The organism is Rossellomorea sp. DA94, from assembly GCF_029834455.1.
Lineage (GTDB): Bacteria > Bacillota > Bacilli > Bacillales > Bacillaceae_B > Rossellomorea > Rossellomorea vietnamensis.
In genome coordinates this window covers 3,445,599-3,503,269 of the sequence record NZ_CP122397.1, presented here as the reverse complement: position 1 = coordinate 3,503,269, position 57,671 = coordinate 3,445,599, and the positions used below count along the sequence as shown (strand labels likewise).

Genomic DNA, 57,671 nt, shown 5'->3' with positions numbered 1-57,671 from the left:
GTGCTGCATAGGGTAAGAGAAGAAATAGTGCAGAAATAGTTTCTGATTTATCAAAGGGGATCCGTTGTCAGCCAGTGATTTTGCTGTTATATGCCCTTTCATATGGGTTCCCCTGCACATGACAGCAGCAATCTTTAGACCGGGAGCAATGTATTTACTAAAGCCTTGAATGTATTTGATGGCACCCTAATGGTAAAGAGTTTCACCCCATTTGGGTGCTAAGCTCTTTTTTGGAATGAAAAAAGATTGATAAATACCTATCAATTTGAAATAATTGGAAGCGTATTTTCGGAGATAGATAATATTTCACAGAGGTAGTTCATCAATCAGTTATTAAACCTCTTTGAGGCATTACTAATAGGTTTTTTGCTTGTATTGTTAATAGAGAAAAACAGAGAAAAGGGTGAATAGCTAAACTGTTATTCTTGCTTTCTAGAGGTTGATTTTCACTGCTAATTCCAACTTTCAACAAAGATATTTAAAAAATCATTAAATGATATGTATAGAGGAGGGTGATTACTATGATAAATAATTATGGGTTAACTGTAAGAATTACCGCTGATGTTACCATCATAATAATGGGTATCACAAGTCCCCTGTGGTCAATGATTCATTACTTTACAAATGTACTAAAAAATGGGGCAATAACTGAATCTCAGCTAAATCCTATCTTCAATAATTAGGCACTATAATGACATAGTTTGAAACTTCATTTATTAGTTATCTAACGAATAACTTAAGTATAAGGGTTACTGAAGTAATATAAAAATTATTGTGGGGTGTGTGAAATAATAACTATATCTTTATTTATTATTGTTGTATCAATAGTGTTTTTAAATATCATAGTATTTAAATTTTCCGGTCGAAATAAGAAAAAAAGATTAATATCAGGAAGCATATGGATTTTATCCACGCCGGTATTGTTTTATGGAACAGCAATTGTTATTAGTCAATTTGATGATTTTGGGTTTGCTACTGGTATGATCTCACTTTTATTTACAGGACTATATTTTATTAATGGTTTATTTATACTGATAATGGGGTTACTTACAGATAAGCTGTATTGATATAAGTCTACTTTCTTTACAACAGGGAAGTAATCATAGGCCAGTATTAATTTCGGCATTTTTGATATAGGATTAGTAAGTTTATTTGAATTTCAAAGGGACTAATCACTTATACATAAAGACCTTCTTGCACTATCGGGGGCTTATCCAGAAAAGGGTAAGCTCTTTTTTAGTGAAAATGGTCTTAAGTCAGTTTCAGTATTTTGAAATAATTGGTATTAAATTAAAGGTCAGGTTATTGAGTATTGTCGGTAAAAGAAGTACAAATGAAAACTCAATAGAATGGAAGAGGGAGGATATAAGTGAGCAAGATAGATATTGCTATGACTCTATATATGATTGTGTTGATTTCTGCTGCTTTTCTAAGTTATATGTATGGTTCCAAGATGATTAGGAAAACAGGGTTATTTTTATCCCAAACCGTCATTTCCGGCTTTATATACGCATCATTAGGACTGTTAGCAATTTTAGGATGGTCTTCCTTCACTTTTAAGATTAATGAATTTCTATTCTTTGGAGGATTAGTATTAGGCATTGCCTCCTTGGCGGTAGGAGAAATTATTTTGTTAGTAATCTTTCTTTTAAAGCGGAACAAATGGATAGCCGGACAATAAACCTAAAATTAAATCAGTTGCATATTCCATTCTAGGTGGCAATAATTGAAGACAGCTAATGAGCCTTCTATTATTGTCCATCTTCAATTATTAGGCAGTTTAAATAAATAATAACTTGAATGCGATTTGTGTAATTCATTAATGATTATAACAAAATAAAGCTTCAGTCTAAGATTCGGCCATGAATTTTTCAGTGCAAATAACCTAGTAATGAAGAGATTTCCAAAAATTATGTTAGGATGATCAAATGAAAAATTTAACATTTATAGGATTTCTTATTGTTGGTTCACTGTTGTTGATTGGGTGCGGTAATCAATCTGATGGTCCAGAAGAGGTAACTTTATCTTTTCTTAAGGAAAATTTTTTATTAAGAAATTTTGAAGAAGCTCAAAAGTATACAAATGTGAAACAAGAAACAAATATTAACGAGGCAAAAAAAATCCATAATGAACTTAGAAAGAATAATATGAATAAACTCACTGTTTTTTATTCAGAAAAAGATTCAACTAATGACAAGAAAAAATATCAAGTGTTTATTCCAGAATTCAAGGAATCAATGGATTTCACTTTAGAAAAACAGAGTGGTGAGTGGAGAATCACTGACTACAAGACTAAAATCTTTATGGACCCTAAAAAACTGTGAGTTTTGTAAACTCCGTTGATTGGGAAGAGAAATATATTTATGGGAAAGAGAAGGAGTAAGAATATAGATACTTGATCTTTGCATTTTTGTATTCCGTTACTATACCAACTCAACTATAGGATGGCACAAGTAGCCGTCATTATTTAATTAACGGGCAGGTTAGTTGAAGACTTGAATTCGAGATATTGGTATAAATTGAAGAATAATATGTAAGTACAGAGACCTCGGGAATACTACAGAATTGTTCATTTTACGTTAGGTAACTTTCTCGTTGCAGAGTTATCCATTCTTTTCTTTTGTTTATACAAATAAAGAAGGGAAAAATATCCTTTTACAGAAATGTTTAAAAGAAAGGAATAAAACTCAAAGGAGATTAAAGAGATGGAAAAAATGAATTCTATAACATTTATTGGTGTAAGAGAAATTGCAAAGAAGAAGTTAGTGGGATTTCGTGTAGTTTGCGAAGATATGATGGGTTATGGTCAAGAGATCCCTGAAGCTTCTATGTCACTAGAACGACGTAAAGCTGAAATTAAACAACTTGTTGAGCCAGTTAAACTTATTGGAGCTTTTAAAGCAGCAGAGAGTTCAGAAGAAGACGATGGATACTGGGTTTGTTTCGAGGTTTATGAATTTGAGGATATTCCTGACGGGATGGTTAGTTTAGTTGTCCCTGCACAGAAGTATGCCGTTCTAAACTTTAAAGGGCATGCTTCAGAAATTTTTCAAGTATATACTCATTTACACAAATGGATTACTGAGAATGGATATAATAGAGTGCCAGATAAGTGGTCATTAGAAATCTATTCGAAATGGACAGAAAGTGAAGATAAAGTGGATTTATGTGATCCGATCCTTTAGGCGATCTTTGTAAAATGTAATAGTGAGGTAGCGAGGAAGCAAATGAATTCATTTCTCATTCACTTTGTAGAGATTGTATAAAAAGTGTTTTCTTCAATTAAAGAGTCTCTTAGTTGAAGGTCTGCTTTAATAAATCTCGAAATCAAGTCTTCAACTAACGGGGGGCGTTTGCTGAACAAGCAGCCCCCATTTGTTCAAGTAAAGGGCAAGGTCTATGAAATGCAAAGAATTGGCAAGGTAAAGGGAATCTTTGTCCAACTAAATTGCAGATGAAAGTAAAAAATACTTAGTATGAGAATCGATATTCCCTCGAAATGCAGCAGAATTTCACTCAAAGAAGCAAACGATTGAATAATCTTTTTCTGATTTTTGCTGATAGTATAGAACGACGACAACTCCTTAGCTTTTTATATTTAGAAGATAGTCGGGATTAACCCACCATCCATACGGATTGGGGACCCTTTAAATGCCGATGCATACGGGCTACAGAGGAATGTAGTAAGTCTTCCTATTTCTGTCGGCCGGATAAATCTTTGTATCTCAGATTGAGGCAGGTTTGAAGTCATAAATTCCTTCTCTTTCTCTGAAAAAGTCATGTCTTTCCTATCGTACATACCGTCTATGATTTGATGAACATTTTCAGAGAGGGTTGGTCCTGGCATGATTGTATTAACCGTGACATCTTTCCCTACTGTTAATTTAGATAAGCTTTTTGACAATGATAAAAGCATTGATTTTGTCATACAATACTGAGGCATTTGTCCTGAAGGCATCACGGCTTCTTCACTCGCTATAAAGATAATCCGGCCAAAATCATTGTTCAACATTTTTGGTAAATAAAATTTAGATAAACCATTTGCAGCAAGTACATTGGTACGGAAGTAGGTTTCCCATACTTCATCGTCTACGTCCTCATACTGCATGATTTCATAGATCCCCATATTGTTAACTAAAATATCAATGTAGGGATGCTCTTTGAATAAATTCTCTCGCTGTTCTTTATCTACTATATCGGCTGCAGCATTTTGAGGAGAGGTTGTAGGGAATTTTGATTTAATTTCATTTACAACTTTTTCTACCTCTTCATCATGACGGCCATTAATAAGGACATTGACCCCTTCCTTTGCAAGCTCAAGAGCGATAGCTTTACCTATACCTTTTGTTGAACCTGTAACTAAAGCTGTCTTATTGGTTAGTCCCATTTCCATCATACATTTCCCCTTTTCTTAGTTAAAAACAAGATCAGTTTTTTGAGTTAACACCTACATGTACAGTACGCCAATTGGAGGGAGTATCACCCTCCCAAAGCCGAAAAGCGCGATAGAACGAGTTTTGATCCTCATAACCAATCAGGAAGGCCACTTCGCCTATATCAAGTGAAGGATCTGCTAAGTACTCCCGTGCCAGTTCTTGTCGGACTTGTGTTAACAGCTGTTGGAAGCTCGTCCCTTCACCATGAAGACGGCGCTGCAAGGTTCGATTGCTCATTCCTAACTCAGCTGCGATAGCCTGGATGTTGGAAAGTCCTCCCGGCAGGCTACGTTTCGTGATCCACTTGACCCTCTCGATAATTGTATGGGCAGGTTGCTGCTTATCAATGGATTGGTCCAGTACGGGAGTCAAGATTTCAAGCAATTCTGCGTTATAAGAGACAAAAGGGCGGCGAAGGTCCCTTTTATAAAGCGTCAATCTGTTACGACTTCTACCGACTTGGACCTGGCACCCGAAGTAGGTTTCAAGCGACTGAACGTCGCCCATCAAATGTGAAAACTCAACGGATTTCGCCATCAATGGCTGACCAGTTCCCCTCCGTCCCAACTCTAAAAGAAACGCAAGCGTAATCCCTACTAACATTGGCGGACCCGGTTGCTCTGTATTTAACCATCCCAGTTCGATCGTACACTCATCGTCTTCCTCTTTGATCCGTAAGCTTTCAGGGGGGCACAACCGTTTATACCGAATCATGCGTGTAAGTGCGTCGAGGTAGTCACGGGCGTGATAAGCTGCTAAAACAGTTGGTGGAAAATGAACTGTTTCGAACCCGGTCGTTAGCTTAATGATTCCTTTTGCAATGTCCCCTATGATATCCGAATACGCCTCCCAAATGGAGAAATATTGGGCAGTTGTGACCATTGGTTCATTGATAAGAGTGAGTGGAAGTCCAGCTCTTCGAACCACTTCATGGGGGGCAATCCCTAGTTGACGCAATCCCGACCAAAATCCTGCCGGGAATTTAATAGAAGTATAAACCGTCATATATCATCCTCTCCCCCTAGCTATCTATAGCTTGAACAGCTTTTATTGTGTCTACCCTGTTGATAGGATAGTTATCATATTACCAACCCCATGTTGTTTTGTAACTAGCAAAAGACGACATACAACTAACTGTTTACGTCATATAACTCTTGTTGAAGTGAAGTAATAGCAAATGTTAGTGGGATGCTACGCCCGTAAATCTATTGTGAATATTATTAACAATTCAGAGCCTCGACCTTCATCGGGTCTGAGGCTCTTTCTTTTTAGTTCGGGCCAAATCGTTGAATATTCTTTTCCCACTAAAGTAAAGAGAACTTAAAATCACTTATAAAATGGTTAAACGCATAATAGGGAAATAAATGACAAAAGATAACCATTAAAACACCCTGAAATTTAGGGCTAAAGGATATATGCGAGGAGGATTGAAGAATGACAGTGAGAGAAGGAATCCAACAAGCGAATAGAGCTACCGAACAGATAATCGAAGTAAATGATTTGATGACGGAAGCAGTAGTTCATTCCTTTATGTTTACATGGCAGTGGTGGTTTGGAATCGGACTATTTATTATTCCTTGGATCCTTTGGATTCTGTTTAGGAATAAGGAAAGTACAGGCAGACTTCTTATCGGAGGCTTTGTCACCATCATTTTATCATTAATCATTGACCTTATTGCCTTATCTTATGGGTTGTGGTCGTACCCTATGAAATTTTCACCTATAGCTCCACTGTTATTTCTTCCCTATCATTTTTCATTAGCACCTGTTGCCATTATGTTTGCACTTCAAATTAAACCGAGAATGAATGCACTACTAAAAGGTATAATATTTGCTGCCATTGGGGCTTTTATAGGTATGAATTTCTTTGCCATGATTGATTTTTACAATTCAAAAGGATGGCCAACCTTTTATGACTTTTTTATTTATCTATTCCTTTTCTTTGTAGCCCATTGGTTCAGCAACATGGATAGTTTCAAAAAAATGACAGATCGCTCTTGAGATACGAAAGAGAGCATTGGATTTGTTTAAGTAACGGGCGCGATTATTTAACATCGCGCTTTTTTTTTGTGGAGTAAAATCATTGTAGAGAATGAATTTTTTTGAAATAATTGGTACGAAGTTAACCTGGCAGGACATAGTTAAATAATCTATTAGGACCATGTGATATCAGAAAAAGGTGGTGATAAATTGTTAAAGTTTTTCCACATTACTTTATCAATAACAGTTATTTCACTTGCAGGGTATGGTTTGATTACTGGGGATTTTAAATTCCAACCATATATGATGTTCTTTTTGAGTTTAACGATGTTAGTAATGGGACTAAGGGAGTTTCAAAAGGGAAATAAAGGTTACGGCTGGTTAGGCACAGTTACATTTTTATTTATCTTTTTTGTATCCATCCAAACTTTCTTATGGTTGTAAAGGGGGCAATAATTAAGGATCAGCTAATTGGTCCCGCTATTGCCCTTATTCAATTAATGGGACAGATTAATTCAATAAGGAAGTGATGAAATGCAAGGCTATAATGTTTTAATGGTTTATAACAAAGATATGGACAAGTTGTTAATGTGTGAGAGGCTGAAGAATCCGTATAAAGGATTAAGTAATTTAGTTGGCGGAAAAATTGAAAATGGAGAGGCAGGTATAGATGCCGCTTATAGAGAGCTTCTTGAAGAAACCAATATTTCCAATAAAGATATTATTCTTCATCATTTAATGGATTTTAAATATTACCTTCAAAATTGTTACGTTGAAGTATATGTCGGTCGATTAAAAAGGGATGTATCGGTTACTGGTGATGAAAATATTCTTTATTGGTCTGATTTAGATAATGACTTTTTTGATATGTCCTTATACGCTGGAGAAGGAAATATTGGTCATATGATAGAGCAAGTGAATTATGTTAAAGACAGGCTATTCTCTGGTGAAGACTCCCTTGTATAATTGCTTTTCTTTTTTAGAACTAATCTTCAACAAAAGGGGCTTATCCGAACAGGATAAGCTTTTTCTTGTTTTAAAGTCTTTCTTGAGTAACCTTTTGAATTTTGAAATAATTGGTATTGAAGAAATGTTTTTGGAGGTTTGTAACAAGTGAAGGTAAATCAACTAATAGATATTGTAACAAGGATGCAGCCGAATTTGCAGATAGATGAAGTAAAGACACAGATCAATGGATGGGATAATGATATTCTCATTCTAAATAATGAAGTTGTGTATAGGTTTCCAAAATCCAAGGGAGTAGCAGCAAAGGTGAAGGATGAGGTGGCTTTGATAAGCCAGTTGCTATTGGAAAGCCCTTTGGTACAAATTCCTAGATATGAGTCTGTTTACTTGGATGGAGAATTTTTAGGTGTTAAATATGATTATTTAGATGGTGAATCTTTAACTGATTCTGAAGTTATTAATTTCATAAAACCACAAAATGCAGAAATTATAGGGGACTTCCTTACAAAACTACATAGTATTGACTTATCAAAATTTAAAGGTACAAAGATAGTACCTATCCACACCAAAGAATATTGGGAAGACTTATATAGCTCTGTAGAAACTATAGTTTTTCCTTACCTTAAACAGTCACAAAAAAAAGAAATTAATCACCTTTTTAAGCACTTCTTTAGTAACTCAATTTTCTCATCAACCTCCAAAAAGGTATTGATCCATGGAGATTTGACAATAGCAAATATCTTATTCCAAAAGGACAAAGGACTTGTAAGTGGTATCATTGATTTTACAGATGCTCAGGTAGGGGACCCTGCCTTTGATTTTGCTGGTCTATACTGGTCTTTGGGTCCTGATTTTACATCAGAAGTACTGTCTTATTATCAGGTTAAAGACAAAGAGTCAATCTTTAATAGAGTACAGTCTTTCTATGGCTTACAACCGATTTTTCATAACTTGCTCTATGCGATTAAAGAAAATATTTATGTGGATTGGGAAACAGTGCTAGACAGATTCTCATATCTTTATTCTATAAGAAATAATAGGTTTAAATAAATCTTAGCATATAATATAGAATCATCTTTATTCAATTACTTTATCTTCTAAATGCCTCTTCTTTGTATTTAGAAGATAAAGTATTGCAAGATAAGTTAAGCCAATTGAAAGTAAGGGGGCACTAAGAAATGAAAACGATTGGACTTATAGGTGGAATGAGTTGGGAATCTTCATTAAAGTATTACAAAGTAATCAACGAAGAAGTAAAAGAAAAATTGGGAGGGTTACATTCGGCAAAGTGTCTATTATACAGCGTAGACTTTGAAGAGATTGAACGCTATCAAGCTGAAGGGGATTTGGAAAATGCGGGTAGAGCATTAGGGGACGTTGCCTCCTCTTTAGAAAAAGCAGGTGCAGAATTCATCGTCATTTGTACAAATACGATGCATAAAGTCATTGATCATGTTGAGGCACGGATCAACATTCCGGTATTACATATTGCTGATGCAACAGCAAAACAAATTCAAAGAGACCATATGAAAACAGTTGGCTTACTTGGTACAAAATATACGATGGAGCAAGATTTCTATAAATCTCGGATTCAATCTAACGGGATTAACGTGTTGGTTCCGGATCAAGAAGAAAGAAACAGCATCAATAACGTGATTTTTGAAGAGTTGTGTTTAGGGAAAATGGAACAATCGTCTAAGGAGTACTTTAAGAGTGTGATTCAAAAATTAGTGGATAGAGGGGCTGAAGGGATCATCTTGGGATGTACAGAAATCGGATTGTTAGTAAAACCTGAGGATTCAGAAGTTCCATTGTTTGATACAACTGTTATTCATGCGATTGAAGCAGTAAATACGGCTCTAAAATAAGAATTCTTAAAGTAGCGGAGGCAGTAATTGAAGATTCGTAAATTGATCCAACTACTGCTCTAATTCAATAATCGAGGCAACTTAGTAAAAAAGGATAGGTGGAGGGGAATATAATCGAAAACAGTAATAGTAATCTCTCAAATGAAAGGTTATGGTTAAGGGAATTTACTACGAGTGATTGGATGGCTGTCCATGCATACGCATCACAAGAGATCGTTTGTCAATATCAGCCTTGGGGACCAAATACAGAAAAAGAGTCGCAGGATTTTGTAAATCAAGCGATTAAAGACTCTGTACAAAACCCAAGAACAAGGTTTATTTTTGCCATTATTTATGATGAAATGTTGATTGGTGCTGGCGAGTTTAATATAAAGGATTTTACTAATAAAGTGGGGGAAATTGGCTATATTGTTCATCCGGATTATTGGGGAAAAGGGGTAGCGACAGAAGTTGCCACTCTATTAATCAATTTTGGATTTGGAGAACATAAACTTCATCGTATATATGCAACTTGTGACCCAAGGAACATAGGTTCATCAAGAGTGTTGGAGAAAGTTGGAATGACCAAAGAAGGTAGAATTCGTGAAGATTTATTAATGAAAGACGGCTGGCGAGATTCATTTCTATACAGTGTTTTGGAACACGAATGGAAATTGTAATTAACACACCTTGTTAAGTTGAAGGCTATTTAAAATTCTAAGATGTTTACTCATTATATAGAGGTGGAATCATATGCCCAAAATTGACAATATGCTAGCCATTCTCTGGATGCTTCGTTCAGGTGAAAAAGTGACGGCACAGCAAATGTCGGAAAAGCTAGAGATGAATATAAGGACGGTGTACCGCTATATTGATACCATTTCAACAAGTGGCGTACCGATTGTTTCAGAACCTGGACATAACGGTGGGTACTCTTTATTGAACCACTTTGTTGAGGCTCCTCTGTTTTTTGATGTTGAGGAGCAAACTTCTCTTTATCACTCGGCTGTTTTTGCAGAAGAAGCCGGATATTATGGAGGAGAAGCACTCGATAGGGCCATTTCAAAACTAAGCCACCACTCCAATCAAGAGCAGGAAATAAAGGTCAACCAACATGTAGGAAGTCTTGAAGTCATAAGTCAATTACGTCCACCATCGATGGAACCTTTACTGAAGGAGTTGGAGCAGGCCGTAGCGGACGGGTACTCAGTCAACATTCTTTATCATAAAAGTGGCGTACAGCCGTTAAGTGAAAGATTGGTCGATCCGTACAGAATGATCTATTGGAATAACAAGTGGTATGTGATTGGATTTTGTCATCTTCGAAATGATATCCGCAGTTTTAGAGTCGATCGAATGGAACGTCTGGTGCTAACCGAAAATACCTTTAACCGACCGGAGAATTTTTCAGCACGTGACTACTTTATAAAAAGCCTCCTTCCAACGTTAGAAGATAAGGAAGGGATTATGTCTTTGGTTCTTCATGGGGGAAAAAGTGCATTGGATGATATTTGCCAACATTGGTTCTTGGGACATTATTTACAAGAACGTTTCCCCAATCAAGCCGTGTTTCTTCTTGAAAAAGAGATCATACATACCTATGTACCTTATTTACTTTTACCGTACAATACATCGATTAAAGTGATGGAGCCCATCAGTCTTAAGAAAAGAATGATTGAGGTTTTGACGGAATTAATTGAATTTCATCAAGTATGTGAACTTCCCTGACGCTGCCTGTCAGGGAAGTTTTATTATTTTGATTGAAGTTAGTTCGGATTTTTCAACTTTAATCGAAAAAGATAAAAATGATCCAAGTATTATATTCTTAAATTCTTCTTTAACAATGAAAATTTCCTTAATTATGAAAAAATGAAACTATCTGTCTGACATAATCGTCAAACAGATAACTTATACAAGAAGGGAATAAACATGGACAAAAAAGAAAGAGATGACATCCTTGACCAAGCCATGGGTGACTATGGTGATGAATTGGTCAGGCTTGCCTATACTTATGTAAAGGAAGAGCACATGGCAAAAGACCTTGCGCAAAATGCCTTTGTCAAATGCTACAACCAACTAGAACACTTTCGAAGAGAATCTGAACTTCGGACATGGCTATACAGAATTACTATAAATGAATGTAAAGATTACTTAAAGAGTTGGAAATATAAGAAGGTTCAACTAGTGCACTATATACAAGAAAATACACAAAAATATCAGAAATCATTGGAACAAAAAGTCGTTCAAGATTCTGTCAATCAAGAGATCAAAAAGATTGTCTATTCCTTGCCAACAAAATACAAGGAAATCATTTATCTCTATTATTATCTCTCTTTGACCATTGATGAAATATCAGAGGTTACTGGTGTGAATGCAAATACGGTAAAAACCAGGCTGAGGAGAGGGAAAAAGGTTTTAAAACCTATGATGGAGGAGGCAGAAATCTATGGATCCCATTAATTTTAAGAAGGCGATTAAGCTAACCCAAGAGTCGCTTCAATTTACAAAACAAGATCGGGAAGAAGTGTTTAAGAAGATACATGAAAGAAATCAACTAAAGGCTACTGGAACTGTAGGGGGAATGAAGAAGAAACACTTATTTCCAGCAGTGGCAACTCTTATACTGGTATCGCTATTCCTTCTTGTGTTTATTCCTTCATTGACAGGTGATTACAGAGATGATCAGATGTTAAGTCTTTCTAATGCCGATGAAAAAGAGGGGGATCAGGTGACTTCAATATTGGTGATGGTTGCCAATGAAGACATGCGGACGGACATCAACCTTCTCTTTACTGTTAACAAGAGAGCCAAAAAGGTAAATGTCATTCTGCTTCCTCCAAGCCTAAAGGTTCCCATTCTGAATGCAGATAAAGAACCCCTAACGGAGGATAAACTGACTCATGCTTTTGCTTTTAAGGGCAGTGCAGTTGCAGTAAATAATACCGTGGAAAAAGCATTGAATATGCCAATTGATTATTACTTTATGTGGGAAAGAGAAGAAGTTGAAGACTTTCTCAATTCGATGGAAGACATTCAGATAAACGTAAAAGAGAATATAGAAATGAAGGCAGCTAGAGGAAACAAATATACTTACTATAAGGGAATAGAAAATGTCAGTGGTGAAGAAATGGCTAGAATCTTATCAATCGACGGGGAACACCAGCTACCAGCTTATTTTATGAATAAACTTTTTTCACACATGCTTACTTATGTTAATACAAGTGATTTCAAATCTTTTAGGAAACAAGGAGAAAGCAATGTTTCACCTGAAGAAATGAAGAGAGTATTCAATGAAATGGATTCTTTAGATATTAACACGATTTCTCTGGAAGAATTTTTACATCCTAATATAACTGATGGAGTATACTATGTTGAATTGGATGAAACCTTTAAAGCGCGGTTATCAAAACAATTGTTCGAGTTTAAGTAAAGTGCAGGTTGATGGTTAAATGCACAGAATTTTAAACGTTCTTGGGATAAAGCGGTGGCACCCTTTTTATATGGTGATGCCTTTATTAACAGGGATTTGAGTAGAACACAGAGAGGTTGAATATATATGAACGAAAGAGTTGAAAGAAAAATGTATAGAAAAAAAAGAAAACGAAAAAAGAGAAAAATCATATTATTATGCTTTTCTACTATTATTCTTGTTTTTCTAATTGGTGCTTCTTATGTATATTTTCAGTATCAAGCTGGACTTGAGAAATCAGCCAACGATTCAGTTATTCTTGATCAGAAGGTTGAATTTAATGGAGCAGAGCTTAAAAAGGGAATAACGAATGTTTTGTTACTTGGAACGGATGCAAGGGGAAATGAAATATCAAGAACCGACACCATAATGGTTGCCCAATATAATTCGGATAACAATGAAGTGAAAATTTTATCGATTATGAGAGACTCCTATGTTGATATACCTGGTCATGGTTCACAAAAAATCAATGCTGCATATGCAATTGGAGGACCAGAACTATTGAGAAAAACATTAAAAGAAAACTTTGATATGGATATTCAATATTACTCCTTAGTTGACTTTAAAGGTTTTTCAAGTATTATCGATGAGGTATTTCCAGATGGTGTCGAAATGGACATTGAAAAAGAAATGGTCAAAGGGATTAATCCACCACTTCACCCAGGAATGCAAAAGCTTGATGGAGACCAGTTGCTTAGTTATGTCAGATTCCGTAAAGATAGCGAAAGTGATTTCGGTAGAGTGCGTAGACAGCAAGAAGTTCTTAAGTTACTAACAGATGAGATGACTGATGTAAAAGGAGTGATGAAAATCCCAAAAACATTAGGTATAATCAAGCCTTTTATTAAAACAAATATTAAGACACCTCAAGTACTATCCATTGCTACTTCAGTATTAGGAGAAAAAAACCAAAACATTGAATCAATGAGAATACCATTAGATCACACATATACCGACGAGTATTATGATGGGGTCGGATTAGTACTTGACTTAGATGTTAGTGAAAATAAGAAAGCTATCAAAGATTTTCTATCTGAGTAATTATGTAATGGGGCTGGGATATTTGTTTTGGATTTTAATAGTTGAATAATTGACATTTTAACTTTAATTGAATTTCATCAAGATTAATGACTTCCCTGACGCTACCTGTCAGGGAAGTTTTATTATAATGGCTCTATCAATGGTGATTGGAGTGTAATTGGATGCAAACACGAAAAGCTTTTCTCTATGTATTTGATACAATGTCGGACTGGGAATATGGATATTTAATGGCTGAACTGAACTCGGGGAGATATTTCAAAAAAGACGTAGCTCCTGTAAAAGTCATGACAGTAGGAGCTACTAAAGAAATGATTACGACGATGGGAGGACTGAGCATAAAACCAGATATGTCCCTTGATGAATGTACTTTTGAGAGTGAAGATCTTTTAATCTTACCAGGAGGGACTACTTGGAGCGAAGCTAGTCATCAACGAATGTTAGAAAGGACTGGACAAGCTTTGAAGATTGGCACAATCGTGGCTGCCATTTGTGGTGCTATTGAGGCACTTACGGATATGGGATACTTAGATACTAGAAAACATACAAGTAATAACTTGGAATATACGAAAATGGTATGTCCTCACTATAATGGAGAAGCGTTCTATGAGTCGGGACCAGCGGTAGCTGATGGCAATTTAATTACGGCATCAGGAATAGCTCCTCTGGAATTTGCCGTGAAGGTACTAAAAAAAATAGATGTATTTGCGCCGGATACATTAGATTCATGGTATCACCTGAATAAGACTCATGAACCCCAATACTTCTATCAGTTAATGAATTCAATCAGTAAATGAAGGTGCTGAAAAGCTCAATTTCTCTATTTGATTTGTAGAGAAGTTGGGCTTTTTATTTTGGACTTTCCTGACGATAGTCCTATTGGAAAGTTTCATTTGCGTAAGATTGGGAATTTAATAATGAAGTAACACAACCACCAATAATCGGAAGCAACGTCATATTCGTCACTGATCAACAGACGGAAATATTCCGCCTATTAACTCAAGAAATGAAATAAGGGATGATGTTTCTGTGCGTAAGTGGAAAACCTCCGCTTATTTCTTTGTGAAGAATACGTATATTAATTACACAAGGCACTCTTTTAGAAACTTCTTAAAGGGATATTTCTGGTCAAAGTTCGCGAAGAAAAGAGGTAATGAAAATGAAATTATTTGCTCATCGCGGAGTCAGTGGAGAGGCTCCGGAGAACACATTGACTGCGTTTAAAGCAGCAGCTGAGTCAGGTGCCCACGGGATTGAACTGGACGTACAGCTGTCAAAAGACGGCCAGATGGTCGTCATCCATGATGAAACCATCGACCGCACCACGAATGGAACCGGTTATGTGAAGGATTTGACATGGGAGCAGCTCAGAACCTATGACGCCGGAAGTTGGTTTCACCCCTCTTTCAAAGGAGAGTCCATTCCTTCATTAGAGGAGGTCCTGGATGTGGTGACCACGCATCGTGACTCGATCATCATCAATATCGAGCTGAAGAACGATCAAATCGACTACCCACAGTTGGAAGATAAGGTCCTGGAGCTGCTCAAAGAAAAAGGAATGAAAGAACAGACGATTATTTCTTCTTTCAATGCCGAGAGTCTGAAGAAGGTCAGAGAGCTTGATCCTGATATTGAGACAGGTTTTCTTTTTGAAGGGATTCCAGCAAATATTCTGGACCGGATCAAGCCATTACAGGTCAACGCCATCCACTGTGAGTCGGCGTTCGCTCAATCGCCAACGGGGAGAATCGTCATGGAGATGGGAATTCCGTTGCGTGTTTTTACCATCAATACAATGGAAGAATTTCAGTTGGTGAAAAAAGCGGGTGTAGAGGTTGTGATGACAGATTATCCAGGGGTGTTATTGGATCATCTATAGAGGCCTAAAGTGGACCGTTTTGAGGTGCTCGGACAACAAATAGTGAGACCAAAACTAGAGGCCATAAAAAGTAAAGAGATTCGTCGATTGACGAGTCTCTTTGTTTTGGAATATAAGTTATTTGCTACATATAAGCGAGTATGCACGAAAAAAATTATATTTCTGAAGGAGTAGTTCTGGAAGCAGCCAATACAGTTAAAGCCTTCTCAATATAACGATATACTTCTTCTGCATTCCCCAGAAATTCTTCAACATCTACATGACTATCCAAGTAACACGCATACAGATAGTCCACTAAAGCTGAATCAATGGTGCAATAATCTAATATGCCATTCTTCATCTTAGTGATGTCATCTTGCCAAACCCCTGTATCTTCTAAAACCAAAGAGTATAATGCACGAATTAATTTCTTTGAGTAACCTTTGGTATACCTGGATTTCAGGGTGTCATCATTGGCATTAGATAGAAAACCGCGAACGCGCTCCACTGCCTCTTGAGTGTCTGAATTTAAGTCTAATATGAACTCAGGTGAGATAAGAATAGGCGGTACTTCTTCGCCAATATCCGTACCATGTATACAAACACAGATGATCTTGATCCAAAATCCCCATTCATTGGGCTTACTTCTTACATCATCCAGTGAACAAATAACCGTATCAATCTTCGTTACGAATCGATATTTTTGTAACATCTGGTCCTTCAGACATGATACTCTATCATAATCTATATCTTCTGGCCTTTCGCATACGATTGTAAAATCTGCATCAGACTCAAATGGCTTAGCAGTACCTTTAGGAATGGAGCCACACATATAAATACTGTGAATCTTCCCATTGAACTCTGAAAGTAAGCTAGCTGTATACTCCTCTACAAAAGGCTTGTACTCACTCTGAATATTGATCTTCTTTATAACCTTCTCCAAAACCATATCTGGTCTCATTTTATCTCCCCCTGGTTAAAAGTCATTTTATAAATTTTTCTTTTATTGCTTTTTTCACTATCCTGCCCGTTAGCCGAAGATGCTCTGACCTAACAAAGGCGGGGCGGCTACTTGTTCAGCAAACGCCACCGTTAGTTGAATAATCACCAATTCTGACTATATCTTTTCTTACTAAACAGAGAGATTTTCACACTTCTAAATGGAGTAAGTTTCATTTTCTTCCCTTATAAAAACGCAAATAAATTATGAACATCTGTATGTATATGTAAACGTAAATGATTCCTAATCCTATGACGAACTCTTTTGGCACTTTAGACTTTTCTAAGGTATGGTCAATTCCTAGCCGAAACGCATATGAACTAGCTTTTCGCAAATGCCAGGGTGAGGTAACTATAACTGCTTTTTTCAGCCCTCTCTCTCGCATGATTTCTCGCGATTTCAACAAATTTTCATAAGTGCCCCTCGCTTTAGTTTCTCGTATGATTTGGCTACCATCCACGCCTGATTCCACTAAGGCTCTTGCCATGATTTCTGCCTCAACATGGTCATTTGCAACAGATGCAACCGAACAAATAACTACTTCAGCAATTCCAGTGTGATAGAGGTCTGTTGCTTTATTGATTCGTTCTCGTAAAATGGGAGTCATTGTTCCATTTTTTTTTTGCGGGATAACCAAGTACAATCATAGCATCTCTTTTTTGCCCGTGATTATAACCCGCTTTGTTAAAATGCTTACGAATAAATATAATCCCCACCATAAGGCACACAAAAAGTAAGCATAAAATATACAAGCCTATCATTAAACATATCTCCTCTGGCATTCTCTCTATCAATCGACAGATAATATACTTTGTACTGGGTGCACATCGGATTTAATAACAATCATTTGTTCAATTAACCTGCCCTTTAACCGAATAAAGAAAAAACGCTGAAGATCAGATATCCGATCAATCTTCAGCTAAAGCCGAATAACTCAATATCAGGATTTCTCTACAACTTGTCCTATCTAATGAACAATATTTATAGATTCTTTTTCAATCTAATTTTTTTGATTAAGCTTTACCATTTCATAAAACTCAGGTACTTGTTTAGATAACACCTCTTTATCTGTACGCCACTCAAACGCTGGTCCAACTCCTCCATACTCTAGAGCTACTACCCACGGTTTTTGCCATTCTCCGGTTTTTATTTTTTCCAAGGACCAAGATGCCAATTCCCAATCATCTTTTGTCATTGGCATACTGTCCCGCAGTCGTCCATGTTCATCTTCTTGGATGCCAGTAATATGAAGTTCTTTTAAATTATAAACTGGGAGTTTTGATATGTATTCTTTTACATTTAATCCAAGGCATTTAGAAGTCATTTGTGCATGAGCTGTATCAAGTAAAAAACCACACCCAGCCTTATTAACAATTTCCGAGAGAACTTCGGGATTAATTATTGAACTCATCATATTTTCACCCCGCCCTCGGCAGATTACGTTTTCCACTATCACGGTTTCAATACCTACTTCTTTACCTACGATTTCAATATCACGTAAAACTGCGTCCACCATTAAATTAATGTGCTTTGGCTTATCAGTTAGTACATCATAATCTGGGTACTGTTTAGAAAAAGCCACAGCGTGGACATTTACATATGGGGTTTGAGTCCAATTTTTTATTTCCTTAATAAGTCTCCAATCGACCCCATTCAACTGTCCGCTACCAGCATTTAAACCAAAATGAATATAACAAGGCTTTGTCCTCTCGGCTTGTTGGATAAGTTCCTTACTAAAATCTGGACATTTAAACATATCAACATCAATTACAGTGTCTTTTACTAATTGCTCCGCCTCAATTGAATAATTTACAGCTATCTTCAAATCTTCACCTCATTTCTAACCCACTTTTATGTTTGATTTACCAAAGATAAATTTTAGCCATATTCAATTAACCTGCCCTTTACTTGAACAAAGGGAGGCTGGTGGCTTAACAAAGCCCCTTAAAAAAGGATCTTTACTTCCGAACAATATCATATAGGTAGTTCACTACATCGCCCATTCGCCAGGCGATAACAGCCATACTAATGGCAATAACTACTAAACTACCAACCTTAATCAGTTCTATTGTATCCTTCGCCAATATTTCTCTCCCCTTACATTTAGTTTCTTACACCATTAACCTGTATGATCATTGAAGAGCGTATTGCCGGCATGTAGCTGGTTTTCACTTATTAGCTACTTTCCTTTTTCACCAAATGTTCCGTATCAAGCGAAAAATCATTTTTGGTATAAACAATAAGATGTTGAAAACCACTTCAGAAATAAACTCTATTAGGATATCTTTATAAAATTCTTTTCTGTTTTGTTTGTTATTTTTCATTTTCTAGCTCCCCAATAATCTATAGCTTACTTCCGCTTCCTGACCTTTTATGGAATAATTGATATCATAATTATATCCTTATTTTACCACGTGGTATGTCGCTGTTCCTCAGTTTATAAAATGTTTTTTTGACGGTCAGGTAATGGACTCTCATTTCTTATCAAAACATCTTTCCCTTAAAAAAGTGTTCCATATTGGATTAAAGCATCTCGTTAAAAGAAAAATGGAAAATGAATTTTCGAGATGTATCAGCCACCATTGACAGACTGATTGCCAAGAATAAAGGTTGACTATACGTTAATATGAATAGAAGAACATTCCCGGAATGTAGGCATATCATGATTTCGTATATAGGTGAAGGGAATGAAAAAAATGTACAATGTTTCCAGTATGTACCCATATCAAAATCAAAACCAATATCATAATGATATCAATCCAGCCATGCATAGCTATGTAAGTCGTCCTGCTCACAGAGGATATACTCCTCCCAACCATTCATTTGGTCCTGTTCATGTTGCCAAGTCAGATGCACCTTTGGAAGAAACAACTATGTTCAGACCCACCGCCCCTCAGTCAAATACCTTCAAAACCAGCTATTCTAAAGAGGAAGCAGCAGCCATAGCATTACTTTTAGGTATTGAATTTAGTAAGAGTAAATTCAATTTAACTGAGTTTTGGATGGGAGTAAATACTGAGCTTGAACACGGGAAAAAATACTACCTAACAAGTGTTACAGGGGATGACCCAATCGCTACTGGGAAAATTGCATTGGCTCATTTAAACGAATTTCCTGATTATTATAGAAGGTTGAAAGTTCTTGAAGATGAGGCAAAAGCGTATTGGAACAAATGAATTTTCAAGTAGGTGGGTACTTTCCCCACCTCTTGAAATGGAGTATTGAAAAACATGGAACGTGAATGATGACTTAAGTTCACCTTTCTAGCCTTAGGGGCTCATATCCTCGCACGGTGAAAAGTATCTATACTTAAAAGGTTGCAAGCGATTACAAATTTGTGTTACCTTATGTGTAACCGGTTACATAACCAACCAAACGAACAGGAAGTGACGCACGTGGCAACAATCAAGGATGTGGCGAGTGAAGCGGGGGTGTCGGTGGCGACGGTCTCCCGGGTGCTCAATGATAACGGCTATGTAGGAGCCGAGACGAGGAAGAAAGTGATGGGGGCGATCGAGAAGCTGAATTACAGCCCGAATGAGGTCGCACGCTCCCTATATAAACGGGAGTCGAGACTGATCGGACTGTTGCTTCCGGATATCACGAACCCGTACTTCCCGCAGCTGGCGAGAGGGGTCGAGGATGAAGTGAGTGAGGCAGGGTTCAGGCTCCTCCTCGGTAACAGCGACGAGAACATCCAGAAGGAGCTGGATTATATCCAGACCTTCGTTCAGAACAATGTCGTCGGAATGATCTCAGCGACTAATCATGTAGAGCATGATCAGCTGTATAGTGAATTGAATCTCCCACTCGTCCTCCTTGACCGGACCACGGACAACTATCCGGCAGTTTATGCGGACGGACGCAAAGGGGGACGCCTGGCGGCAAAGACCTTAGTTGAAAAAGGGGCGAAGCGGATCACCGTCATGAAGGGGCCGGCACACGTCAAGCCAGCTCAGGACCGATTCCGGGGAGCCGTCGAGTACTTAAGTGGGACGGACGTCGATTTCACGGTAATGTCCACCACCTCGTTCTCCTTTGAAGACGCAAAAGGCTGGGCAGAGGAACTGTTCGCCACCTATCCTGATACGGACGGGGTCATCGCGAGCAATGATATCGTCGGGATTGCGATTCTCCATGAGGCCTTGAGACTTGGGAAAAAGATTCCGGAAGACGTACAGATCATCGGCTACGATGACATCCCCCAGAGCAGCCTTTCCTATCCGGCGCTCTCCACGATCAGGCAGCCTGCTTACGAAATGGGCAGGCAGGCCGCGGCCCTTCTGATTAAACTGATAAAAAAAGAAAAAGACATCGATACAAGTGTTCAGCTTCCCGTTGAACTCATACAGCGAAACACAACACGAAAGGGATGAAGGAAGATGAAAAAAGCGAAAATTGCCGTAATCGGCAGTTCATCCATGGATCTGGTGGTCACATCAGCGAAACGCCCCGGTGCAGGGGAAACGGTATTGGGCGATAGCTTCGACACGGTACCCGGTGGAAAAGGCGCTAACCAGGCCGTTGCAGCAGCAAGACTTGGGGCAGAAGTTTACATGATCGGATGCGTAGGAGACGATCCGTATGGCCAAGAGATTTTAGAAAACTTCAAGAGCAACGGTGTTCATACCGACTATGTGGAACCGGTTACAGGTCAGAGATCCGGAACCGCTCATATCATCCTTGCTGAAGGGGACAACAGCATTGTCGTCGTAAAAGGCGCCAATGATCTTGTGACACCAGAGTACGTTGAGAAAACAGCCGATTTCCTCAAAACATGTGATCTCATCATGATCCAGCAGGAAATCCCGGAGGAAACGGTCGAGTACGTGGCAGACCTGTGCAACAAGATTGAAGTCCCACTGCTACTGAACCCGGCACCGGCACGAAAGATTTCACAGAATGTCATCGTTGGCGCGAGCTACCTGACACCGAATGAACATGAAGCAGATGTACTCTTCAACGGAATGAATCCGTCAGATGCACTGAAACAATATCCTGACAAAGTCATCATCACTGAAGGAGCAGCGGGAGTCCGCTATCATAACGGAACAAAAGAAATCATGGTTCCTTCCTTCAAAGTCGAAGTCGTTGATACGACTGGAGCAGGCGATACCTTCAACGCCGCATTCGGTACCGCCGTGGCTGAAGGACAAACAATGGAAGAAAGTCTCCGATTCGCAAACCGCGCAGCATCCCTTTCTGTAACTGGATTCGGGGCACAGGGCGGAATGCCGACAAGAGACGAAGTGGAAAGGAAGCTGGCAGAATGAAACGACATGGCATCTTGAACAGTCACATAGCAAAAATACTTGCCGATCTCGGCCACACGGATACAATCGTCGTGGCCGATGCCGGTCTCCCGATTCCGTCAGACGTTGTGAAAATCGACCTGGCATTGAAACTGGGAGAGCCTTCCTTCCTTGACGTGGTCGAACTGTTAAAGGAAGAAATGGTTGTTGAAACCGTCACGCTAGCTGAAGAAGTCGAAACAAATAAAGGGGTTAAAGAACAAATGACCTCATGGTTTGACGGGATCCAGTATGTATCCCATGAAGACTTCAAGAAAGAAACCCATAAGGCGAAGGCCGTCATCCGCACGGGGGAAGTCACTCCGTACGCGAATTGCATCCTTCACGCGGGAGTCATTTTTTAAAACAAAGGGGGTAGTAGCATGCAGATCAGCATGAAGAATATCCATAAAGCATTTGGAACGAATCAGGTTCTAGAAGGCGTGGACATCGAGATCGGGGAAGGTGAAGTCCATGCCCTGATGGGAGAAAACGGTGCCGGAAAGTCGACCCTTATGAACATCCTGACGGGTCTTCATAAGAAGGATCAGGGAACAATCACCATCGACGGGAAGGACATGACGTTCGATAATCCGAAGCAGGCCGAGGAATTCGGCGTTGCCTTCATCCATCAGGAACTGAACGTCTGGCCGGAGATGACCGTCCTTGAGAATCTGTTCATCAATAAGGAACCGGTTACACAATTCGGTCTCATCAATACGAGAAAAATGAAAGCGGTTGCGGATGAGCAGTTTGAAAAGCTGAACATTTCCATCCCTCTCACAAAAGAAGCGGGACAGTGCTCGGTCGGGCAGCAGCAAATGATCGAGATTGCCAAAGCACTCATGACGGATGCGAAAGTCATCATCATGGACGAGCCGACAGCGGCATTGACGGACCGGGAAATCGAGACGCTCTTCACCGTCATCCGCTCGCTAAAGAAAGCCGGCGTGTCGATTGTGTACATCTCCCATCGGATGGAAGAGATCTTCACGATTTGTGACACGATCACAGTCATGCGGGACGGACGCACGGTGGATACGACGCCGATCCCCGAGACGAACTTCGATGAGGTCGTGAAGAAAATGGTTGGACGTGAATTGACCGACCGATTTCCAAAACGCCAACCAAAGCCAGGAGAAACGATGCTTGAAGTCAGGAACCTGACGAAAAAGGGACTCTTTGAAAAAGTAAGCTTCGAAGTTCGCTCAGGAGAGATTGTCGGCGTGTCAGGATTGATGGGGGCAGGCCGCACGGAAATCATGCGTACCATCTTCGGACTCGACGGCCGTTATGAAGGCGAGATAATCGTAAATGGGAAACCGGTCACCATTAAAACACCCGATCAGGCGGTGAAACTCGGTCTGGGATTCATCACCGAGGATCGGAAGGATGAAGGACTCGTCCTCGACTTTTCCCTGAAGGATAATATCGCCCTTCCAAGCCTCTACAGCTTCACGAAGAAAGGCTTGATCAACGATAAAAGCGAGCAGGACTTTGTGGAAATGCTCATCAAACGGCTGACGATCAAAACTGAATCAGCCCGGACTCACGCAAAGAACCTTTCGGGTGGGAACCAGCAGAAGGTGGTCATCGCCAAATGGATCGGGATCGGTCCGAAGGTGCTCATCCTCGACGAACCAACAAGGGGAGTCGATGTCGGGGCGAAACGGGAAATCTATCAGCTGATGAACGAGCTCACCGACCGCGGCGTCGCGATCGTGATGGTATCATCCGAGTTGCCGGAAGTACTCGGAATGAGCGACCGCATCCTCGTCGTCCATGAAGGGACCATCGCAGGAGAGCTATCAAAGGAAGAAGCCACACAGGAAAAAATCATGACATTGGCGACAGGAGGTCACGCACATGAATAACGCACTCAAAACGAATCACGTCGGCAATCTGATGCAAAAGCTCGGTCCACTACTCGGACTGTTTGTGCTGATTGCGACCGTATCCATCATCAACCCTAGTTTTCTAGAACCCTTGAACTTATTGAATCTATTACGACAGGTCGCGATCAACGCCCTGATTGCCTACGGGATGACCTTCGTCATTTTGACCGGAGGAATTGACTTATCCGTCGGCTCGATCCTCGCCTTATCCAGTGCCCTCATGGCCGGGATGATGGTATCGGGAATCGACCCGATTCTAGCCATCCTGATTGGCTGTATCCTTGGAGCAGTGATGGGAATGGTCAACGGACTACTCATCACAAAAGGAAAAATGGCACCATTCATCGCCACACTTGCAACGATGACCATGTTCCGCGGTTTGACGCTTGTGTATACCGACGGAAACCCCATCACAGGACTTGGCGATAGCTATGCTTTCCAACTGTTCGGAAGAGGATACTTCCTTGGAATCCCTGTACCGGCCGTCACAATGATCCTGACGTTTGCGATACTGTGGGTGATCCTGCATAAAACCCCGTTCGGCCGAAAAACATATGCCATCGGTGGAAATGAAAAAGCAGCCCTGATTTCAGGGATCAAAGTACCACGCATCAAAGTGATGATCTACTCCCTGGCCGGCTTACTGGCAGCACTTGCAGGAGCGATCCTGACGTCACGCCTGAATTCAGCCCAGCCGACAGCGGGTACATCCTATGAACTCGATGCCATCGCAGCCGTCGTCCTAGGCGGGACAAGCCTGTCAGGCGGACGCGGACTGATCGTCGGAACACTGATCGGTGCACTCATCATTGGAACGTTAAACAACGGTCTGAACCTGCTCGGCGTCTCATCCTTCTTCCAAATGGTCGTAAAGGGTGTCGTCATCATCATCGCGGTTCTCATCGACCGAAAGAAAGCAGCGTAGGAGGGATACTATGAAAAAAGCATGGTTACTACTAATCAGTCTATCACTCCTATTCCTAGGCGCCTGCTCCCTGCAGCCGCCGGAATGGGCAAAGCCAACTAAAAGCTCGAACCCGGAAGACATCAAAATCGGACTATCCGTTTCAACTCTAAATAACCCATTCTTCGTCTCCATGAAAAACGGGGTAGAAGACGAAGCAAAGAAACAAGGCATGGAAGTCGTCGTCGTCGATGCACAGAATGACGCCGCCAAACAGATCAATGACGTAGAAGACCTCATCCAGCAGGGCGTCAACGTCTTACTCATCAACCCGACGGATTCAGCGGCCATCTCGACCGCAGTCCAATCCGCCAACAGCCTGGGAATCCCCGTCGTCACCCTTGACCGCTCAGCGGAAAAAGGAGACGTCGCCACACTCGTCAGCTCGGATAACGAAAAAGGCGGGGAAATGGGCGGAGAATATCTTGTTAAACAGCTTGGTGAAGGAGCCAAGGTTGCAGAACTTGAAGGTGTTCCTGGAGCATCCGCCACTCGTGAGCGTGGAGCCGGGTTCCACAACATCGCTGATGAAAAGCTCGATGTCGTGGCCAAGCAGACGGCGAACTTCGATCGTACGGAAGGTTTGAATACAATGGAAAACCTGATCCAGGGGAATCCAGATATCAAAGCGGTGTTTGCTCATAATGACGAAATGGCATTGGGAGCACTGCAGGCGATCCAGAGTTCAGGTCGTGATGTGTTAGTCGTTGGATTTGATGGAAATGAAGATGCGATGACTAGCATACGCAATGGTAACCTGTCTGCGACTGTCGCTCAGCAGCCTGAGAAGATTGGTTCGTTGGCCGTGCAGGCTGGGGCTGATGTGTTGCAGGGTAAGAAGGTTGAGAAGAAGATTCCGGTGCCGTTGAAGTTGGTGACGGAGGAGAATATAGAAGACTCTTCAGAATAAATTGTGGTGGTAAACCTCATTCGTGCATTGCACGAATGAGGTTTTTTCACTTGTTTATAAAAGTATGGAGAAAAGAATTCAGCTTTTCTTGTTTACGTTTGCTCCAAATGAGTTGGAGGTCGCCTTGTTTTTCAGATCACTATTGGATGGGGATGTCTGTAAAAAATGTGGTGTGATGATTCTGGAATTGACCGGCTTAATGATAGAAAATCAGGGTTGTACCAATCATCTAGATTTAAACAAAACTTCATTTTACCTCTCAATAAAATAGTCTGTCAATGCTAAAGTTGTATTTTTATCAAAAAAATGGTATGATTATTATCTGGTGATTTTTTACATTGAACGTTTAGTTATATATCTTATTTATTCCGAAGGGAAATTCAAACAGTTTTTGTGAGCTTTTTGGCAATAGTACCCGAGTTATAATACAAGGAGGACTAATATATTGAATTTAATCAATAAGAAAGTTACACATGAGCGGTTTGGTATTGGAAGCATCGTGAATCATAATGATACGGTAGTTGAAATCCATTTCGCCTCGGAAAATAAAAAATTTGTTTACCCGGATGTATTTGGACAGCACTTGAAACTGCATGATAAAAGTGCTGCTAATTCACTTGAAAAAATTTTACACGAGCAGGAAATGGAACTCAAAGAGGAAGAAATGCAGAAAGAAGAGGAAAAGGCACGGCAAAGAAAAAACCAGGAGCTTCGAGTGGGTCATGAAAAAAGTATGAAAAATCATAAACTTCATCCCGAATCTCAGATGGTTTACAGGTGCGATTCGGAAGAACAGAGTAGTTCCTTTTCAGATTGGACGGTTTCCTCTGGTGAAATAAAAAGTGGTACGAATAAAGGTAAGCCAAACAAGCCCAGTCGCTTACACCAAAACAGTGCGGTCCTGCTGACAGCGGTCGATCCCGGCATGCCTGAAAAAGACAGACGCATCTTAGGTGTCTATATGGTGAAGGATCATTTCATCGGGAAACTTTGTGAAGATGGAAATATTCCTGCCCATTCCCATTACAGACTCCAACTGACAGACGAGGAATCGAAGCAGATGCCTTTCTGGAAGTACTATGTCAATGAAAAATCCCCTCAACAAACGACATGGAATACAGGCAAGTACCGATATTTCGATAATTCCTGGATGGCTCAGATTCTGCGCGACATCGTTTCATTGAAAAGTGACACGGACGAACAAGAGCTGGCACAACAATTTCTGGACCACTTCTCTAAGATGAATCAAATAGTAGAGCAGGAGTTAAAAGAGCCAAATGGAGCGTTATTGCGTGCTTAGATATGCGGGGGAACCAGCACATATATGGTTGAGAGTGTGTTAGGTTCACTGCGAATAGTGTTAAAAAGGGACAAGGCGGGCGCCTTGTCCCTTTTAGTGGTTTTTGGGCAGCTTGATATTGATAATGAGGTCAGACCCTCGGTACGGTGAAGCGTTAATGAGATGGGGGTCAGACCACGATTTACAAGTGTTGTTGCCAAGAAAAATTATAAGATAATGTAAAAGTTACTACAGAAATGGGGGTAGGCCATTGACTAGGTGAATCGTTAATGAATTGGGATTTGCTCTCCGATACTCGTGTTCTAAGTACTCCAATTTCTTATAAATTACTAATTTAGGCAATATTTTATGGTAAAATATTACTTAAATGTATTAGGGATTGAAACCAAACTTTATATCGTAAATAGTACTAAATAAATTGAACGGAGGATAATTATGAACTTAAGGTTTTTGTTAGAAGATTTGCTTAGAAATGGTCAGAACTTTAACTATGATAACTTCTCTACAAAAGGTGAATATGGTTTTCCTGAATCTATTAAACCTGTATACATAGCATGGAAGACAAGAGTCGAAACGGTTCTGATGGATATATTCGGAAAAAGTAGTCCCGTATTTGAAATGTTTAGAAAAAATGAGGAATTTAGAATAAAAGGGAATGGGCCAGATCAGTTTAATTCATCACATGATTACATTCTTGGCTCAATCATTGCTGGATTAGAACTAATAGATTATAAACCTTCTACAAAAAAAGAAGCAAATATCCAAGAAGGTGATAATAGAGTATTTTTAGTTCATGGTCGTGATGATTCTACAAAAAATCAAGCCGAGATCTTTTTAAAAGAATTAGGTCTAGAACCAATAGTTTTACACCGCCAAGCGGATGAAGGACAAACCATTATTGAAAAATTCGAGAAACATAGTGAAGTTGGTTACGCAATAATTTTACTGACTCCAGATGATATTGGGTACTTAGCTGAAAATAAAGAAAAAAGCGATGTCGAAAAAGATTTGGAGTATCGTGCAAGACAAAATGTTATCTTTGAATTTGGTTACTTTGTTGCAAAGTTAGGTAGAAATAGAGTTTGTTGTTTATATAAAGACGGAGTTACTCTACCAAATGATGTTTCAGGATACATTTATAAGAAAATAAACAATAGTGTGGAAGAAGCAGCTTTTTCAATATTAAAAGATCTTAAAGCCGCTGGAATTCAAGTTGCATATTAGTCAATAAAACAAAAAAACTAAATAGTTTGATTAGAATGCAAGAATTGTTTTATGTAGGAAAGCTATATGTAATAAACAAAGATGCTGAAAGAGAGTATTAATAGGGATGAGGATAGCACATCAATATTAACTGATGAAAGATAAACTTATTATTAAAAAAGTAGATGCATTGGTTCGAGTTACCATTTTTATTTGAAAACATATAAATACGAAAACTCTAATTTTGCAAATAATAGTTGTGAGCAAGTCCAGTCTAACTCTACCCTCTCCTATGGGCGCGCCGTGAATTTATCCAAAAGTAGAATAATAACCGTAACTGGGTTTTATTAAAAAGAGGTGAGAAATCTATGGAGTCAATTGTACTAGAGCTTCAGAAAGAAGCAATGAGTTCAATCAGTGATATTTCAAATTTATTGAGAAAATCATTAGTGATTGCTAGAAAGCTAAAAATAAAAGATTTTGCATTATGGGTAAATCAAGAATTAGATGGCTATAAGGAAAGCCTAGATGATATACCGAATTATAGAAATGTATACGGAAAGGTCGAATTCTTCAACCCCTATTATGGTTGGAGGCCGGTTATAATAGAAGACGAAAAACTTTTTGACCAAATTGCAAATAATAGTATTGCTCAGCCAATAACAGAACTCGAATACCTATTGCAAGGCAGAGGTGAAGATTTAATTATCCAGTTATCGCCAAGCGTACAAAGTACACTTTCAAGAATTAGTAACAGTCGATTTCCAACCGAATTTAGAGTGATTTTCGGTAAAAGTCAAGCAAGGCAGATAATAGATACAGTTAGAAAAATTGTTCTAGATTGGTCAATTCAATTAGAAGAAGACGGAATATTAGGAGAAGGGATATTATTCTCAGAGAAAGAAAAACAAGAAGCTAGTAAACAAAGCTACACTGTAAACAACTTCTATGGAAGTACCTCTGGTGTGCAAATTCAACAACATACTCAACACTCGATACAAACTCAAATAAATCAAATGGACTTGGAAAAAGTCGAGAGTTTTTTATTAAAACTTCAAGAAAACCTTAACGAATTAAAACTTGATAATACTACTAGGGAAACCATTGAGGTAGAACTATCAGTCATCTCAAAACAATTGCAGTCAAATAAACCAGAGACTTCGATTATAAGAGAATCGATGTCAACTATTAGAAATATAATTGAAGGGATATCTGGTAGTTTAATCGCTTCTGGATTGTTACATGAATTAAGTAAAATTACTATGTGAAAAACTTTATTCAGGGAGAGTTTATGAGGAAAGAAAATAACCTAAAACCTTGGATATAGTGGTCAGGCCATCGGTACGTGACCACTATTTTTTTCTTGTTAGAAAAATGAATGGAGAGGATGATTTACATGGACCTTGCGAGTAAACTTGCCTCGTTACTTTTCTCATATTCGTTACCTCACATTAAAAATCAAAAAGTAGTAAGAGACTTGCAGGTAAAATGGTTAAAAGATAATTATTCCCAAAAAACCAAGCTTATGTTTGAAGCTGCAATAGCAGATGCAAAGACTTCTGTTGGAATTCCAGATGATTTGATTCATGAATTATTAGAAGACAAGCAGAACCGTGCAGAAGTATTTCGATGGATAATTGAAGGTATGTCATATGATCAATTCAAAGAAGATAGGTTAAACTTAATACCTTATATGGAGCGTTACCCCAATCAGCAGGATTTTATAGTTCCATTTTTTATGCTAATTCTATCCCAATTGATTGATTATAAAGAAAAATATTGGGACCCGGAATTTTTGCAAATTTTAAGTAACGTTCAGTTGATAAACGATGCTATTCATAAGGGTTTTGAAAGAGTGGAAAAGTCGCAAGAAAAGGTTTTCGATAAGGTTGAAGAAACAAATTTTCTCTTAAAGAGTTCCTTGGAAACTGTTGGTTATAAAGATCTAAATGAGTTAATAAACGAAGGAAAAACAATTAAAGCACGGGAATTAGCAAAAGATAGATTGAGAAAAAAACATCTTAAGAAGGAGGATATGAGAGAACTCAATGCGATTATTGCTACAAGTTTCATGACAAGCGGCTTTGAAAATGAAGCTATACCATATCTCTATACAGTTGTTGCTCTTTGTGAAGATGATGCAAGAAAAAAGAGAACTGAAGCTTTGATCAAATTATTACAAAGAGATTTAACTGGAGCTCTTTCATTAATTCAAGAAGCTATAAGTAACGAAGGCAAATCAAAAAAAAATGATGAAATTCTTATCAATATCTATATTCAACAGGAAGAGTTACAAATGGCAGCAAAGCTAATTAATGAGTCACAAGAAGATGAGTATGACTTTCTTAAAGGACAAGTGTTTTTGTTCTTAAAAGAATATGATGAGGTAATAAAGTTAACTGATATGAAGTTAACAGATGAAAATGAATTAAGAGATTGGCTTATGCTGAAAGTAGAGGCACTCGTTTTAAAACAAGAGGAACAGATAACTGAGAAGAGTGACTATACAAACATAAATAACACCTTTGAAGAAGTCATACCAATATTAGATCAAATAGAATATGAAAATGAAAATGAACGGCAGTTAATAAGAATAAATGAATTAAGAGCAAGTATATATTTTAGAAAGAAGAACTTCACGGAAGCTGCAACTTATTATAGAAAAGTGTACGATAAAAAAAAGCATGAAGAGAAAGATTACTTTAAAAACTTAATCACCTCTTATTATTTGGATGAAAATTGGTCGGAAGCAATATTGCTGTTAAAAGAAAGGCTTTCAAGTGGTTTTTGGGATATTGAGGATATCATATTCTTTGCTAGAATTTACATTGATTCAGGATTACCAGAAAAAGCAGTAAGTTTATTAAAATACAATCAACTATACTTAAAAAAGAAAGACAGCGAATATATTTCGTTCATTTTTACGTTAATCGAATCACTGTTTATGTCTTTAAAACATACTGAAATTCATGACTTGTTAGACGGGTTAGAATCTGAAAATGAGATAGATATATATAAAGGGCATTACGCCATGCTTCAACATGACTGGGACAGTGCAGTGAAATTTTTAGAGAAGGGGGTTATCAATCTAAATGGAGAAGCACAAATTGAAGTCAAATTAGAATTAATTCGAGCATATGAAAACAGAGGAGAAAAAGAAGACTATCAAAAAATAGTAACTCTAGTTCCGACGATTCCTCACTGGATGATGCATGAATCTCTTTTTAATAGATATATCCATGCACTTTTTCAAATAGGAAGGTATGAAGAGTTGCTATCTTTTTACAAAGGTGAGCAGGTTCCCTATAAAAGTACTCTCTTATTTGACTTGGCAACAACGATATATTTCAACTTACAGTGGTATGAAATTGCAAAAGTAAACTATAAGAGTCTTTACCAGGAAACAAAGAATATTAAGTACCTTTTTAGATATTCAAATTGCTTATTTCACCTTGGAGAAACCAAGAAATGTCTACAAACATTATCCAATGCAGAACAAATGGTGGAGAAGAACGGAAATATTGAGGACTATAACTTAATAAGTATTGCTTATTTGGAAGCGACTCAATATAGAAAATCTTTAGAATATGCATACAAAACATATATCGCAGGGCAAAACATTCCTAGAGTTTTAAGATTTTACTTTTGGAATTTCCTACAACTCACACAATTTGTAGAAAATCCAGAACAGGAATGGGTAGATGCATATCAGAAAATTTTTGAGGAGTTTCATACACAATTTCCAGAAGAAGAACCGTTATATGAACAACACAAGGCTTTAGAGGAAAATGGAGAGCTATCAGAAGAAATTTCTAATGTCTTGAAAAAGACAGCTTCACAAGCTGAACATTCTCAAAATTTATACAAAGTATATAAGATTCCAGGGATGCTGTATGCAGACATTTTAGATAAAGGGTTATTTGAAACTTGGGGGCATATTGCTGATGACCCAACACTTGATATATGGGTGTATACTGGGGAACTAATTGAAATACAAAAGGGAATAAGGACAATAAGAAGCAGCGATAATATACTATGTGATATTTTCACCTTACTAAGTTTCAACCAAATCGGACTGTTAGATAAGTTAAGCAAAAGTTTTAATTTATATATTTATCAGGACCAATTCGAAAAAATCTTTGAGGAATATACTCGTACAAAACTGGTTCAGGAGAATGGTGTAAAGACGATATCTTATCAAAATGAGAAAATAGTTATGCATGAATTCTCTTCAGAATATGTAAAACAGACCCTTCAGTACCAAGAGAAATTTATTCAATGGTTAAATGAGAACTGTATAAAGGTCGGTCAAGTGATCACTAATGATTCATTAAATGATAAGAAGCAAAGTAGTTCAGTCCCTTTAATTGACAATATAATGATGTTAGCAAAAAAGAACTCGTTCTCACTGGCAATCGACAGTACAATAATTAGAGATCTTGGTAAAGAGCACTATTCTGTTCAATCTTTTAACCTTGTTGATTTCTTATACCATCTACAGCTGAAAAAAGAAATTTCAACTGATGATTTTTATGAAAAGTTAGGGACTTTAATGAGGATTGGATATGTCCTATTGCCTATAAGAAGCGATGTTTTTATTCATCATATTGAAAAGAACAAAAATAAATTAAATGAAGAACTAACATTACTGTTTCAATATTTGAAGAGAAGAGAATTCTCTGAGGATTACATATTAAATATAGTTACCGATTTACTTAAATGGATATGGTTAGAAAGCATAAGCCACCTTGACCGATATCAATTGACCGATTATTTATGTATAGTTGTAACTTTCCAAAAAAATAAAAGGGATACTGTTGAAAAAATATTAGAAATATGTCTGGGGAAATTTGGTCCTTTAGTACAACACCAATATGAAAAAATGGAATTATGTATTTACCAATGGTTAAAGTCCCAAGCGATTATCTAGTAAATAGTATTGAGCCATTTGAAGTATACCCCCCACCACTTTACAGAATGATAACCCGTTCGGTTGAGAGGGAGAAACTAATAAATTGCAAGGTAATTCATGGTACAATTTGCATAGCATTTTGTACCGCCTTTTTATTGATATGGCAATGATTATGGTGGTTTTGTATGTGAATTCGAATACTAATTTGCAACTTTACTTTCACTCTATACTTGAAATCTTCTTGAATGAATTTTTCAATGTGTTATATCCTTTCCATGATTAGTTAGTAAAAATATTTGTTTCGGTTCTCTTAAGAGGTTTTTATTAGCAAACTTTCAATTTTTCACTCCAGTTTTGATACTTAAATATGGGTGTCAAATGTATCTAAAGACAGATATAACAAAATCAGAAACAATTTGACCTAAGGTATAGCAATTAAATTACAAACAGGAGTTATTCAAAAAGGGAATGAAGTAGCTTTATGGGAAGAAAGAATAATTTTAAGAAGATATAGGTGATCAAATGTGAACACTGCATTAATTTCAGGTCTTTTTGCTTTAACTGGGGCAATAATTGGCCAGGTAGTTAATAATAGACTAACAATTAAAAGGGAAGACCAAAAGTATAAAAAGGAAGTTTATCAAGAACTTTACTCTCCTATTTTAAATGATCTTTACGCTATTGTGGATATTACTTTAAATTACCGGAAAGGCCATGATATAAAACAAGAAGTTCATGAAGAGGATTACTGGGGTAATGTGTTACATTTAGTTGAAAATAATCTCAAATATGCTAGTCCGGAGGTAGTTTCGGCATATCAAGAGTTGAGTAAATTTCAATACTATGATGATTTCTCAGGATTTATGAAAGAGGTATATAGATTAGAATTTGCCTTAGCTATATTAGATGCTGTGTATAAGGTTGTTTCAACGACCAATATAATGGATAACGTACAAATTCAAAAAATCAATTATTATAGAAATCTTTATTTAATATGGGTGTATATATTACGTAATGTTCATCAAAGCCAGTTAGCGATTCATGCTATGAAACATTACTGGATTTACGAAAAAGAGGAATTAACAGGCGAATTTTATGAAAATACCAAAAGGAGATTTGAAATAGCAGACCAGAAATATTTTTCAAATGTTTTTAAAGAAGTAATCTATCCAGTCGTAGGTAATAACCTGAAAGAGATGTTTGATTCAGAAGTGATGACATTGTTAAATAAAGATACTGAACTAATTAATAGTATTAATTCTTATTACACTTACGATCATTTAGTAATGAATAAGCGAATAAGAGACAGATTTTTAGAAGAAGTTTACCATTGGAAAATATACAGAGGTCGTAACTACCTGCACAAGGTAGAAACAAAAGAAATTTTTTTTTATAGGCAGATAATAAAATATTGGATTGAAAAGGGCTATCTGAATGAGAAAGAGAAGATGGGCTTTACCATTTTATATATTACGGCAAACGGCATTGATTATGTGGAAAGAGAACTTTTACAGTGATTTATGTCATAAATTTATGGGTTCTAAAGTTTACTCTAGCATCCGAATAATTGGGTGTTTTTTTATTTGAAGAAAGGATGATTAATAAAATAACACAGATGCTTCAAAGATTCCAATTATACCCATTATAAGATATATATTTTATTTTAGGGAGTGTGTTTGCCTTATGTCTTGTTTTTATAGCTGCATTCAAATTTTAATCTGCAAGATTATTTCAAATAATGTTGGTCATTTAAGTGAGTAGAAACTGTTTCATTTCAACTGGCGGTTACAGCCTAGTTTGGATACATAATGTGTAGTTAATTCGAGATATTAATGGAACATTATGGCGGACATAAATAATGTTTGCAATATTTTAGTAAACGGACAAGGTAATTTACAATATCCACTTCTTGAATTTTATTGAACAAGAAAGAGTGAACTTAACATACAGGTTCACTCTTTTTCCTTAACCAAGTTTCTGAATAGGATGCTGTTCTCCCACTCTACTTCTTTTTTTACTAAACACATAGATAACAGAAGTCGTGATAAAACAACTAAACCCCGGCGAAAACGAATCCGGAATCACCAAATACAACACCATCCCAATCCCCAACACAACCAACGCCTCACGATTAAAATTCGACTCCCCACTCGCCAGCCTCACAAGCGCACTCTCAGAAATCCTACCTCTCCGAATAACCAAATAATCAGCCACCACAATCGCCGATATCGGAATAATCAGGATTCCCAAATAAGAAATATACTCCTGCGCATTATAAACCAGCTGCGGAAACGAACTTAAAATAATTCCGGCAATACTGAACAACAGTGCACTTTGAATCCGCGACAGGGACGGCAGTGCATTCAGTAGACTGTATCCCCCTGTATACGCATTACTAAGATTAATTGAAATCATCGATACCATTGCACAAGCCGTGATCACCAATAGAAGCAGACTGGAGTCAGTCAGTTGCCCAGCTGCCACGAATGGATTCAGATCTTTGAACAAGCTGGCACTCAAACCTCCAAGCAGTGCCGTCATCATGAAGCCGACAACGTTTCCTCCATATAGTCCCCAGAATCCGTGGCGGTCACTTTTGCTGTAGCGGGTGATGTCGGAAGATGCGCTGACGCCTGAGATGTACTGGACGAATACGAGGCTTGAGTAGAATAGGAACGTTCCGATGGAGAAGGGTTCCTGGCCTTGTGTTAGTGTTGGGAGGGAATCGGCTCCTTTTGTTAGGAACAGGTAAAGGATGATTCCCTGGCCGATCACGAGGATCGGGATGAATAGTTTGGTCGCTTTTTTGACGGCTTCGAAGCCGATGAGGGCTAGAAGGGTCATGATGATGGCGAGTCCGATGGCGACCGGGACGAACGGTATGGTATAGGGTGTTACTTTTTCCACCATGGAGATGATGACGAAGGTTCCTCCGATGGTTTGGACGCTGAACCAGTAGAGGGACGTCAGGGACCGGATGGGGGATGCGATGAGCATCGACAGCCGGGTTCCGATGATGGATCTCAGGACGTATTGGGCGGGCAGTCCGTAGCGGGAGCCCGGTAATGATAAGAATGATACGAATAGGAAGGCGACGCTTGCTCCGAGTACGGTGGCAAGAAATGCTGCCTGAAAGGATAGTCCGCCTTCCAGGACGGCGAGTGCCGGGATGAGGAAGTTTCCTGCATTCACGGAGAAGGCGAGCTGTATGATGAAGTATTCGATCCATGTGGTTGATTTTAATTCCGGTGGGACATTTTCGAGTCCGAGCCGTTCGATCATGGGTTGTTTCATAATTTGGTCTCCTTTGGGTATACTAGGATGCATGGTTTCTATTTTAAAGAATTTTTGAAAAAAAGCGAAGAAATAATCATTTATTTTTTTAAAGAAAAGTAGAGATATTTCCTTATTTATTTGTTAGAATGTAAGTGCTTACAGGATGAGTAATTGCCCTTCGCTATTATATATGAATAGTGTTATATTTAGGAAGTGAATGCTCCAAGGAGCAATAGTGCATTTAGGAGGTTGGCTTAGTATGCGTATTGGTGTACCAACGGAAATTAAAAACAACGAAAATCGTGTGGCCATGACGCCGGCTGGTGTTGTGAACCTTGTTCAATTCGGACATGAGGTCTACATTGAAGCTGGAGCGGGAATGGGTTCAGGATTTACAGATGAAGATTACAAAGCAGCAGGTGGACACATCGTTGATTCTGCAGCGGAAGCATGGTCCATGGATATGGTCATGAAGGTAAAAGAGCCACTTCCAAGTGAGTACTCTTATTTCCGCGAGGGGCTTATCTTATTTACATATTTACATCTTGCTCCAGAGCCGGAATTAACGAAAGCGTTAATTGATAATAAAGTGATCGGAATCGCGTACGAAACGGTTGAACTGAATCGTGCCCTTCCATTACTGACTCCGATGAGTGAAGTGGCTGGACGTATGGCGACTCAAATCGGTGCCCAGTTCTTAGAGAAGATCCACGGTGGAAAAGGTGTATTACTTTCAGGTGTCCCTGGGGTTCGCCGCAGTAAAGTAACGATCATCGGTGGAGGAGTGGCCGGTACAAACGCAGCGAAAATGGCTGTCGGACTTGGTGCCAATGTAACGATCCTTGACCTTAACCCGGATCGCCTTCGTCAGCTGGATGATATCTTCGGTAGTGACGTAACAACGCTTATGTCTAACCCGTTAAATATCGAACAAGCTGTCAAAGAAGCAGACCTAGTGATTGGTGCTGTACTAATTCCAGGAGCGAAAGCACCTAAATTAGTAACAGAAGACATGATCAAAGCGATGACGCCTGGTTCAGTTGTAGTCGATATCGCCATCGATCAAGGTGGAATCTTCGAAACAACAGACCGAATCACAACGCATGACGATCCAACATACGTGAAGCACGGCGTTGTACACTATGCCGTTGCCAACATGCCTGGTGCCGTACCACGTACGTCTACCATCGCATTAACAAACGTAACCGTCCCTTACGCGGTTCAAATCGCAAACAAAGGCTACAAAAAAGCGTGCTTAGATAATGAAGCTCTGTTAAAAGGTATTAACACATTGAATGGATATGTGACATACCAGGCTGTTGCTGAGGCGCATGATGTAGACTACTCAGATACTAGAACTCAATTAGAGCAACAATAACAACAGGAAGCCGACTGCATGGGAATGTTCAGTCGGCTTTTTGTGTGCAGAATTCTTCATCTATGATCAACCACTTTTAACTTTATGAATTTCGGGTATAACATAAAAGTAGCAAACGAAAATAAAAACAGATAAGTTTATTTGGAGGAGAGAGATTATGAAGATTTCATATCATGGACATTCAGTAGTGAAAATCGAAACAAACGGTAAAACGATCCTGATCGATCCATTCATCAATGGAAACGAACTGACGGATCTGAAAGTGGATGACGAAAAGCCCGATGTCATCATCCTTACACACGGTCACAATGATCACGTAGGGGATACAGTGGAACTTGCGAAGAAAAACGATTCACTCGTCATCGCCAACCACGAACTGGCGACCTACCTAAGCTGGCAATTAGTGAAAACCCATCCGATGCACGTTGGAGGAGCTTATGAATTCAACTTCGGTAAAGTGAAACTGACTCAAGCCTTCCACGGTTCGGGTCTCATCACAGACGGAAATGAAATCATCTACATGGGTATGCCAGCAGGCGTTCTCTTAATGATTGAAGGGAAGACGATCTTTCATGCAGGGGATACAGGATTATTCTCTGATATGAAGCTGATCGGGGAGCGTCATCCAATCGACCTTGCCTTCCTACCGATCGGGGATAATTTTACGATGGGACCAGAGGATGCGGCAACGGCAGCAAGCTTCTTGAAAGCGAAGAAAGTCGTGCCGATTCATTATGATACATTCCCGCCGATCAAGCAGGATCCGCATAAATTCGTTGAGATGCTTGAGGATTCTGAGGGGCAGGTTATGAAGGCTGGAGATGTTATTGAATATTAATAAGTAAGAGTGGCAATTTAAGTAGTTCTGGTATTGAGGAGAAAACTGAAAGTTTCTCCAGATTAACATATGGCTTAGGAGCCTAAATAACAAAAAAGCTTGGGAGTATCCTAAGCTTTTTTGTTATTTTGTTATTCAATTAAAGCCCCCTATAATGGAAGAATTGATCTCGAGAAATCTTTCAGTTTTTAAGTAAAGGTAGAAAAGGACTCATACCATCAACTTTTCAATCATTGTGTGGTGGAGGAGTCTGTCTGTATCCTTTTTCTATAATTTCATACATGGCTACCTTATAACTTATAACTTCTAGGTGTTTGAGATCCTCATTAATCTTATTCTGCACCACTAATTTATGCTGCATCATAATTTCCTTTCGTTGTGATATAGTATCATCTCCAACTTCGTATAAATCAAGATACTCCTTAATTTTGGAAATGGGCATTCCTGTTGATCTTAAAGTGCGGATGAAATTTAGTGTCTCAACATTTTTTTCGTCATATACCCTATGTCCATTGGAATCACGAGAAATATTTTTCAGTATTCCTTCTTTTTCATAGTATCTAAGGGTATTCGCAGTTAGATTTAGGTTATCTACGACATATTTCATTGAATATGGCATTTGATTTACCTCCTATCAAGTTATAGTTACTATAACACTAACCCTACTAAAAAGGGAAAGTTAAACTTCAATAACCTTTATTTAATAATGCTATCTTAAAAAGTTTGACTTATTGTTAGAATAATAAATTACACTAAAGTAGAACTATTGATAGAGGAAATTAAAAACTGACTCAGAAGTGATAAAGTTTAATTCAAAGTGGCTTTATTTAAAGAATGGAAGGTTGGATTCAAATATCAATAGTATTAAGTCCCCAGTAGATGAAGGAGGAATGATTGTGTCAAATATTCAAGACAAGGTTATTATCATTACCGGCGCAAGCAGTGGAATGGGAAAAGCAACTGCAATTTTGTTGGCAGAGAAAGGTGCTACGGTAGTTGTTGGAGCGAGAAGAAAACAACAACTTGATGAATTGGTCACCGCTATTACTTCCAATGGTGGTTCAGCAAGTTTTCAGGTAACCGATGTGACAAAACGTAGCGATGTTGAAAATTTGGTAAAACACGCTGTAAATACCTATGGAAAAGTTGATGTGATTATAAATAATGCCGGTGTTATGCCGATTTCCCCCCTTGACGACCTGCTCGTCGAAGATTGGGAAAAAATGATCGACGTCAACATTAAAGGCGTTTTGTATGGCATCGCAGCAACACTGCCTGTATTCCGCAAGCAGGGTAGCGGGCATTTTATTAACATTGCTTCTACTGCAGGACATAAGACTGTAACAAAACAATCGGTTTACTCAGGTACTAAGTACGCTGTACGTGCCATCTCAGAAGGTTTGCGGCAAGAAGCGGGAGATAAGCTGCGGGTGACGATCATTTCACCGGGTTTGACACGGACGAGTGTCGTGGATACTACGACAAATCCTGAGTTAAAAGCCCGGCTTGAGGACATTGCTATGCCTGCAGAGGCAATTGCCCGATCGATTGCATTTGCAATTGAACAACCGGCTGAGATTGATGTGAATGAGGTCATTGTCCGCCCAACTGCGCAGGTGTAAATATAAGTAGATCGGAAATCGACTGGTTGATTTTCTAATACAATATCCGAAAATTGTTACTTAAATTCATGTCTTCTGCAATCTGGGTGCGATTGTTTAAGGTCATAGATAGATATGATCAAACTTTTTTATAAAAACTTCCCCCCCATCTACAAGCCAAGAATCCGTTTTGACCAATCTTTTCAAAACGGATTCTTTTTATTTGCCAAAAATGTGACTTTGAGAGATAAATTAGCTTAATACCCTCATATTACACATGCGGAACAGACTAAATTTAGTTTCAAGTAAGTATTTATCTCGAAACTGAGTCTTCAACTATCCTGCCCTTTAATAGAACAAGGCAGATGAATTAGAATATCTTCGTTTTCCTTAATGAATTCTACAATAATTTAGTCAAGCCATTTTAATATAATAATTGTTAAGAAGATGATAGCTATAATAATTACTTCAAATTTATTATTATTTTTTCTTTTTCTGAATGAATCTTTTTTATTGGGCTTCTCCATTTCTGACCTCCAAATAGAATAAGACCTTTTTTATATCCAACTATTTCAAAAATGAGCAACTTACTCAAGAAAAACGCTAAACGAAAAAAAGCGTATCCATGATCCGGATAAGCCTCGCCTTTGTTTAACAATAACTAATTTCCATATTTATCGGTCCTAACTGGAATACCGTGTTCCTTAGGATGGTTAAAGATGTCTTCATATGCCAATGAACTAACAACCTCAAATGTTTTAGTATCAGGATTATATTCAAAAACGACAAGTTGTTCCCAACCACTTCGAATGCCAGTATCAATAACCCCGACTCTATTAGGAGCAATTTGAACTACTCTACCGCCTTGGTTATTTACATCCACATTTGGTGTTGGCGATTGAATGTATCCCCTTGAATTTATTTTAAATGCAATAACAATCAAGCATGTTAAAATACCGATTAATAATACTTTTGTAAAATTATCGTTAGCCATTTTATCCTCCTAATATATCGCCTAATTAGTGAGATCAAAACGAAATTTCCTCACCTTCAATATTAATTACTAATACCAGGCATAGGCACCTTTTGTATTAATTCTATGCATATATGAGAAGCAATTTCCCCCTTATCCTCAGCGAATCTAATACTCAATTAATTTCACCTCTTGTATATTTTTCTCAATTCAATAAGAACTGAATTTTCTCAATATTTAAATGTATATTACCATATAATGTTATAAATCATTAGGCTTTAGTTGCAACTTATTGCCTTTTTCTCACCTTTACACAACATCCTCCACCCACTCGCATATACATGATACAAGCCTAGAGAGGAGGGAAATGTTTGAAACAACGTTATATACTCTGTTTACTCATCACAGGGGCACTCATCTACTATGGAGCTCCACGTATGTCTATTTTTGCAGAAGGCCTACAAGGGTACTTCGCTATCGGCTGGCTCATACTCGCCACCTGCGTCCTGGCCGGAAACCTAGCCGCCCTGCTTTACACTCCGAAAGGAACAGGCAAGGGTAAGAAGTTGAAATCGAAGCCTGTTCGGAAAGTGAAATCACGATCATTTGGGTAAAGAAAAACGGGGCTTGTATCACTCAAAGCCCCGATTAAATTGAAACACCGCGCTTTTCACATTATAATAAACATATTAAGTAGGACGTTATAAAGAAGGGTGAAAAGCTTGGCTACAAAACACGAACAAATACTGGAGTACATAGATACCCTGCCTGTCGGAGAAAAAATCTCCGTCCGCCAGATCGCAAAAGCACTGACCGTCAGCGAAGGAACGGCATACCGGGCGATCAAAGATGCCGAAACGAAAGGCTACGTCAGCACCATTGAACGCGTCGGAACGATCCGCATCGAACAGAAGAAGAAAGAAAATATCGAGAAGCTCACTTACGCAGAAGTGGTCAACATCATCGATGGACAAGTACTCGGTGGACGATCCGGCCTGCATAAGATGCTCAACAAGTTTGTCATTGGAGCCATGAAGCTTGAAGCCATGATGAGATACACAGAAGCGGGGAACCTCTTGATCATCGGGAACCGGAACCAGGCTCAGGAACATGCCTTGAGTGCAGGAGCAGCCGTCCTGATCACCGGTGGATTCGATGCAGACGAAGACGTTAAGAAGCTTGCCGATGAACTCGAACTCCCGATTATCTCTACTTCCTATGACACCTTTACCGTCGCCACCATGATCAACCGTGCGATTTATGATCAGCTTATCAAGAAAGAAATCGTGTTAGTGGAAGACATTTTAACGAAAGTGGACGATACGATTTATCTGCATCTGGATGACACGTTGGAAGAATGGTACGAAAAGAACCAGTACACGTTCCACAGTCGTTTCCCAGTCGTGGACCGAAACTTGAAAGTCCATGGCATGGTGACGTCAAAAGACGTCATGGGACAGGAAAAGTATGCGGGGATCGATAAAATCATGACGAAGCAACCAATCACTGTCAGCCCGAATACGAGTGTCGCATCCGCCGCCCATATCATGATCTGGGAAGGGATCGAATTACTTCCCGTCGTCAATGAACAGAACAAGCTACAGGGAATCATCAGCCGTCAGGACGTCCTGAAAGCCCTGCAAATGATCCAGCGTCAGCCGCAGGTCGGGGAAACGATCGATGACCTCATCTCAAATGCAGTCGAAGTAGTAGGGGAGAAGAAAGACAACAAAGAAATCTACCAATTTGCCGTCACACCGCAGATGACAACGGGGATCGGGACGCTTTCCTATGGTGTCTTCACCACCTTAATGACTGAAGCCGCCAACCGTGCACTGAAGCCATACAAAAAAGGCGACCTCGTCATCGAAAACATGACTATTTACTTTATCAAACCCGTTCAGATGGAAAGCATACTCGAAATCCATCCAAAGGTACTCGACGTCGGGAGAAAATTTGGTAAAGTGGATGTAGAAGTATATAACGAAGGCGTACTCATGGGGAAATCCCTGATGATTTGTCAGCTGATTGATCGACATTAGGTCTTTATATAATCAAGAGTGATTGAGAGTAGGATATAGTGAAAAACTCATGTTGATTGGAGCGGAAGATGCTCGACTCCTGCGGGAAATGTGTGGAAGTTGAGACCCCGGAAGCGAAGCTGAGGAGGCTCAACCCACACCCCGCGGAAAGCGAGCATCTGCAGCGGAAATCAACCACTACTCACTCATCAAAAGTGCTTACAATCAAAAAAAGACTAGATAAACATCTAGTCTTTCAATACTTATTGGTTATCCAGTTCCTTCGCTTCCCTCTGTGCAAAAGGAAGCACATGCTTGTACATTTTATATCCAGCCCAGCAGCTACCAAGTCCTAAAAGGATGAACAGCGTGCCGATGACATACGTCAGTGTGCCTGGGAATAAAAACAGCTGATTGATCCCGAACAGGGCAACGAACAGCCCAAGGGCAATGCTTGCTTTCGCAGATAACCATTTCTTTTCCATCGGTCGTCGTGTCCGCACTTGTCTTATTTTATAAAAGACATAGAACGTGAACGTAACGACAATCAGTAATGCGAGAAAATACATAGTTTTTTGTCCTCCATCGTTGACATCTCTCGCTACTATTTTACAGATAACGGAGCAGAATGCCAAATATAAATTCAACTACAAAGGAGATTCCCATGAAAGAACAAATCCTGAACCTCATTAAACAATACGAAACGATCATTGTACATAGACATGTCCGTCCAGACCCGGATGCATACGGATCCCAGGGAGGACTTGTGGATATGCTGAAAGCCTCTTTCCCTGAGAAAAACATTTATGCAGTCGGGAAAGAAGAGGAAACCCTCCATTACTTAAAACGTCTCGACGATATTGAAGATTCCGTATTCGAAGGAGCCCTGATCATCGTCTGTGATACGGCCAATGAAGAGCGGATCTGTGACCGTCGCTACAAACTCGGGGACAAGCTTGTTAAGATCGATCACCATCCAAACGAGGATGCCTACGGAGATCACCTCTGGATCGATACGACGGCAAGCTCTGTCAGTGAAATGATCTACGAATTTTACCAGTTCGGGAAAGACAAAGGTTTGACCCTGCCTGATTCAGGAGCACGACTCCTTTTTGCAGGGATTGTCGGCGATACGGGAAGATTCCTGTATCCAAGCACCACTCAGAAGACTTTTGACATCGCCGGTGAATTAATCCGCTATGATTTTGACCGGAATGAATTATTCAATAAAATGTATGAAGTCGATTCCAACGTCACGAAGCTTAATGGATATGTGCTGCAAAATTTCGAGATGGACGGGGATGGCTGTGGCATGATGGTCATGACGAAGGATATTCTTGAAGAGCATGCTGTTGTACCATCTGAAGCATCCCTTCTTGTGAGTACTCTGGGGAATGTGAAAGGCATGAAAGCATGGGTTTTCTTTATTGAAGAACATGATCAAATCAGGGTTCGCCTTCGTTCGAAGGGTCCTGTCATTAACACGATTGCCAAAAAGTACAACGGTGGAGGTCATCCCCTTGCGGCTGGCGCATCGATTTATTCATGGGAAGAGAAAGAAGAAGTGATGAAGGATTTACGGGAAGTGTGCAGGAATCACCAATAAGTTTTACGAAGAGTCGGCTGACGCCGGCTTTTTTTTGTGCAAAAATACTCATTCTCAATCTAGGCTTCTTCACCAGTCACAACACCCAGCGAGCGAACATAAATTATTGAGGATGATTCACATTTATCGTGCTTTTGCCTAATAGAAACTCCATGTCAATCGATAAGAAAGCCTTATGGTACTTTTTTTGGGAGGTAATGAGGATATGAATAATTTTCATAATGAACTTCAGAATTTGAATGTAGGTGATTTCCAGGCAACACAGCCCGTTTCCTGGGATCAGAATATGTATGATCCGAACGACGAACGACTTTTCCTTGGATTGGGAGGCTGTTTCGGCTTTGGATTCGCATGCTTCTTTAGCTGCTTCGGGTGTGGTGGGTGTTTCCGTTGCGGTGGCTGCGGAGGATGCTTCCGCTGTGGTGGATGTGGACGCTGTGGCGGTTGCGGCAGATGTGGACGCTGCGGTCGTTAGGAGAATATCGGTTTCAAATGGATCCCTGTGAGTGTGCAGGGATCTTTATTTTATACATAAGGGACAAATTGAAATTCATACGCTAATAATGACAGCCAAAATATAAATGAGATAAGCGGGGGTTAGGAGGATTGCTATGGGAAAATTGAACCCTTCTATGCGACTAAAAGTGAAGAGGGATACGTTTTATCTCCCTGAGCGGGACAGCGGCGTGTATTTCAGGAATAACCTATGCTCTTTCCGGATGGAGGGAAGCGGCATTGATCAGTGGGTGGAAAAGCTCTTGCCGATGTTCAATGGGGAGTACTCCCTTGAGGATTTGACGAACGGACTGCCTGATCCTTATCGAAACAGGGTCATGGAAATAGCAGAGGTGTTGCTTAAGAATGGATTTGTCCGGGACGTAAGCAGGGACCTGCCACATAACCTGCCTCAACATGCAGTGGGAAAATTCGCATCACAGATTGAGTTCGTCGATAGCTTGGCAGATTCAGGTGCTTCACGATTTGAAACCTTCCGTCATGCCAATGTCCTGGCAGCGGGGTCTGGTCCCCTTCTGACTTCATTGGTTTCATCCCTCATTGAATCCGGGTTGGCGAAGCTGCAGGTACTCGTGACCGATGAGGTGCCTACGAATAGACGCAGGCTGAAGGAACTTGTGGACCATGCCCGGAAAACCGATCCCGAGGTAGAGCTTTATGAAGTGGAATTCAGTGGATCCGGGTGGCGGGAGACGATAAGGCCATACGATTCGATCCTATATGTGACGCAAAACGAAAGCCTCGAGGAACTCGACCTTCTTCATGCCATTTGCCGGGCAGATCAAAAGCTGTTGATACCGGCAATTTGTCACAAGCAGACATGTATCGCTGGACCCATCATCCATCCTGATTCCGAGGCGGGGTGGGAATCTGCCTGGAGGCGTCTTCACGCGACTGCCTTGCAAAAAGAAGAGGAGTACCATGCTGAGTCGGCAGTGCCTGGTGCGATGATGGCGAACATGATTACATTTGAACTATTCAAAGAAATGACAGGAGTAACAAAACCGGATCAGCGAAACCGTCTTTTTCTGTTGGATACCGAAACACTGGAAGGAAGCTGGCATTCCTTTTTACATCATCCCCTGGAAACCAACATTGGAGCTGAACCGGTTCTGAATCTTGAATCCAGGCTGGAACAGGAATCAGAAAGGTCGGATCCTGAAAAACTGCTTTATTTCTTCAGTCTGCTGACGTCAAAAGAGACGGGGATTTTTCATGTATGGGAGGAAGGGGATACGAAGCAGCTTCCGTTGGCTCAATGCCGAGTGCAGCCAGTCGATGGACGGTCTGAAGGTCCGGCAGTACTTCTGGATGAGGAGATATGCAGTGCTTTGACCCATGCAGAGGCACGTCGTGAATCAGGTTTAAAAGGGGTAGAGAGATACGCTTCAAGTCTGGGAAGCATGGTGGTCCCTCATGATACTGGGGAATACATGTCGGTCTGCACAGGGGCGACGTTTGCAGAATGCGTTGGCCGCGGTCTAGAGAGTTGTTTGACCGATGAGCTAAGAAAAAGAGAATCCGTTCAAAAGAACAGCATTTCCCGCCTTGAACTAGATGCGGTGGAGGATGAAACATGCCGTTTTTATCTAAAGGCACTGACGACGATGCAAATGGAACCTGGCATCGGATTAGGGGAAGATCTGCATGGATTTCCGGTTGTCTATGTCCGTGGAAGAAATGGATGGTACGGAAATACTGGTTTCACGATCACCATGGCGCTGAGGAATTCTCTGCAGCAAGCACTCTTCCAAGCCCAGAACGGTACGGATGCATTCGATGCAAATCCTGTTACCGTAGCTTTGGAGAAAGAGAATGTACAGAGAGTGATCATTCCGGCGGGTGAAGATAGGATCGAGCCTGATCTTCTTAAAGAAGTTCTCCACACTTTGCAAGTGAATCAGAAACAGGTAACGGTGTATGAACTGGATATGGAACCTGTATTCAGGCAGGAGCTGGAAGGCGTATTTGGTGTGCTGCTGCGAGAGGAGGAAATCTAATGAGTTCTTTCGTAGTGATTGTGGGGGAAGGAATGCTGTCGGACCGTGTCTGTGCGCAAATGTCAGCACGGTACCCCATTTTCAGGCAAGAGACCGTTGAAACGAGCTTCCCGGCAAATACAGATTTAGTACTGGTGTTGGATGATGCATGGAATCCAGCTGTCCATCAAATGGCAGAAGAAGTCATGAGGGGGACTCGGGTTCCATGGCTGAGAGGCTTCGTCTCGTTTGGAGAAGGGATCATCGGACCACTAGTTCAGCCCGACACACCGGGTTGTTCCCAATGTGCCGATCTGAGACGTCTCCTTGGTGGAAAGGAACGGCATGAGATGAGGGAGGTGCAGGGGAAACTCGCTGAAATCGGTGGGATGGCGAAGGATCCGTGGGCTTCGAATACCGGGTTATCGCATATGGCTCACATCATCGCTGCAGAAGCTTGCCGGGTCCTGGAAGGTGCAAAGCCACGTTCCCAAGGGAAGATATGTTTGACCGAATTGAAAACATTGAACAGCTCCTGGCACTCCTTCGTTCCCGACTCATTATGCCCGAGCTGCAGTCAGGTTCCGGATGATTCGGCTGAACTAGCCCGTGTTACCCTCAAGCCCAGTCCGAAGATCCGAGCCGACAGTTTCCGATGTACTCCTTTGGATGATTTGAAATCAGTTCTTGTAAACGATTATTTGGATAACCGGACCGGGCTTTTTAACAGCAAGATGTATGACCTGGTGACGCCATTTGCTGATGCGAGCGTCAATATGCCGATGATCTCCGGTGGTGATGAAGGGACGGCTGGACGGACTCAGGCTTACTCAGACAGCGAGCTGACAGCCATCCTTGAAGGATTGGAGCGTCACTGCGGATTGGAGCCCCGGGGCAAACGGACGGTTGTCCATGACAGCTACCGGAACGTGGAGGAACATGCATTGAATCCTCTGGAGGTAGGCGTGCACTCCGACGAGCAATACGCCATACCGGGATTCCCATTTGAAAAGTTCGATCCTGACAGGAGGATCGACTGGGTGTGGGGATACTCCCTCATCGAAGAGCGGCCGATTCTCGTCCCAGAGCTCCTTGCCTACTACAGTCTGGGCTGTGGTTCGTCCGGTTTTGTTTATGAAACATCTAACGGCTGTGCCCTTGGGGGAAGCAGGGAGGAAGCGATTTTCTACGGAATCATGGAGGTTGTCGAACGGGACTCTTTCCTGATGACCTGGTATGCAGAACTGGGTCTGCCCCGTCTCGATCCTTTTACGGCAGAGGACGAGGAGCTGCAGTTAATGATTGAACGGATGCAGGCGGTCGCAGGCTATGATCTCTTTTTATACAACTCCACTATGGAGCACGGAATCCCAAGCGTCTTTGCCATGGCGAAGAACAGGAAAGACACGGGATTGAATCTGATCCTTGCGGCAGGTGCCCATCTGGATCCGGTTAGAGCGGCGAAAAGCGCGATTCAGGAGCTTGCCGGGATGATGCTGAATCTCGATGAAAAACTGGAGAAGAACAAAGCGAACTATGAAAAGATGCTGTACGATGATTCCCTCGTCAGGCAGATGGATGATCACGGCATGTTGTATGGATTACCCCAGGCGGAGGAGCGTTTCAGCTTTTTACAAAATCGTCCACTGAGAAGTTTCCAGGAGGAATTTAAATGGAACTCCCGTCATGCGGATCTGACGGATGACCTGAAGGAGATCCTTGAAAAATTCCGAAGCCGGAACCTTGATGTCATCGTTGTGGACCAAACCGCACCGGAACTGGAGAAAAATCGACTACACTGCGTCAAAGTCTTGATTCCGGGTATGCTTCCCATGACGTTCGGCCATCATCTCACCCGACTCACAGGATTGGAAAGGGTCCTGAACGTCCCGGCGGAACTGGGATATAGGGACCGGCCGTTGACATTTGATGAGCTCAATCAAAAACCGCATCCGTTTCCTTAAGATGTGAGGAGGTAAGGAGGATGAGTCTGGAAGAATTTCTGCATAATCTGCAATGTGATATTAACCGGGCCAATCAGCCTAACTGGGAAGTGGACTGGGAGGATGCTCCCCTTCCCTATAAGCTGTACCGGGGATTGCCGGTTGTACCATTGTCTTTGGAGGTTCCTTTGTCATTCAACGGGGAGCATCAGCCGTTGTACCCCGATGTAGAAAGGATCGGTCATTTTCTCTGGTATGTGTACGGCATCTCAGGAGTAAGCCAATCGGAGCATCCCGATGACTTCGGGGAGGAGTCGTATCCCATCCACTCCTATCGGCGGTTTGCTCCATCAGGTGGGGCGCTTTATCCGAACGAACTCTATCTCTATTTAAAGCTCGATGATTTGCCCCAAGGAATCTATCATTATGATCCCGCCCACCACCGACTGGTCCTGCTCAGGGACGGGAATTTCGATTCGTACGTAGAACGGGCACTCGGCAATCGCTCCGACATCTCGTCGTGTTTTGCCACTGCCTTTGTGTCGGTGAGATACTGGAAGAACTTCTTTAAATACAATAACTTCTCCTACCGCCTGCAGGGGCTCGATGCCGGCGTCCTAATGGGGCAGCTCTTGGAAACATCCAAACGGTTCGGATTCGAAACAGGGGTGTATGCTCAATTTCTCGATTCCCCGATCAACCATTTGCTTGGACTGACAGAGGAAGAGGAAAGCGTCTATTCCGTCATCCCACTTTCCGTTGCTGCAACGAATTGGGGCGGCAGGGGGATGGAGAGGGAAGTCACCGCTGAAGAATTATGCAGTGAGCTGCCAGCTATTTCTCTTGCACACTATGAAAGGTCTGAAAAGGTTCGAGAGTTTCCTAGGTTACTGGAGGTGAATGAAGCTTCTAAAATCGAATGTACCGGTGATTTTCAAAAGGTGGCGAAACAACCGGGTATGAGAGCGGGAGTAAAAGAAATCCATCTCCCGGAAATCGAGTCCGTTATGTATGATTTTGTGGAAGCTTGCCAAAAACGGTATTCCCCGGAAATGGATTTTGTTATGGGGAAGGTTAGTCAGGAGCAACTCTCGGCTTTGTTGAAAAGGGCCGCACATTCCTACTCGTTTCGAAGTGACCTAGACAACGTTTTTGACGGTGATGAACCCCGTGTTTCGATATATGGCTGTTTGTATAACGTAGAAGGCATTCCAAATGGTGCATACGCATATGACAGCTACCGCCATTCACTAAGGGAAATCGGTATCGGGGATTATCGTCTCCAGCTGCAATCGGGGCTGTCACTGGATAACGTTAATCTGCTCCAGGTGCCGCTGTGCCTTCATATCATTGGGAACAAAGATTATTTCAAGGATTCCCTTGGCTACAGAGGCTACAGGATCATGCAAATGGAAGCGGGAATGCTCGTCCAGCGCCTGCTCTTGTCTTCGACTGCTGTCGGATTTGGGGGGCATCCGCTGCTTGGGTTTGATACAGGGGTGACGGATGAGATTTATAGTTTGGGTTCCGAGAATCTGACGACCTTAATTCAGATTCCGATTGGACCGTTCAGGGAGAAGGCTTGGTTGAGGGGGAGTTTGAGGAGTTGAAGAGGGATGAGCTGCGGGGACAGGTCGATTGGCTCTTTGAATTGGAGCCGCGGTGCCTGTCGGTGTGGCTTTTCCCATATCGCTTACTAACCAGAGCTGCCAGATAGACGGAAAAATTCCGGTTATTTCGTCTTTGCTAGTAGAAGAGGATTGAAATAGCAGGAAAAATTCCGCCTAATTGCTCAAAAAATACAATAATAGATGATTTTTCTGTTCATAAGCGGAAAAACTCCGCTTAATTATCCAAAATACACCGTTCATTCTGAATGTAAGCGGAAATTCTCCGCTTATTTTACTTTTGCGAAACGGCTTTTACTTGTCGCCGTGGTGATTTTCTTCCAGAGAAATAAAGAAAAATTCGACACAGCGGCATGATTATCGTATTTCTCGCATGATTTCTATTAAACTCGCACGATTGTGACGCTAGCCGCATGATTACCTGAAATCCCGCACGATTATTGTAAATCTCGCATGATTCTGCTTGACGCTCTTTATCTAGGCAGTGAGTGTAGATAAGAATATCGCGAAACTATACAAAAAACATAAAAAAACGTCCCTTGGGCAAAACAAGAGGACGTTTTTTCGATGGGAATTTATTTAATCATTCGCACTTTCTATATCAGCCTTCAATTCCTTAAACCACTTTAAATTCACTAAGTGATGAGAACGGGAATTTTCGTTCATGCGACCAAAATAATCAATTTTACCTGGTGATTCCTTAATGGTAGCTAAGTACTCATCGAGAAGAACAATTCTGGCTTCCGTTTGATCAATTTGGGATTGGAGTAATGCTAATAATTTATTTTTATCAAATACATCTGCAAAGAGTAATGCCCCGTAGACTGGTAAGTTGACATATTCGGATTTAGTGCCGTATTTGGACATTAATTTTTCAAATTCTTCTTTTCCTGAAGACGTTACTTTAAAGGTATGAATGTCACGACCGTTGTGTGGGCTGGCTTGTTGTGTTTCTTCAATCAGACCTTTTTCTTGGAGTTGTTGCAAATTGTAATAAAATGATCCTTTCGTATAGTTAACGATATATTTATAATGCCGTTTTTCCATTAAACTTAATAGTTCGTAGCCATGTGCACCGGGGTTTTGAATGAGTAAGCCAAGGATTAATAAGGGAATCAAGGCTGCATCACCTTCGCCATCTGTGCTTCAAATTCAGCGTATGTGATTTTGCCCTGAGCTAAATTCATACTGTGAATATAGATCTGTTCATTTTTTGAATAAGTATGATTTATCTTTAGTGATTGATTTTCATCCGTAATGGGCCCTGAGATATGACACTTTTTCGAAAATGCTTCGAAGTAGCGATAACCGAATTTTCGTTGGGAAACGGCGTTCAAATGAATACCATCCGGATTGGAAGTTAGACCTTCTGCTGATACAAAATAACAATCTTGCTGCTCATGAGCAAATCGACGTAATTCTTCGTTGATTTCTTGAAACTCTGATGAGTACTTTCCGAAACCTTCTTTCCCTAAGAAATGACCAAGCTCACCAATGATTAATGGAACGTTGTGAAGGTTTAATTCACTTCGTAACGTTTCAACGATAAGAGATAACTTGTCGTAAAATGTTTCATGGAGAGACTGATGGCTGTCACTTTCACCTTGATGCCAGAGGATGCCACAAATTTCACTCGTTTCAAGAGCAAATCGCGCTTCAGACAAAGCATGTTTGAAAAGAGTGCCTTGCGGGTGCCAATCGTTCAAGGAACTGCCACCTTCCGCACAAGGAATCAACCCGATTTCATCATCCGGGCTGGCTTTCGAACACAGGTCTGCAAAAGAGGCTGCCAGACTTACACCAGCAACAGGGCGGTCATAATTAATGGGCTCTGTCATCATTTGCCACTGACCGTTGCGAAGCATTTTTATTTTTTCATTATAGATAGGGTCTACCTCATGCAAGAATCCACGCCCTGCCATATTCGATTGCCCTAACATTAAAAAAGATTTTATCATTCCATTTTCATTCCTTTACACGATAGTCTAATTAGACTAAGCTAGTATAAAGTCTAATTAGACTATTGTCAATGGAATAGGAGAGGACTGATGATGTTGAAAAGTATCAGAATGTTAAAAATCTTGATGTGTGTCGGACTATTAAGTTTAAGCCTCTTTGGAAACGGATCAAAGCAGACCGAGGCAAAAGTAAAAGCAGCAAGTCATGGGACTGGCCATAAGTTCATGCAACTCGAGAAAAGGTTTGATGCCCGGCTTGGTGTCTATGCGATTGACACAGGTACAAAACGCACTGTGGTCTATCGACCTGATGAACGGTTTGCCTACACATCCACCTATAAGGCTTTGGCAGCAGGGTTGGTGCTACAGCAAAACTCGATGGACGAACTTAATGAGGTAATCACATACACCAGAGATGACCTGGTCACGTATTCGCCCATTACAGAGCAACACGTGGATACCGGGATGACCCTTAGGGAAATTAGCGATGCGGCTATCCGGTACAGCGATAATACCGCAGGGAACCTTTTATTAGAGGAACTCGGCGGACCTGACGGATTCGAAAATGGACTGCGGCAAATCGGCGATCATGTCACCGAGGCTGATCGCTTTGAGACCGATTTGAACAGTGCCATCCCAGGAGACATCCGTGATACGAGTACAGCAAGAGCACTTGCGACCAACTTGAAGGCTTTGACGGTCGACGACGTGCTCTCGCATGATAAGCGTGCCATTCTGACAGATTGGATGCGGGGGAATACTACTGGAGACGAACTGATCCGTGCCGCTGTTCCTAAAGGATGGGAGGTAGGCGATAAAACGGGAGCTGGAGGCTACGGAACGCGAAACGATATCGCGATCGTATGGCCGCCGAATCGAGAACCCATTATTATCGCGATTCTATCCAGCCGTGATACTGAGGATGCTGCCTATGATAATGAACTTATAGCAAAGGCAGCCAAGGTCGTACTGAAAGAATTTAAGTGATTTTCCGAAACGTCAAAGAATCTGGACAACCCATTTCCTCGTGAAAATCGTATGACTTTAAATAAGATAAAAGTGATCAAAATGCTAGGATTAAATCGCTTGCTTCTTCTAAAGAATTAAAACCGTTTCCGGTGGGGGATGAATAAGAAGGTGGAGCTGGATAAAGAGCAGAATGAGTCACTGTGAGGCGATGACTTAGGAGATTGTCGTCTTTCTCTTATAAAATAAAATTTATCTAGAGTTAGATTCCTTTTTCGAAAAAATTGGTAGTGAGTCCATTGTTGATGTTAATCCAATCGTAATATAGTGGCTCTGTTAAACTCTAATATTGAAATATAGTCAAAATAATGAGGAAACCCAAAAAATACAGGGTTTCCTCATTCCTAATACTATCGAACTCGCTAGATAGTGTTAGAGTGGAGGATTTTCCACACCTAAGTGGATCCAATCTTCTTTTGGCGGTCCATAAACGCCAAACGGTTTGATTCCGGCTTGACGCATAAGAATAGTAATTTGGCCACGATGATGAATAATGTGTCTAATTAGTCCCATTAAAACTTGAGCATTTGTTTCTTCCCTGCCAAATGCAATTTGTACTTCTTTCAAGGATTCGTCTGTCCATTGTTGTTCAATGGCTTTGACTGCACTAGAACTTATGTTTTTAAACGTTTCAGCCATTTCTTTAGCTGAGGCAGGAACATTTTCCACATTTTCTACACCGTCTACATTCAGCCCGAAATGAGTTAAGTACTCTGGAATATTTGTCGTGAAATGCCAAACAATCCTCCCCAATGAACGACCTTCCGGGTAGACTTTTTGATTCAATGAATCATCCGTTAAACCTTCCAAAACCTTTTGAGTTAGGGTTGCCTCCCAATTCCATTCTCTAATAAAGTCTGCAATCGTTACATACATATACCACACCTCCATAATCCCGCTTCAATAATTTTTCATTTATGAAAACACATTATAAAACACTTGTTCGCATTATTCAAATTTCCTCCTTTACTTTTATTTTAAATATTTGAATTACGAATGGCAGTTTAGATTAGCATCCATATAAAAAAACCCAGTCGGGAATTGTTTTGAATTTTCAGTTATCGTATAGTGTAATTATTCATAATAAATAAAGGAGAATTGAAAATGAGAAAACTTGTTCTATTTCTGCACGCATCGCTTGACGGTTTTGTAGAAGGGCCTAAGGGGGATATGGACATTGGATGGGTTTCCTACGATGCTGATCTTGAGAAGCATGCGAAAGAAATTCTGAGTACTGCCGACACCGTCATCTGGGGGCGTGGGACATACCAGATGATGCACAGTTACTGGCCATCTGTCTCTTCAAACCCATCAGCTTCACAACATGAAAGAGATCATGCCGAATGGATCGAAAAGACAGAAAAAATCGTTTTTTCGAAGACACTGGAAAAAGTCGAATGGAACAATTCCAGACTGGTTAAAGAAGATGTCATGAAAGAGATCAACAACCTCAAACAGCAGCCTGGTCAGGATATGGTCATACTCGGAAGTCCAAGGTTCGCACATTACCTTATGCAGCTAGATTTAATAGATGAGTATAAAATTACAGTTTCTCCCGTTCTGATCGGGAGCGGGCTGCCGTTATTCCAAGGTATCAAAGATAAGATCAATCTTAAGCTAATTGAAAACAAGACATTTGACTCTGGCGCCATAGGGCTCGTTTACCAGACGAATAAATGATCCTGTTTCCCCAAATGAGTTTAAGCAAAGTCAGCCCGAAAAAGGTATACTTTTCAGATCCTCCTATCGCTTCGACAGGGGAGGAAGGGTTGCGACTTGCAAAGACACTTTCATACAACCTCATCCTGTTGGACTTAATGCTGCCGGGAATCGACGGGTTTGCATTTTGCAAAAAGCTCCGGGAATTCTTAGATATTCCGATTCTTATGGTGACCGCCCGAAAAGAAGACATTGATAAAATCAGGGGATTTGACCGCGGAGCAGATGATTATATTGTTAAGCCCTTCACACCTAGTGAACTTATTGCCCGGGTAAAGGCGCATATATCAAGATACGATCGATTAATCAGAAAGGAAGCCCCGAAAGATGAAATCGAAATCAAGAGCCTCAGGGTGGACCTCGATTCCCGGAGAGTATACGTGGACAATGAAGAAAAACCATTTACCGCAAAAGAGTTCGATTTATTGGTGTTCCTGGCCACCCATCCTGACAGGGTCTTCACAAAGGAACATCTATTCGAAAGGCTCTGGGGATATGATTCGTTCGGGGACATCACGACGGTCACCGTCCATATCAGAAAAATACGGGAGAAGATTGAAGAGGACCCTTCAACCCCTGAATTTATTGAAACCATTTGGGGTGTAGGCTACCGATTCAAGAAGCAATAAGTTTATTTTTTTGCTTTCCTTCTCCATTCCAAAATAATAATAAAATCTAATTCCTGAAACGTTTCTTGATGATAGATGCCACTAATTAGTAAAGGGGGCAAAGAGCTTACAATTTGAAGGGTGAGCTCTTTTGGTTTTGAAGAATAGTCTTGTGTATGGGATTCTATTTTGAAATAATTGGTATTGAGTTAAAAGCAGGTTGGTTGTAGAAGAATAACTTCTTATGATCAAGTAAAAGTGTAAGGGGGGATTTTGTGAAATTATTATTATCTATTTTCTTATCTGGGCTTTTAGGTATATTGGTTTTCTTTGGACCTATTGGTATATATATTTTATGTGCAATTATTGTAGGAGTGATTTTCAGGGCATTCGTTTTAATACATGACATACATAAAGAACTTGTACCAGTTGGGAGCAGAGATAGCGTCAAAGAAGTATATGAAAAGTATTTAAAGGAAAAAGAACAAAGCGAAGAACGTTCGTCATCATCTTGAGGTTATTTGGCTGGTTAAAGAAGTAATACATAATAAAGAAAATGTAGTATGTAAATAGAATTGAGGAGAAATGAATGTCTCAAGATGGAATTGTATTAATAGCAAGTGTATCAATCTTAAATCATGATAAAGTCTTGATGATAAAAGAAAACAAACCCAATGCCGTCCATAAGTGGAACTTTCCGAGTGGGCATATAGAGTATGGTGAGGATATTCTTTATTCAGCTAAAAGGGAAGTGAAAGAGGAAACGGGTTTGGATGTAAAGCTAATTGGCACGACCGGAGTATACAATTTCACCAGTAATACGACCAATCAAGTCATTCTATTTCATTTTATTGGTGAGATTACTGGAGGTACATTACACCTAGAAGAAGATGAAATTACTGACAGCAGATGGATAAAAACGAATGACCTTTTAGCATTAGAAAAAGAGGATTTACGAGAACCGCATGTATTAAAACAAATCATTCATAACTTAGTAGAAGAAAACATCTATTCCATTAGCGTGATGAATGAGCAACTTTTTAAGGGCTAATATAAATTTACATACTATTTTAAAAGGAGATGTTTCTTTGTTCCTATTCGCATCAGCGCAATCAACAACATCAGTAAATACCGGTGATATCATTTTTCAGTTAGTGTCTTTAGTATTTCTTTTGGCCATTCCAGTGGGCATCATTCTATTTGTCGTTATTCTGAGGAGAAGAAATAGCAGGCTTAAACGGGTCGAAGAAAAATTAGATAAGCTTTTAGCAGATAAGGATAATAGTAAAGTATAACTTTTGATAGGTTTATCCATGGGCTAACTCCTCCGTCCGTATTACTTTTTGAAAATTCTATTATTTGGTATGATGGATTTTGTAAACAGAAAAATTAGAGTATACAGAAGGAGTGCTTAACCATATGGAATACATCACACTTAATAATGGGTTAAAAATGCCAATTGTCGGTACAGGTACAAACACCTACGGGAAAGAAAACAATGACTATAACGCTGCGTTAACCAATGAAATTCC

The 57,671-nt window shown here is 40.1% G+C and carries 57 protein-coding genes (2 of these 57 cut by a window edge); 44 read left to right on the top strand and 13 right to left on the bottom strand.

What is annotated here, in order from left to right; genetic code table 11:
• A protein-coding gene (locus P8596_RS23855; protein WP_347815194.1) for a hypothetical protein crosses the window boundary here: on the bottom strand, positions 1 to 102 show its start. Its footprint begins 198 nt before the window's first position; 102 of the gene's 300 nt are visible here — the first part of the coding sequence; the start codon lies at positions 100 to 102; its stop codon lies beyond the left edge, outside the window.
• 1,267 nt (positions 103 to 1,369) lie between these two features.
• Between P8596_RS23855 and P8596_RS18275 the strand changes: the two genes are divergently transcribed.
• The 3 genes from P8596_RS18275 (at position 1,370) to P8596_RS18265 (ending at position 3,185) form a co-directional block, all read left to right on the top strand.
• A complete protein-coding gene (locus P8596_RS18275; protein WP_279724581.1) occupies positions 1,370 to 1,681 on the top strand; it encodes a hypothetical protein in 312 nt (103 codons plus the stop codon).
• Positions 1,682 to 1,928: 247 nt separating this feature from the next.
• The gene (locus P8596_RS18270) at positions 1,929 to 2,324 is read left to right on the top strand and encodes a hypothetical protein (RefSeq protein ID WP_279724580.1); all 396 of its coding nucleotides are present in this window, start codon (positions 1,929 to 1,931) and stop codon (positions 2,322 to 2,324) included.
• 381 nt (positions 2,325 to 2,705) lie between these two features.
• Positions 2,706 to 3,185, top strand: a complete 480-nt coding sequence (locus P8596_RS18265) for a GyrI-like domain-containing protein (protein ID WP_279724579.1) — start codon at positions 2,706 to 2,708, stop codon at positions 3,183 to 3,185.
• Positions 3,186 to 3,598: 413 nt separating this feature from the next.
• Here P8596_RS18265 and P8596_RS18260 read toward each other — a convergent pair whose 3' ends face one another.
• Both P8596_RS18260 and P8596_RS18255 read right to left on the bottom strand, forming a co-directional pair.
• Positions 3,599 to 4,393, bottom strand: a complete 795-nt coding sequence (locus tag P8596_RS18260; protein WP_279727027.1) for an SDR family NAD(P)-dependent oxidoreductase — start codon at positions 4,391 to 4,393, stop codon at positions 3,599 to 3,601.
• A gap of 34 nt (positions 4,394 to 4,427) precedes the next feature.
• Positions 4,428 to 5,441, bottom strand: a complete 1,014-nt coding sequence (locus tag P8596_RS18255) for an AraC family transcriptional regulator (RefSeq protein WP_279724578.1) — start codon at positions 5,439 to 5,441, stop codon at positions 4,428 to 4,430.
• Between the two features lie 429 nt (positions 5,442 to 5,870).
• On the opposite strand from P8596_RS18255, the gene P8596_RS18250 reads away from it, so the two are divergent.
• The 12 genes from P8596_RS18250 to P8596_RS18195 all read left to right on the top strand — a co-directional run bounded on the left by P8596_RS18250 (position 5,871) and on the right by P8596_RS18195 (position 15,615).
• Positions 5,871 to 6,437 carry a CBO0543 family protein gene (locus P8596_RS18250; protein ID WP_279724577.1) on the top strand — a complete coding sequence of 189 codons (567 nt, stop codon included), beginning with the start codon at positions 5,871 to 5,873 and terminating at the stop codon, positions 6,435 to 6,437.
• Positions 6,438 to 6,626: 189 nt separating this feature from the next.
• Complete coding sequence (locus P8596_RS18245; protein ID WP_279724576.1) at positions 6,627 to 6,860, top strand: DUF3953 domain-containing protein; 234 nt, start codon at positions 6,627 to 6,629, stop codon at positions 6,858 to 6,860.
• 90 nt (positions 6,861 to 6,950) lie between these two features.
• Positions 6,951 to 7,382 carry an NUDIX hydrolase gene (locus P8596_RS18240; protein WP_279724575.1) on the top strand — a complete coding sequence of 144 codons (432 nt, stop codon included), beginning with the start codon at positions 6,951 to 6,953 and terminating at the stop codon, positions 7,380 to 7,382.
• A gap of 147 nt (positions 7,383 to 7,529) precedes the next feature.
• Positions 7,530 to 8,432, top strand: coding sequence for an aminoglycoside phosphotransferase family protein (locus P8596_RS18235; RefSeq protein WP_279724574.1), 903 nt, complete (start codon positions 7,530 to 7,532; stop codon positions 8,430 to 8,432).
• Between the two features lie 128 nt (positions 8,433 to 8,560).
• A complete protein-coding gene (locus P8596_RS18230) occupies positions 8,561 to 9,250 on the top strand; it encodes an aspartate/glutamate racemase family protein (protein ID WP_279724573.1) in 690 nt (229 codons plus the stop codon).
• Positions 9,251 to 9,363: 113 nt separating this feature from the next.
• Positions 9,364 to 9,909, top strand: coding sequence for a GNAT family N-acetyltransferase (locus tag P8596_RS18225; RefSeq protein ID WP_481900342.1), 546 nt, complete (start codon positions 9,364 to 9,366; stop codon positions 9,907 to 9,909).
• A 73-nt stretch (positions 9,910 to 9,982) separates the two neighbouring features.
• The gene (locus P8596_RS18220) at positions 9,983 to 10,957 is read left to right on the top strand and encodes a helix-turn-helix transcriptional regulator (RefSeq protein WP_279724572.1); all 975 of its coding nucleotides are present in this window, start codon (positions 9,983 to 9,985) and stop codon (positions 10,955 to 10,957) included.
• A gap of 201 nt (positions 10,958 to 11,158) precedes the next feature.
• Positions 11,159 to 11,689 (top strand): sigma-70 family RNA polymerase sigma factor, encoded by a 531-nt coding sequence (locus P8596_RS18215; protein ID WP_279724571.1) that lies wholly within the window; start codon positions 11,159 to 11,161, stop codon positions 11,687 to 11,689.
• Positions 11,676 to 12,659: an LCP family glycopolymer transferase gene (locus P8596_RS18210; protein ID WP_279724569.1), complete on the top strand. Its 984-nt coding sequence runs from the start codon at positions 11,676 to 11,678 to the stop codon at positions 12,657 to 12,659. Before P8596_RS18215 ends, P8596_RS18210 begins: the two co-directional genes overlap by 14 nt.
• Before the next feature lie 126 nt (positions 12,660 to 12,785).
• Positions 12,786 to 13,739, top strand: a complete 954-nt coding sequence (locus P8596_RS18205) for an LCP family protein (protein WP_279724568.1) — start codon at positions 12,786 to 12,788, stop codon at positions 13,737 to 13,739.
• Between the two features lie 161 nt (positions 13,740 to 13,900).
• Positions 13,901 to 14,533 carry a type 1 glutamine amidotransferase family protein gene (locus P8596_RS18200; protein ID WP_279724567.1) on the top strand — a complete coding sequence of 211 codons (633 nt, stop codon included), beginning with the start codon at positions 13,901 to 13,903 and terminating at the stop codon, positions 14,531 to 14,533.
• 362 nt (positions 14,534 to 14,895) lie between these two features.
• Complete coding sequence (locus P8596_RS18195) at positions 14,896 to 15,615, top strand: glycerophosphodiester phosphodiesterase (protein WP_279724565.1); 720 nt, start codon at positions 14,896 to 14,898, stop codon at positions 15,613 to 15,615.
• A 154-nt stretch (positions 15,616 to 15,769) separates the two neighbouring features.
• On the opposite strand, the gene P8596_RS18190 is transcribed toward P8596_RS18195, so the two are convergent.
• The 3 genes from P8596_RS18190 to P8596_RS18180 all read right to left on the bottom strand — a co-directional run bounded on the left by P8596_RS18190 (position 15,770) and on the right by P8596_RS18180 (position 18,419).
• A complete protein-coding gene (locus tag P8596_RS18190) occupies positions 15,770 to 16,543 on the bottom strand; it encodes a nucleotidyltransferase domain-containing protein (RefSeq protein ID WP_279727025.1) in 774 nt (257 codons plus the stop codon).
• Positions 16,544 to 16,766: 223 nt separating this feature from the next.
• Positions 16,767 to 17,237, bottom strand: a complete 471-nt coding sequence (locus P8596_RS18185) for a YdcF family protein (RefSeq protein ID WP_279724563.1) — start codon at positions 17,235 to 17,237, stop codon at positions 16,767 to 16,769.
• A 357-nt stretch (positions 17,238 to 17,594) separates the two neighbouring features.
• Positions 17,595 to 18,419 (bottom strand): multinuclear nonheme iron-dependent oxidase, encoded by an 825-nt coding sequence (locus P8596_RS18180; protein WP_279724561.1) that lies wholly within the window; start codon positions 18,417 to 18,419, stop codon positions 17,595 to 17,597.
• Positions 18,420 to 19,281: 862 nt separating this feature from the next.
• Between P8596_RS18180 and P8596_RS18175 the strand changes: the two genes are divergently transcribed.
• The 12 genes from P8596_RS18175 (at position 19,282) to P8596_RS18120 (ending at position 34,586) form a co-directional block, all read left to right on the top strand.
• Positions 19,282 to 19,770, top strand: coding sequence for a DUF5661 family protein (locus tag P8596_RS18175; RefSeq protein WP_279724559.1), 489 nt, complete (start codon positions 19,282 to 19,284; stop codon positions 19,768 to 19,770).
• Between the two features lie 219 nt (positions 19,771 to 19,989).
• Entirely contained in the window at positions 19,990 to 20,970 is a 981-nt protein-coding gene (locus tag P8596_RS18170; protein ID WP_279724558.1) for a LacI family DNA-binding transcriptional regulator, read from the top strand.
• 6 nt (positions 20,971 to 20,976) lie between these two features.
• Positions 20,977 to 21,867 carry a ribokinase gene (rbsK, locus tag P8596_RS18165; RefSeq protein WP_279724556.1) on the top strand — a complete coding sequence of 297 codons (891 nt, stop codon included), beginning with the start codon at positions 20,977 to 20,979 and terminating at the stop codon, positions 21,865 to 21,867.
• A complete protein-coding gene (gene rbsD / locus P8596_RS18160; protein WP_279724555.1) occupies positions 21,864 to 22,250 on the top strand; it encodes a D-ribose pyranase in 387 nt (128 codons plus the stop codon). Before rbsK ends, rbsD begins: the two co-directional genes overlap by 4 nt.
• An 18-nt stretch (positions 22,251 to 22,268) precedes the next feature.
• A complete protein-coding gene (locus P8596_RS18155; protein WP_279724553.1) occupies positions 22,269 to 23,759 on the top strand; it encodes a sugar ABC transporter ATP-binding protein in 1,491 nt (496 codons plus the stop codon).
• Positions 23,752 to 24,705, top strand: coding sequence for a ribose ABC transporter permease RbsC (gene rbsC / locus P8596_RS18150; RefSeq protein WP_034756545.1), 954 nt, complete (start codon positions 23,752 to 23,754; stop codon positions 24,703 to 24,705). The genes P8596_RS18155 and rbsC overlap by 8 nt, the downstream gene beginning before the upstream one ends.
• A gap of 10 nt (positions 24,706 to 24,715) precedes the next feature.
• Entirely contained in the window at positions 24,716 to 25,654 is a 939-nt protein-coding gene (rbsB, locus tag P8596_RS18145) for a ribose ABC transporter substrate-binding protein RbsB (protein WP_279724551.1), read from the top strand.
• A gap of 445 nt (positions 25,655 to 26,099) precedes the next feature.
• A complete protein-coding gene (locus P8596_RS18140) occupies positions 26,100 to 26,954 on the top strand; it encodes a malate synthase (RefSeq protein WP_279724549.1) in 855 nt (284 codons plus the stop codon).
• 435 nt (positions 26,955 to 27,389) lie between these two features.
• On the top strand, positions 27,390 to 28,178 hold the full coding sequence (locus P8596_RS18135) for a TIR domain-containing protein (protein ID WP_279724548.1): 789 nt from the start codon (positions 27,390 to 27,392) through the stop codon (positions 28,176 to 28,178).
• A gap of 347 nt (positions 28,179 to 28,525) precedes the next feature.
• Positions 28,526 to 29,425, top strand: coding sequence for an AbiTii domain-containing protein (locus P8596_RS18130; protein ID WP_279724547.1), 900 nt, complete (start codon positions 28,526 to 28,528; stop codon positions 29,423 to 29,425).
• Positions 29,426 to 29,553: 128 nt separating this feature from the next.
• Complete coding sequence (locus P8596_RS18125) at positions 29,554 to 33,087, top strand: tetratricopeptide repeat protein (protein ID WP_279724546.1); 3,534 nt, start codon at positions 29,554 to 29,556, stop codon at positions 33,085 to 33,087.
• A gap of 506 nt (positions 33,088 to 33,593) precedes the next feature.
• A complete protein-coding gene (locus P8596_RS18120) occupies positions 33,594 to 34,586 on the top strand; it encodes a hypothetical protein (protein ID WP_279724545.1) in 993 nt (330 codons plus the stop codon).
• 448 nt (positions 34,587 to 35,034) lie between these two features.
• Here the strand turns inward: P8596_RS18120 and P8596_RS18115 are convergent, their stop codons facing one another.
• On the bottom strand, positions 35,035 to 36,363 hold the full coding sequence (locus P8596_RS18115) for a purine-cytosine permease family protein (protein WP_279724544.1): 1,329 nt from the start codon (positions 36,361 to 36,363) through the stop codon (positions 35,035 to 35,037).
• A 241-nt stretch (positions 36,364 to 36,604) separates the two neighbouring features.
• On the opposite strand from P8596_RS18115, the gene ald reads away from it, so the two are divergent.
• Complete coding sequence (gene ald, locus P8596_RS18110; protein ID WP_113969681.1) at positions 36,605 to 37,723, top strand: alanine dehydrogenase; 1,119 nt, start codon at positions 36,605 to 36,607, stop codon at positions 37,721 to 37,723.
• Between the two features lie 157 nt (positions 37,724 to 37,880).
• The gene (locus P8596_RS18105; protein WP_279724543.1) at positions 37,881 to 38,561 is read left to right on the top strand and encodes a metal-dependent hydrolase; all 681 of its coding nucleotides are present in this window, start codon (positions 37,881 to 37,883) and stop codon (positions 38,559 to 38,561) included.
• A gap of 226 nt (positions 38,562 to 38,787) precedes the next feature.
• On the opposite strand, the gene P8596_RS18100 is transcribed toward P8596_RS18105, so the two are convergent.
• Positions 38,788 to 39,180: a MerR family transcriptional regulator gene (locus P8596_RS18100; protein ID WP_279724542.1), complete on the bottom strand. Its 393-nt coding sequence runs from the start codon at positions 39,178 to 39,180 to the stop codon at positions 38,788 to 38,790.
• 271 nt (positions 39,181 to 39,451) lie between these two features.
• Here P8596_RS18100 and P8596_RS18095 point away from each other — a divergent pair, with 271 nt between their 5' ends.
• Positions 39,452 to 40,183 (top strand): SDR family oxidoreductase, encoded by a 732-nt coding sequence (locus P8596_RS18095; protein ID WP_279724541.1) that lies wholly within the window; start codon positions 39,452 to 39,454, stop codon positions 40,181 to 40,183.
• A gap of 640 nt (positions 40,184 to 40,823) precedes the next feature.
• Here the strand turns inward: P8596_RS18095 and P8596_RS18090 are convergent.
• Positions 40,824 to 41,156, bottom strand: a complete 333-nt coding sequence (locus P8596_RS18090; RefSeq protein WP_279724540.1) for a hypothetical protein — start codon at positions 41,154 to 41,156, stop codon at positions 40,824 to 40,826.
• 350 nt (positions 41,157 to 41,506) lie between these two features.
• Here P8596_RS18090 and P8596_RS18085 point away from each other — a divergent pair, with 350 nt between their 5' ends.
• The gene (locus tag P8596_RS18085) at positions 41,507 to 41,749 is read left to right on the top strand and encodes a hypothetical protein (RefSeq protein ID WP_261750025.1); all 243 of its coding nucleotides are present in this window, start codon (positions 41,507 to 41,509) and stop codon (positions 41,747 to 41,749) included.
• A 108-nt stretch (positions 41,750 to 41,857) separates the two neighbouring features.
• Positions 41,858 to 43,177, top strand: coding sequence for a DRTGG domain-containing protein (locus tag P8596_RS18080; RefSeq protein WP_279724539.1), 1,320 nt, complete (start codon positions 41,858 to 41,860; stop codon positions 43,175 to 43,177).
• A 242-nt stretch (positions 43,178 to 43,419) separates the two neighbouring features.
• Here the strand turns inward: P8596_RS18080 and P8596_RS18075 are convergent, their stop codons facing one another.
• Positions 43,420 to 43,725 (bottom strand): YtpI family protein, encoded by a 306-nt coding sequence (locus P8596_RS18075; protein WP_061809474.1) that lies wholly within the window; start codon positions 43,723 to 43,725, stop codon positions 43,420 to 43,422.
• Positions 43,726 to 43,820: 95 nt separating this feature from the next.
• On the opposite strand from P8596_RS18075, the gene P8596_RS18070 reads away from it, so the two are divergent.
• The 5 genes from P8596_RS18070 (at position 43,821) to P8596_RS18050 (ending at position 50,810) form a co-directional block, all read left to right on the top strand.
• Positions 43,821 to 44,762, top strand: a complete 942-nt coding sequence (locus P8596_RS18070; protein ID WP_279724538.1) for a DHH family phosphoesterase — start codon at positions 43,821 to 43,823, stop codon at positions 44,760 to 44,762.
• 175 nt (positions 44,763 to 44,937) lie between these two features.
• On the top strand, positions 44,938 to 45,237 hold the full coding sequence (locus P8596_RS18065) for a heterocycloanthracin/sonorensin family bacteriocin (RefSeq protein ID WP_371928689.1): 300 nt from the start codon (positions 44,938 to 44,940) through the stop codon (positions 45,235 to 45,237).
• A gap of 136 nt (positions 45,238 to 45,373) precedes the next feature.
• Positions 45,374 to 47,278: a putative thiazole-containing bacteriocin maturation protein gene (locus P8596_RS18060; protein ID WP_279724537.1), complete on the top strand. Its 1,905-nt coding sequence runs from the start codon at positions 45,374 to 45,376 to the stop codon at positions 47,276 to 47,278.
• Positions 47,278 to 49,221, top strand: a complete 1,944-nt coding sequence (locus tag P8596_RS18055; protein WP_279724536.1) for a TOMM precursor leader peptide-binding protein — start codon at positions 47,278 to 47,280, stop codon at positions 49,219 to 49,221. Before P8596_RS18060 ends, P8596_RS18055 begins: the two co-directional genes overlap by 1 nt.
• Before the next feature lie 20 nt (positions 49,222 to 49,241).
• Positions 49,242 to 50,810, top strand: a complete 1,569-nt coding sequence (locus P8596_RS18050) for a SagB family peptide dehydrogenase (RefSeq protein ID WP_279724535.1) — start codon at positions 49,242 to 49,244, stop codon at positions 50,808 to 50,810.
• A gap of 597 nt (positions 50,811 to 51,407) precedes the next feature.
• Here P8596_RS18050 and P8596_RS18045 read toward each other — a convergent pair.
• Positions 51,408 to 51,947, bottom strand: a complete 540-nt coding sequence (locus P8596_RS18045) for a PadR family transcriptional regulator (RefSeq protein WP_279724534.1) — start codon at positions 51,945 to 51,947, stop codon at positions 51,408 to 51,410.
• Positions 51,944 to 52,786 carry a sialate O-acetylesterase gene (locus tag P8596_RS18040; RefSeq protein ID WP_279724533.1) on the bottom strand — a complete coding sequence of 281 codons (843 nt, stop codon included), beginning with the start codon at positions 52,784 to 52,786 and terminating at the stop codon, positions 51,944 to 51,946. The genes P8596_RS18045 and P8596_RS18040 overlap by 4 nt, the downstream gene beginning before the upstream one ends.
• 90 nt (positions 52,787 to 52,876) lie before the next feature.
• Here P8596_RS18040 and bla point away from each other — a divergent pair, with 90 nt between their 5' ends.
• Entirely contained in the window at positions 52,877 to 53,773 is an 897-nt protein-coding gene (bla, locus tag P8596_RS18035; protein ID WP_279724532.1) for a class A beta-lactamase, read from the top strand.
• 411 nt (positions 53,774 to 54,184) lie between these two features.
• On the opposite strand, the gene P8596_RS18030 is transcribed toward bla, so the two are convergent.
• Positions 54,185 to 54,688: a DinB family protein gene (locus P8596_RS18030; RefSeq protein ID WP_279724531.1), complete on the bottom strand. Its 504-nt coding sequence runs from the start codon at positions 54,686 to 54,688 to the stop codon at positions 54,185 to 54,187.
• A gap of 228 nt (positions 54,689 to 54,916) precedes the next feature.
• Here P8596_RS18030 and P8596_RS18025 point away from each other — a divergent pair, with 228 nt between their 5' ends.
• The 6 genes from P8596_RS18025 to P8596_RS18000 all read left to right on the top strand — a co-directional run.
• On the top strand, positions 54,917 to 55,492 hold the full coding sequence (locus tag P8596_RS18025; protein ID WP_279724530.1) for a dihydrofolate reductase family protein: 576 nt from the start codon (positions 54,917 to 54,919) through the stop codon (positions 55,490 to 55,492).
• 14 nt (positions 55,493 to 55,506) lie between these two features.
• Positions 55,507 to 56,160, top strand: a complete 654-nt coding sequence (locus tag P8596_RS18020; RefSeq protein WP_254652048.1) for a response regulator transcription factor — start codon at positions 55,507 to 55,509, stop codon at positions 56,158 to 56,160.
• 254 nt (positions 56,161 to 56,414) lie between these two features.
• The gene (locus tag P8596_RS18015) at positions 56,415 to 56,654 is read left to right on the top strand and encodes an ATP-dependent Lon protease (protein WP_224519223.1); all 240 of its coding nucleotides are present in this window, start codon (positions 56,415 to 56,417) and stop codon (positions 56,652 to 56,654) included.
• A 74-nt stretch (positions 56,655 to 56,728) separates the two neighbouring features.
• A complete protein-coding gene (locus P8596_RS18010; protein ID WP_279724529.1) occupies positions 56,729 to 57,190 on the top strand; it encodes an NUDIX hydrolase in 462 nt (153 codons plus the stop codon).
• Positions 57,191 to 57,227: 37 nt separating this feature from the next.
• Positions 57,228 to 57,434, top strand: coding sequence for a hypothetical protein (locus P8596_RS18005; RefSeq protein WP_159362471.1), 207 nt, complete (start codon positions 57,228 to 57,230; stop codon positions 57,432 to 57,434).
• Positions 57,435 to 57,558: 124 nt separating this feature from the next.
• Positions 57,559 to 57,671 carry the 5' end (the start) of an aldo/keto reductase gene (locus tag P8596_RS18000; RefSeq protein ID WP_279724528.1) on the top strand. It continues 694 nt past the right edge of the window, so 113 of the gene's 807 nt are visible here — the first part of the coding sequence; its start codon is at positions 57,559 to 57,561; its stop codon lies off the right edge, out of view.

What these genes read in the sequence shown, in the direction of transcription:
- P8596_RS18105 (WP_279724543.1), top strand. Translation starts at nt 37,881, where the DNA reads ATGAAGATTTCATATCATGGACATTCAGTAGTGAAAATCGAAACAAAC.
- P8596_RS18265 (WP_279724579.1), top strand. Translation starts at nt 2,706, where the DNA reads ATGGAAAAAATGAATTCTATAACATTTATTGGTGTAAGAGAAATTGCA.
- P8596_RS18135 (WP_279724548.1), top strand. Translation starts at nt 27,390, where the DNA reads ATGAACTTAAGGTTTTTGTTAGAAGATTTGCTTAGAAATGGTCAGAAC.
- P8596_RS18100 (WP_279724542.1), bottom strand. Translation starts at nt 39,180, where the DNA reads ATGCCATATTCAATGAAATATGTCGTAGATAACCTAAATCTAACTGCG.
- P8596_RS18055 (WP_279724536.1), top strand. Translation starts at nt 47,278, where the DNA reads ATGAGTTCTTTCGTAGTGATTGTGGGGGAAGGAATGCTGTCGGACCGT.
- P8596_RS18010 (WP_279724529.1), top strand. Translation starts at nt 56,729, where the DNA reads ATGTCTCAAGATGGAATTGTATTAATAGCAAGTGTATCAATCTTAAAT.
- rbsC (WP_034756545.1), top strand. Translation starts at nt 23,752, where the DNA reads ATGAATAACGCACTCAAAACGAATCACGTCGGCAATCTGATGCAAAAG.
- P8596_RS18210 (WP_279724569.1), top strand. Translation starts at nt 11,676, where the DNA reads ATGGATCCCATTAATTTTAAGAAGGCGATTAAGCTAACCCAAGAGTCG.
- bla (WP_279724532.1), top strand. Translation starts at nt 52,877, where the DNA reads ATGATGTTGAAAAGTATCAGAATGTTAAAAATCTTGATGTGTGTCGGA.
- P8596_RS18050 (WP_279724535.1), top strand. Translation starts at nt 49,242, where the DNA reads ATGAGTCTGGAAGAATTTCTGCATAATCTGCAATGTGATATTAACCGG.
- P8596_RS18040 (WP_279724533.1), bottom strand. Translation starts at nt 52,786, where the DNA reads ATGATAAAATCTTTTTTAATGTTAGGGCAATCGAATATGGCAGGGCGT.
- P8596_RS18020 (WP_254652048.1), top strand. Translation starts at nt 55,507, where the DNA reads ATGAGTTTAAGCAAAGTCAGCCCGAAAAAGGTATACTTTTCAGATCCT.
- P8596_RS18195 (WP_279724565.1), top strand. Translation starts at nt 14,896, where the DNA reads ATGAAATTATTTGCTCATCGCGGAGTCAGTGGAGAGGCTCCGGAGAAC.
- P8596_RS18060 (WP_279724537.1), top strand. Translation starts at nt 45,374, where the DNA reads ATGGGAAAATTGAACCCTTCTATGCGACTAAAAGTGAAGAGGGATACG.
- P8596_RS18115 (WP_279724544.1), bottom strand. Translation starts at nt 36,363, where the DNA reads ATGAAACAACCCATGATCGAACGGCTCGGACTCGAAAATGTCCCACCG.
- P8596_RS18220 (WP_279724572.1), top strand. Translation starts at nt 9,983, where the DNA reads ATGCCCAAAATTGACAATATGCTAGCCATTCTCTGGATGCTTCGTTCA.
- rbsK (WP_279724556.1), top strand. Translation starts at nt 20,977, where the DNA reads ATGAAAAAAGCGAAAATTGCCGTAATCGGCAGTTCATCCATGGATCTG.
- P8596_RS18130 (WP_279724547.1), top strand. Translation starts at nt 28,526, where the DNA reads ATGGAGTCAATTGTACTAGAGCTTCAGAAAGAAGCAATGAGTTCAATC.
- P8596_RS18240 (WP_279724575.1), top strand. Translation starts at nt 6,951, where the DNA reads ATGCAAGGCTATAATGTTTTAATGGTTTATAACAAAGATATGGACAAG.
- P8596_RS18095 (WP_279724541.1), top strand. Translation starts at nt 39,452, where the DNA reads ATGATTGTGTCAAATATTCAAGACAAGGTTATTATCATTACCGGCGCA.
- P8596_RS18075 (WP_061809474.1), bottom strand. Translation starts at nt 43,725, where the DNA reads ATGTATTTTCTCGCATTACTGATTGTCGTTACGTTCACGTTCTATGTC.
- P8596_RS18260 (WP_279727027.1), bottom strand. Translation starts at nt 4,393, where the DNA reads ATGGAAATGGGACTAACCAATAAGACAGCTTTAGTTACAGGTTCAACA.
- rbsD (WP_279724555.1), top strand. Translation starts at nt 21,864, where the DNA reads ATGAAACGACATGGCATCTTGAACAGTCACATAGCAAAAATACTTGCC.
- P8596_RS18205 (WP_279724568.1), top strand. Translation starts at nt 12,786, where the DNA reads ATGAACGAAAGAGTTGAAAGAAAAATGTATAGAAAAAAAAGAAAACGA.
- P8596_RS18215 (WP_279724571.1), top strand. Translation starts at nt 11,159, where the DNA reads ATGGACAAAAAAGAAAGAGATGACATCCTTGACCAAGCCATGGGTGAC.
- P8596_RS18065 (WP_371928689.1), top strand. Translation starts at nt 44,938, where the DNA reads ATGGTACTTTTTTTGGGAGGTAATGAGGATATGAATAATTTTCATAAT.
- P8596_RS18070 (WP_279724538.1), top strand. Translation starts at nt 43,821, where the DNA reads ATGAAAGAACAAATCCTGAACCTCATTAAACAATACGAAACGATCATT.
- P8596_RS18025 (WP_279724530.1), top strand. Translation starts at nt 54,917, where the DNA reads ATGAGAAAACTTGTTCTATTTCTGCACGCATCGCTTGACGGTTTTGTA.
- P8596_RS18155 (WP_279724553.1), top strand. Translation starts at nt 22,269, where the DNA reads ATGCAGATCAGCATGAAGAATATCCATAAAGCATTTGGAACGAATCAG.
- P8596_RS18190 (WP_279727025.1), bottom strand. Translation starts at nt 16,543, where the DNA reads ATGGTTTTGGAGAAGGTTATAAAGAAGATCAATATTCAGAGTGAGTAC.
- P8596_RS18255 (WP_279724578.1), bottom strand. Translation starts at nt 5,441, where the DNA reads ATGACGGTTTATACTTCTATTAAATTCCCGGCAGGATTTTGGTCGGGA.
- rbsB (WP_279724551.1), top strand. Translation starts at nt 24,716, where the DNA reads ATGAAAAAAGCATGGTTACTACTAATCAGTCTATCACTCCTATTCCTA.
- P8596_RS18250 (WP_279724577.1), top strand. Translation starts at nt 5,871, where the DNA reads ATGACAGTGAGAGAAGGAATCCAACAAGCGAATAGAGCTACCGAACAG.
- ald (WP_113969681.1), top strand. Translation starts at nt 36,605, where the DNA reads ATGCGTATTGGTGTACCAACGGAAATTAAAAACAACGAAAATCGTGTG.
- P8596_RS18200 (WP_279724567.1), top strand. Translation starts at nt 13,901, where the DNA reads ATGCAAACACGAAAAGCTTTTCTCTATGTATTTGATACAATGTCGGAC.
- P8596_RS18230 (WP_279724573.1), top strand. Translation starts at nt 8,561, where the DNA reads ATGAAAACGATTGGACTTATAGGTGGAATGAGTTGGGAATCTTCATTA.
- P8596_RS18270 (WP_279724580.1), top strand. Translation starts at nt 1,929, where the DNA reads ATGAAAAATTTAACATTTATAGGATTTCTTATTGTTGGTTCACTGTTG.
- P8596_RS18125 (WP_279724546.1), top strand. Translation starts at nt 29,554, where the DNA reads ATGGACCTTGCGAGTAAACTTGCCTCGTTACTTTTCTCATATTCGTTA.
- P8596_RS18175 (WP_279724559.1), top strand. Translation starts at nt 19,282, where the DNA reads ATGAAAAAAATGTACAATGTTTCCAGTATGTACCCATATCAAAATCAA.
- P8596_RS18030 (WP_279724531.1), bottom strand. Translation starts at nt 54,688, where the DNA reads ATGTATGTAACGATTGCAGACTTTATTAGAGAATGGAATTGGGAGGCA.
- P8596_RS18090 (WP_279724540.1), bottom strand. Translation starts at nt 41,156, where the DNA reads ATGGCTAACGATAATTTTACAAAAGTATTATTAATCGGTATTTTAACA.